Origin of the sequence: Bacteroides caecigallinarum (assembly GCF_016901995.1) — a bacterium.
In the GTDB taxonomy this organism is placed as follows: Bacteria; Bacteroidota; Bacteroidia; order Bacteroidales; family Bacteroidaceae; genus Phocaeicola; species Phocaeicola cellulolyticus.
Window position 1 is genome coordinate 1 of sequence record NZ_JACJLE010000034.1, and the last position, 45733, is coordinate 45733.

Sequence of the window (45733 nt, forward strand, 5' to 3'; positions counted from 1 at the left end):
TCCTTGTCTGTAGCTACAAAAGCCTTTTTCAAGCCAAGACGTGATATTTCTTTTGGAAGCACTTCTCTGGCTCCGGGACCGAAGTAAGATACTTCGTTCAATACAAATCGGTTTATCATAATAATCTGATTTTATGAAGTTACAAACAGACAGTGTTATTTTCACTGCCTGTTTATAATCCTCAAAATTAACTATAATCTTATAATCACCAACAACAAATCATCAATTACTTGTAAATAGGACCATAATTCTGGCAAGCTCTATAGTCTGCACCTTCCTTATCCATTCCGAATGCATTCCATGCAGCAGGACGGAAAATCTTATCATCGTCAACATTATGCATACATACAGGGATACGGAGAATTGAAGCCAAAGTAATCAAATCCTGACCGATATGACCATAACTGATGGCTCCATGGTTTGCTCCCCAGTTATTCATTACAGAATATACATCCTTGAAAGCAGGTTTGTCGCACAAGCGTGGCACGAACCATGTAGTAGGCCATGTGCGGTCAGTACGTTCGTCAAGAAGTTTATGTATTTCAGGATCAATTTCCACAGTCCAACCTTCGGCAATCTGAAGCACAGGGCCAAGACCTTTCACCAAGTTAAGACGGCTCATAGTGACAGGCATACCGCCTTTTGAAAGGAAGTTTGAAGAGAAACCGCCGCCACGGAAATAATCTCTGTTAGCAGGATACCATGTAGTAGCTTCAAGACATTTTTCCACTTCAGCATCTGTAATTTCCCAAGCCGGTTTCATTGTAGGATTTCCTTCAGCATCTGTCTGCTGGCCAGTTCCGTCAAGAGTAGTTGCACCTGAATTGATAAGGTGTATGATACCGTTCTTTGCCAAACCTGTAAGTTCTTTTCCTGTCACACGCTTAACTGCTTCAGGACTCCAGTATGTACGAACATCAGAGAAGATCTGTGCACGGTTTGTCAACAAGTGACCGAATAGCATAGCTACACCGTTGCATGCATCGTTTTCTGTTGCCACAACAAATGCCTCACGAATACCGTTCCAGTCGAATGATGTATTAAGCAATGCTTCTGAATAGTCACCGTTTGGATAGAAGTCAGTCCACTGACGCTGTCCCTGGAAACCTGCAGCTATTGCATTATGTCCTAGGGCTTCTTCCTTGAATCCCATTTCCTTCAGTTTAGGATTACCTGTCATAAGATCGCGCATGATGATAGTCATCTTGACGATAAATTCCCAATCAGCATCCTTTTCTTCACGAGTCTTTTTCTTTGCATCTACATTGAAATCATTGCCTTCGTTCTTCTTGCAATATTTTTCTGTCCATGCCATAGCCTTGGCAAATTCTTCCTTATCATATATGCCTTCAGTCATACGACGGATAATTTCAGTCAAGTCAACAGACTCATTACGCATTCCAAGGTATTCCTGGAAGAAATCCGGATTTACGATAGAACCTGCAATACCCATTGACACACTACCCATAGAAAGATATGACTTGCCGCGCATTGTAGCCACAGCCTGTGCCGCACGAGCAAAACGAAGTATCTTTTCCGCTACATCAGCAGGGATTGTATTATCTTCAATATCCTGTACATCGTGACCATAGATACCGAATGCAGGCAAACCTTTCTGTGCATGACCAGCAAGTACAGCAGCCAGATAAACGGCTCCCGGTCTTTCAGTTCCGTTAAATCCCCAAACAGCCTTTGGATAATAAGGATTCATATCCATTGTTTCAGCTCCATAACACCAGCAAGAAGTCACGGTGATAGTGGCACCTACACCTTCACGTTCGAATTTTTCTGCGCAAGCTGCACTTTCAGCCACACGTCCTATAGTAGAATCTGCAATTACACATTCAACAGGACTTCCGTCTCCATTTTTCAGATTAGAAGAAATAAGTTCTGCCACTGCTTTGGCAAGATTCATAGTCTTTTCTTCAAGGCTTTCGCGGACACCACCCTGACGTCCGTCGATTGTGGGACGAATCCCGATTTTCGGATAATTTTTCATTGTTTCGATAGTTTATAAAGTTTGTATTTAATATTTTTACTTACATATTCCGGCATGTCACAACTATGCTGAACTATGCTGATTTATCTGTATTAATAAAGGAACTACTGTAAATGAATAAAACTGAAATCATACCGAATTACGTAAATGCACCTCAGTATGGAGATAAGTCCGGACTGCCTCACCCGTAAGTATGAATTTTGCAGCCTGCTTTCCCATCTCATCCCAGTTTACACTCAAAGCAGTGATTCCGTCATCTATAACTTCGTATGCGGGCGTATCATTATATGCAATAATACCAAAGTCGCGTCCGCACTTCATCCCTTTTTCCCTACTTCTCTTTATTATATTCACAACATCTGTCTGACGAATAACTATATAAGCCACGCCATTCTCCACATCTGTGATGTCCTCCTGTTCGGATATTTCAGAAACCATGTCATTATCATGACAGTACTGTCTGAAGCTGTCAGCCGAGACTCTAGGATGTTTTGAATCAGCCGGAAACTGGAATACTATCTTACGGTATTTCTTCAGCCTGTCAGTAAGTTTGGTAAGAGCATTATAGAACTCATCATCAAAATTCTGGCATATATAGGAATAATTCTCCTTCTCGAATTTTCCGAAGTCAAGAAGCAACAGACGTGAAGGGTTTATCTTATTGAACAAAGGCGAGAATTTCTCATTGTCAAAATTCATCACCACATAATAATTGTAACGACCTATAGCTTCATGCAATATAGTATTGAATATGTGTTCATTATATTGATGAAACCACAAATCCACCTTATATGACGTAGAAAGTTTTCTTACGAAACTATTATACAGCGTATTTTTAAAAGGTGAATACTCATCAAGAAGAAGAAATATTTTCTCCTGGCGATTGGTCACATAATATCCCTTACCGGGAGTAGAATCGATAAGTTTCCTCTCGCGCAAATCAGAAAACGCCTTAAAAACAGTATCGCGCGACACATTGTAAGCCTTGCTAAGATAATTTATGGAAGGCAGACTGGTGTCTGTCTTGTATTTCCCCATCATGATATCCTGTTCTATGATATCAGACAGTTGCTTAACCTTTGTGGACTGTTGTCCGAAACTTACTTTATCTTTCATATGCAAAGCATTAACTGTGCTGAACTGTTCTGACGCAAAGGAATGAATTTTATTCTTCACAACCAAAAGAATACTATATGTTTAAAAACACCATAATACATTTTTCACCAAACAAAAAGCTTATTTTTCAAGTGTGCGCACGTTCCACTTAAAGCGTGCGTCCATTCGAATCTAAGCGTGCGCACGTTTTTTTTAACAGATATTTACTTCCAAAATTCATAAATATGTAATGAAATTTTCAACATTGAACAGACAACACATATTTAATGAAAAGTCAAATTTGCACAACTCGGAAAAAATCATTTATATTGCATTAGTTTTTTAATATCAGCCAAAATGAATAACGATATAAACAAAGAAATTGCATTGCTGCTTCAAAATATCGGAGTAGAAAAAAATGACATTAATTGGGGGACACAGCTAACAATATTTGCCGCTATAATCATTATAACTTATGCCTGCACAAAACTGTTCAGACATATTATAATACCATTGATACACAAAATTACAGCACGTACAAAAGCTAAATGGGACGACTATCTGTTCAACACCGAAATGATGAAGGCATTCAGCCGAATGATCCCGCCTATAATTCTTTATGTGCTTCTTCCATTTGCTTTCGGCAAATCGCCTCAATTACTCAATTTCTCGCTTAAGGTATGTCTTATATATCTGGATATAGTAAGTATCCTTCTTATTGGAACATTCCTGAACTCTCTTTACAATATATCCAGCGAGCACGAAAAACTGAGAAACCGTCCTCTGAAAGGTATATACCAGATGATAAAACTTATCACCATCACCATTGGTATAATAATACTGATAAGTATCCTCATGGATCAGGACCCTACGAGCATACTTGCCGGACTTGGTGCATCGGCCGCTGTACTTATGTTGATATTCAAAGACAGTATCCTGGGACTTGTGGCTGGCGTGCAACTCTCGGCAAACGACATGCTGCGTCCGGGTGACTGGATTACAATGACCAAATATGGAGCCGACGGATACGTGATAGAAGTTTCGCTTACTACTGTCAAGGTGCAAAACTTCGACAAGACAATAACCACCATACCACCCTACGCACTGGTGAGCGATTCATTCCAGAACTGGAGGGGAATGCGCGAAACAGGAGGAAGAAGAATAAAACGTTCCGTTAACATAGATATGAACACCGTACATTTCTGTACGCCTGACGAGATTCAAAGTTTCATAGATAAAGGATTGGTGGACAAGAAGACTGACATAAATGAAAAAACCGTAAATCTTGCAATCTTCAGGAATTATATTCTGAACTATCTGAACAATCATCCTAAAGTGAACAAAGACCTGATGATAATGGTACGCCAGATGCAACCGGCATCCGAAGGTATGCCTCTGGAGATATACTGCTTCTCCGATACACCTGACTGGATTCCTTACGAAGCACTGCAATCAGAGATTTTCGAACATGTAATGGCTATGGTTCAGGAATTCAACCTGCGTATATTCCAGCGCCCGGCCGGTACAGACTTCAAGTCATAATAAGGTACAGATACATTAATCCCCGACAGTTTGACGAAAACAGACTGCCGGGGATTAATGTTTTTATTATACCACTACAAGTGCAATAAACTGTATGAATAATATCAGGAACACCATCGCTATAGGGTAAACCGTTGCATATGCTACTCCAGGAATATTACTATCCGTCATAGAATCGGCTGCAGCAAGACCAGGCGTACTGGTCATACCACCGGTGATGGTTCCAAGCAGATCAAGCATACTAATCTTGAAGACCAGACGGCCTACTATCGCCGCTACCAGCATAGGAACAATAGTAATCAAAGCACCTACACCGAAAAGCAGGAATCCACTCTCCTGGAATGTAGAAACAAGATTCTTTCCTGCCGATGTACCAACCTCAGCAAGGAACAACAACAATCCCAACTGGCGCAAAAGCTGGTTTGCCGGACCGGACATAGACCAAAGAATAGGCCCAGTCTTTCCTATTGCACTAAGGAAAAGCGCCATCATCAACACCCCTCCTGTAAGTCCCGGAGAGAACGACATTCCGCTTCCGAACGAGATATTGAGTTTACCGAACAATACACCAAGAACAATACCCATAGCTATAGGGAAGAAATCTGTGTCCGACAAACGTTTCTCATCATTACCCAACAGACGACCTACAGCCTGGACACCATCCTGCTCGCCTACCACCATCAGTTTGTCACCAAACTTCAATGCCAGTTCAGGCGAAGGTGAAAGGTCGATACCGCTTCGGCGGATACGTGTAACGGTACATCCGAAGTTTTTCTGAAGATTAAGGTCGCCCAGCTGCTTGTTTATCATATCCTTCTTTGTCAGCAACAAAGATTCTATCACCTGAGTATTTATCAATGGCAACTCACCTTCCTCACGTTCGCCAAGCATTATTCCAAGATTACTCAAAGATTCCTCGCTACCTACAGCCTGGACTATGTCACCTTTGTTTACAACAACAGAAGCAGTAGGAATCACTATCTCATCACCAATTTTCAGACGCGAAACTACGGCACCTGTAATGGCACGGATATTAAGCTGTGCCAGAGTATGCCCGCATATAGCTTCGTTTGTCACATGAAATATACATGTTTTAAGTTCAGGGAACTGTCCGCGACGTTCTTTTTCAAGGCGCTTTGCTTCCTCATCCAAATCTACACGAAGAAGCTTTGGCAAAAGTTTCACAAAAAGAATCACACCAATAACTCCAAACGGATATGCTATACCGTATGCAATTGAAGCCAATGGTGACTGAGTACTGTCAATAGCCACTGCAAGACCTGGTGTACTGGTAAGAGCTCCTGCCACAAGTCCCACAACACTTGGCGTATCTATTCCGAAAGCATATTTCAGCCCTATGGCCGTAAGACATGCCGACGCAATGATAAGCACTGTAATAAGAATTAGAGTCTTGCCCTTGGTACGGAAAGAATCAAAGAATCCTGGACCGGCCTGAATACCGATTGTAAAGATAAACAACACTAACCCGAAGTTTCCAAGTTCCTTTGGAATTGAAACTCCCCAATGGCCGAAAGCCAGGGCAATAAAGATCACGGCTGATACATCCAGAGATAATCCCTTTATCTTGATGCGTCCAAGCATAAAGCCTAGGGCAACAATCAGGAATACAGAGAAATAAGACGATTGTAATAAGTCGTTAAACATAAAAATTAAATTGTGATTAATAAGTACGCAAATATAAACAAAACCTAATGAATTACAAAGTGAAAACACCGTTTTCGACTTATAACCATTAGGTTCTGCAAATATTATATCAAGTTAATAATTAACGACTTATACTATATGTCAAACTAAACTCTCTATATACTCGTTAAGTTTCTTATAGAAAGGATGTTTCGTCAGTGTTGCAACATCTCCCAAAATGATTAGTTTCATCCTTGCACGTGTTATCGCCACATTCATTCGTCGCAAGTCATTGAGGAAGCCAATCTGTCCTTCCTCATTGGCTCTTACAAGACTTATGAGTATTACATCACGCTCCTGTCCCTGAAAACCATCTACGGTATTGACAGTAATAAACTGACGATACGGCTTGAACCATGCATCCTTGCGTATCAGCTGACGGAGATACTGCACCTGCGCCTTGTATGGAGAAATCACTCCCACATCTATACGCTCGTCAAGAAAACGTTCACGCCCTATCTTCTCTATATATTCCTTCAGTTTTCCCACGGAGAGTTCAGCTTCCTGCTTGTTTATACGGCCATAATTCTCGCCTATAAACTCTTCGTTGCAGTCCATTCCCTCTGTATTTACCCATTCTATCGGGGTATCGAAATCAAGGATACTGCGATATTTCACTTCGGGAGCCGACTGCAACATTCCGCCATAGAACCAGTCGGAAGAGAAACGCATTATCTCATTGTTCATTCTGTACTGCACCTTCAGAAGAGAGACAGCCTGCGGCTTATTTGCCACTATGCTTTGCATCAGTGTATGTCCCAATCCTCCACGTAATGCCACAGGGCTTTTCACTGTAGGAGGAAGCTGGCAATGATCGCCCGCCAATATCACACGGTCAGCCTTGGCAATAGGAATCCAGCATGCAGCCTCCAATGCCTGGGCAGCCTCATCAATAAACAATGTACCGAACTTATGACCAATAAGTACACGGTTCGCACTGCTCACCAATGTACAGGATATGACTCTCGCCTCGGCAAATAATGATTCGTTTATCCTTATCTCCAACTCAGTGGCACGGTCTTTCAGAGAATTAATCTTCAGTCTGATGCTCTCCCTGTTGGCACCTTTACGGTTTGCTGAATACAATTCGCGGATAGCCTTTCTTATGCTCCACAGCTGTGAATAATCCGGATGCGATTCAAATTTCCTTTCGTATGTAAACGAAAGCATCTTGTCATTCACACGCGAAGGATTTCCTATTCTTAATACACTTATACCCCTATCGACAAGCTTTTCGCTTATCCAATCGACAGCCATATTACTCTGCGCACATACCATCACCTGGTTTTCACGGTGAAGCGTTTCGTATATAGCTTCTACAAGAGTAGTAGTTTTTCCTGTTCCCGGAGGCCCGTGTACAATAGCCACATCCTTGGCATGAAGTACCTTGTTGACAGCCTCTTCCTGAGTGCGGTTAAGCCATGGAAATCTAATAGGACTGAAAGAGAACTCCGATACAGGCTGCTGTCCGTAGAAGATATCACGCAACTCAGCAAGACGGTTGTCCTTTGCACCTATTACACGATTCAACGCCTCAAACATCAGCCGATAGGAAGTTTCGTCAAAATACAGCTGCACTCCAAGCACGTCATATCTCTGCAAGGCAATCATGGCATCCGGTCCGGGAAGTATCACCACCATACGGTCTTCGTCCACATAATTCACCGTTGCAACGAAATTCATATATGTCAGTCGCCCACCGGCATCCTGAGTAAAGAAACATACAGGACGGCCATACTCAAAAAGGTGCTCTATCTCCTTGTCCTCAGTACGGAATATCTCCACCACAAACTGATTGAGAGCATTATAGTAACTTCTTCCCACAGATATAGGATACCAGCACATTCCACGCTTCACCTTACGCCCTATACCCATCACTTCCGTCTGCTGACGGAACTGTTCTTTTTCATACTCATATTCCGCCTTAAGCAATTCATAATGATGCTGAAGATAAAGCACCGGAGACACTATATTCGACTTTTCCTTCATTAACCGATTCTTATTATTTAGATGAAGATTCTTCCTTTAGCATTTCAGCGCGCGACTTACTCTGAGTGACAAGATATACACCTGCAAAAATTGATATTGCAGCAATTGCCTTTACCCATCCGAACGATGACATACCCATCAGTATTGCCACGCTAGAGCCTACTACCGGCTGCATATAGTTATACATGCTGACCACAGTAGGACGAAGTGTCTTCTGGCCTACAAGCATAAGAATATATGCAAAATATGTTCCGAAAAGTATCACATATCCTACCTGCATCCATACCTCCATTGGTATCTCGGCAAACTGCATCTCCGAGAAATCCCTGTACGAAAAAGGAATAAAACATATTGCTGCATAGCTGAACATCCATTTCATCAGAGTAAACACACTGTATTTGGATATAAGTTTCTTGAATATTGTAAGATAGCAAGCAAAGCTTATCTGTGCAGTTACACACAATACATCGCCTAACACACTTCCCTCCTTCTCACTGCCACCGGCATTACTGAGGATAAGAGCCAAAGCACCGACAGATCCTAAAAGAATACCACCGACTTTAAGCGGAGTTACAGGCTCTTTAAGGAAGATGGCAGCCAATATCATTGTCACGATAGGCATGGTGGTAGTCATGATGGAAGCATCCACCGGAGAGGTAAGCGACAAACCGAAAGTGTAACACCCCTGATTGCATACAATACCAAGCATTGATGCAAAAAACAATAACATAAGATCGCGGGGCGGAACTTCTTCTTTCCTGACAAACAATGATGTTATCCAGAAACATACTGCACCACCTATCATACGCATATTGGCAAGTGCCAGTCCGGAAATACCGGCCTCCATAGCAGCCTTACCTATAGGTGCCATAAGTCCCCACATACTGGCAGCGAACAAAAGGGCCAGATGGGCTTTAAGATTAGAACTCTTCATATCTTTTATACCTTAAAATTATTTTGTTGTGCAAAGTTACAAGATATTTGAAAAATTGGCAGATGACGGTTGATTAATTCAAAGAGATTGATTAAATTTGTTGGATAAGAACGATAAAAGACAAAGAAATGAAGAAACAAGCCGAGTTCATAAAGCGTATTGTCATAAAAGGCCTCTGGGGCAGAAAAGACATTACATGGGATTTGAGAAAAGATGTCAATATCCTTAGTGGAGTGAACGGTATTGGAAAAAGTTCCATACTAAACAGTTCCGTGAGAAGACTGAACGAGAACAATGAAGTACAGCTCACAAACGGGATAAAGGATATAGTGACATTCACATTCAGTCCGGAGGATGCAGATTTTATACCTTTCGACGTTATCCGCAGTTTCGACCGTCCGCTTATAGACTTCGGACTGCTGAAAAAGATCGGTGATCAGGATGTACGTACGGAACTGGACTGGCAACTTTACCAACTGCAGCGACGCTATCTGGACTATCAGGTAAATATAGGCAACAGGATCATTGAACTGCTGACAAGCGGAGATCCCGAGAAACAGATGATGGCAGCCGAAATATCTAAACCCAAAACAAAATTCCAGAATCTGATAGACGAACTCTTTGCCGAAACAGGAAAGAAGATAAACCGCAAAAGCAATGAAATTCTCATCGAACAGGATGGAGACATTCTCACTCCTTACAAACTTTCGTCGGGAGAAAAACAGATGCTGGTCATTCTGCTGACAGTACTTGTACAGGACAATGCCCACTGTGCGCTGTTTATGGACGAGCCTGAGATTTCACTCCACATAGAATGGCAACAAAGGCTCATAACACTCATCAGAAGTCTTAATCCTAACGTACAGATTATCCTGACAACACATTCTCCGGCACTCATCATGAACGGATGGGTAGATGCAGTGACCGAAGTGAGCGACATTACTACTAATTAAAAAAAACAGGGACTATGGGAAAACGACTTACGGAAAACCTTTCATCATTATATATAGGTGCGGCCAACAATCTGAAGCCGAAACATGCAAAAAGGAAGATTGTGGCGTATGTGGAGAGCTATGACGACATATCGTTCTGGCGTGCCCTGCTCTCTGAGTATGAAAACGACAAGGTTTATTTCGAAGTCATGCTTCCATCACAAAGCTCGCTTGCCAAGGGAAAAAAGACCGTACTCATGAACCAGTTGGGAAAACAACTTGGTGAAAACATGATAGCCTGCGTAGATAGTGACTACGACTACCTCTTGCAAGGACGTACCAACACATCGCGCTACATGATAGAATGTCCGTATGTACTGCAGACATATGCCTATGCCATAGAGAATTTCCACTGCTATGCCGAAGGTCTGCATGATGTATGCGTAACAGCTACACTGAACGACCATAAGCTGATAGATTTTCCTGCATTCATGAAGGCATACTCTGAGATAGCATGGCCTCTTTTTATATGGTCGGTATGGTTTTACAGAAGACATATTCTTGCCGAATTCTCACTACTTGATTTCTGTTCGTACGTAAAACTGGATCAGGTAAGTACACGCTATCCTGAACGCAGCCTTGAGCATATGGCAAAAAAAGTAGAGAAAAAGCTTCATGATCTTGAGCGCAGGCATCCTGAAGCCAGACAGGAAATAGAAGATTTAAAAAGAGAGTTACCCACACTTGGAGTAACTTCCGACAGCACATATATGTTTATACAGGGACATCATATAATGGACAACGTTGTCCTCCGCCTTCTTATTCCTGTATGTACAGTACTAAGGAGAGAGCGTGAACAACAAATCCATGACCTTGCCCTACATAGCCTACAGCTTCATAACGAACTGACGAACTATCAACGTTCACAAATTGGTGTGGAAGTGGTGATACACAAAAATGTCAACTACAAGAATTCACCGCTATATGCCAAAATTCGTGCCGATGTTGAAAAGCTTTTGAAAAGGATTTGAAAAGACTTTATAAAAAAATCGTTTCAATTGGTATAACACATACGTGTTACGCCAATTATCTTTAAGAACTTCTACAATTATCCTTTTATACGAGATAATATCTTTGGGAACTGCCATGCAAACAAGGCAGTACAGCACACAGCAGCCGCAGCATCCGAAATCGCTTCGGCAGCGAATATTCCTTCCACTCCCCAGAAATGAGGCAATATCAAGGCTAAAGGAACGAGAAGGATAACCTTTCTCAACAAGGCTATGAAAATGGAAATCTTAGCCTGCCCCAAAGCTACGAACATGTTCTGACATGCACGCTGCAGACCGAAAATAGACATTCCGGCAAGGAACAGAGGCATGACATGCGACACTGTTTCTATCAGAACCTCATCTTCTGTAAATACCGATGCCACCAGGTGAGGACATAGTATCATAAAGAGTATCAGCAGAAAGTTGAAACCGAACATGAATGTTACAACTATCCTGAAACATTGCTTCACACGGTCCTTGTTGGCATGACCGTAGTTATAGCTCACCACCGGGATAAATCCCTGGGCAAAACCGACGAGCGGCACACTGGCAAACTGCATGGCACTCTGCATTATAGCAAGGGCACTGACATATATGTCGCCAAAATGTTTCAGACTTCCATTAAGTACAAAACCTACAAGGCTTTCAGTACTAGCCATAATAAACGGTGATACACCAAGAGCTACAACAGAAAGAACTATATTCTTCTGAAGTCTCATGTACCTTCGTTCAAGCGGAAGGGATGCCGAACGGGAAGTAAGGAAACGCAATACACAGATGGCACTCACGGCTTGCGAAAGGACTGTCGCTATTGCGGCTCCCTTTACCCCCATATCAAAAGTGAAAATGAATATAGGGTCTAGAATGATATTCAGCAATGCACCTATCACCACCGACCACATGGCTATGGCAGGCCTTCCCTGTGAGTTTATGAATGTGTTAAGCCCTGTGGATATCTCTACGAATAGCGTACCAAGCAGATATACAGAAAGATAATCTTCGGCAAACGGCAGTGTCCTTTCAGATGCTCCGGTGAGCAGAAGAATAGGCTCCATAAAGATGTATGCTATCAGCGAGGTGATGATAGTGAAAAGAATAAGCATCACAAAACCGTTTCCCAATATGCGTCCGGCTCTCTCGCGGTCGCCCTGACCTAAAGCCATGGCTGCAAGCGGAGCTCCACCGGCTCCCACTATCGACGAAAACGATGATATGAGTATTACTATAGAGGTAGTGACGCCTACCCCGGCAAGAGCCTCTGTTCCTATACCGGGGATGTGTCCTATATAAATTCTGTCAACTATATTATAAAGCAGATTGACAAACTGGGCAGCTACGGCAGGCAGTGCCATACGGAACACCAAAGGCAGCATTTTGTCCGTACCCAGTCTTTCTTCATAACGATTGTTCATTACATCAAACTTTCCAGATTTAGTTCAGTCTTTTTCCTGTAGCCGGAGCTTGTGAATACAGCAACCGGACAACCTTCCTCGTCGATAATACGAACTTCGATGAAAGGTACCTTGGCATGATTGAATGTCTCTACAGCCTCGGCATATACATATCCGCTGCTTACTGCACGCAGGAAAGTAATGTTGGCATTAAGCGAAAGAGTAAGCAGATTGCGACTGTTTGCCACTGCCGCAAAAGCAAGGTCGGCAAGTGTGAACAAGGCGCCTCCCTGGCACACTCCTCCGCCATTAAGATGTTTATCCGTCACTAGCATGCGTGCCTTGGCATAACCTTCGCGCACTTCAAGCAGTTCCACTCCCGCCTCAGCAGCGAAGCGGTCGTGCGAAAGCATATCTTTTAGAGTTTTCATAAGTTTGAGTTTACAAGTTCTTAAAATACTAACAACTAAAAAACAAGAACTAACAACTATTATTTAATTATCACCATCGTAGCCCCATAGCCATATTCGCGGAACGAAGCATCCTGACTTAGGCATGTCCTGTACTTACGTTTAAGTTCTTCAAGCAACGCCTTGCGCAGAACGCCGTCGCCCTTTCCGTGGATGAACACTATCTTCTGTCCGGTATTTCTCTTGTATTCCTCCATCGTCTTGCGGAATACATCAAGCTGGTAATTCAGCATTTCCGCATTGCCCATACCTGTTGTATCATCTAGAAGTGCATCTATATGAAGATCTATTTCAATAATTCCATTTTTGATTTTCTTCTCTTCCTTGCGCAATACTTTCTTTGGGACCTTGTTTTCTTCTCCTTTTGACAGGATGGCATTCTTTATATCATCGGCATTAACATATACCTGTTTTGCTTCTTCATCGTCTTTCACAACATCATAAATCAATGCCGGTTCGTTGAAAAACTCATTTTCCTGGAATGTATGCAGCTTATAGAACTTCACAGTATCAATTCTTATTTCTGTAGAAACCGCATTTTTGAGCAGGAAAGTACGGTCGTCTTTATATGCAATAATCTGTACAGCGACGTGCTCCATCTCGTTAAGGTCTTTCTTGTCGAATTCCTCAAGCGCCTGTTTCATATTAGGCTTGACAGTACCGCGACTTCTCAATGTCCAGCTCTTTCCTTCGGCAGAAAGATAAATATAATCGATGAAATAGTTACTGTCGTTCACAAGGTATGCATCGAAACCGGTAGTTGTGATAGCCTTTATATCATGCGGAACAAAAGCCAGATATACATTAAGCACATCGTTTCCTCTGATTTCAGGCGCACGATACGTGATCGGTATGTCATCTTCTTCCTCTTCTTCATCCTCTACAGGCGCCTGCTGAGGTTTTGAAACTGACTTCATTGGAATATTATAATCATCGGTTTGAATAACAACACATTCCTTAATCAACATAGGAATTTCGAAACCGTCTTCTCCTTCTATCAAGGCTATATCCTTGCCTTGAAAACCTCTTACTATACCGCCTCCCACTTCGCTGAGGAAACGCACTTTATCTCCTATCTTCATATTCTTTCAGTATTATAGTTCAAGCAAAAGTAGTTACTTTTAAGCAGATACGAAAGTTTTTTATACTTTTGCAGAAAATATTGAAGAAACTACACAGATGGAAGAAACGAAACACATAAAGATAAGCGATTACAACTATCCACTTCCGGACGAAAGAATAGCAAAATTCCCGCTGAAAGAGCGCGACAGTTCCAAACTACTGGTTTACAATCACGGCGAAATAGAGGAAAGAGTCTTCACTTCACTGCCGGAATATATCGAACCGGGATCTCTGATGATTTTCAACAATACAAAGGTTATTCAGGCAAGACTGCACTTCAGAAAAGAGACAGGCGCACTGATAGAAATATTCTGTCTTGAACCAATAAAGCCAAACGATTACGTGCTGAACTTCCAGCAGACAGAACATTCGGCATGGCTCTGCATGGTGGGTAATCTGAAGAAATGGAAAGAAGGTCCGCTGCACAGAGAAATGACAGTGAAGGGCAAACCTCTGACACTTACTGCCACTCGCGGTGAATGTCACGGGACAAGCCACTGGATAGATTTCAGTTGGGATAACAGCGAGGTGACTTTTGCAGATATCCTTGAAGTGTTCGGAGAACTTCCTATCCCTCCATACCTGAACCGCGAGACACAGGAAAGCGACAAGGAGACTTACCAGACTGTGTATTCAAAGATAAAAGGTTCTGTAGCTGCGCCAACAGCTGGATTGCATTTTACAGAGAGAGTGCTTGACACACTGAGAAATAAGGGGGTTGACCTGGAAGAAGTGACTCTGCACGTGGGAGCCGGTACTTTCCGCCCAGTCAAGAGTGAGGAAATAGCAGGACACGATATGCACACGGAATATATCTCAGTAAACAGACAGACAATTGAGAAACTTCTGAAACATGGCGGTGAGACCACAGCCGTGGGAACTACATCAGTAAGAACAATTGAAAGTCTGTACTATATCGGGGTTATCTTAGAGTCTAGACCTGAAGCATCGCAGGACGAACTGCATGTTAAGCAATGGATGCCATACGAAAACGAGACCAACATTACTCCTATTCAGGCTCTGCAAAATATCCTCGACTATATGGAGAGAAATCATCTGGATGCACTGCATACAAGTACTCAGATTATCATCGCTCCTGGATATGAATACAAGATTGTGAAACGCATAGTTACAAACTTCCACCAGCCACAAAGCACTCTGCTACTCCTGGTTTCGGCATTCGTGAAAGGCGACTGGAGAAAGATTTACGACTATGCATTGTCGCACGATTTCCGTTTCCTGAGTTATGGTGATTCGTCGCTACTGATTCCGTAACAGTGTCATTAGTTCTTAGTTGTTAGTTTTTAGATATTAGGAATATGAAAGATAATAGCGAAGAAATGTTCCCTATAGTAGATGAGGATGGAAACATCCTGTCTGCAGCCACAAGAGGCGAGTGTCACAGCGGTAGCAAGCTGCTGCATCCGGTGGTACATCTGCATGTTTTCAACAGCCGTGGAGAACTGTATCTACAGAAACGTCCGGAATGGAAAGATATACAGCCTGGGAAATGGGATACTGCCGTTGGTGGTCATATCGACTTGGGAGAAAGTGTGGAAATGGCACTGAAACGTGAAGTTAGAGAAGAACTCGGAATAGAGGATTTCACTACTGAACTTCTTACTCACTACGTGTTTGAGTCATCACGCGAGAAGGAACTTGTTTTTGCCCACAAGACTGTTTATGACGGTGAGATACATCCGTCAGAAGAACTGGATGGAGGCAGATTCTGGAGTATAGAGGAAATTAAGGCAAACATGGGAAAAGAGGTTTTCACTCCTAATTTCGAAAGTGAATTCAAGAGACTTGGATTTTAATCCAATATCCATATAATTTAAATGGCGTTTAAACAGTATTTAAAAACTGTTTAAACGCCATTTGACATATTATGACTAATACATTTATCCGAACATCTTGCTTACTCTTTCTATTCCGGCAACAAGAGCATCGACTTCTTCTTTAGTGTTGTATAATCCGAATGAAGCTCGCACTGTTCCCTCTATTCCCAAACGACGCATAAGAGGTTCGGCACAATGATGTCCGGTGCGGACTGCTATTCCGAGACGGTCGAGCAATGTTCCCATATCGAAATGATGGATATCTCCAACAAGGAATGAAATAACTCCTCCCTTATGTTCCGCCTCACCAAAGATACGCATACCAGGGATTTCTTTCATACGCTGCATGGCATACACAGTAAGTTCATGTTCATGAGCTGCAATATTATCAATTCCTATGGCAGAGACATAATCCAATGCTTTTGCCATTGCAGTAGAACCTACATAATCAGGCGTTCCGGCTTCGAACTTGAAAGGCAGTTCATTGAATGTTGTTCCTTCGAAACTTACATTCTTTATCATCTCTCCACCACCCTGATAAGGAGGCATCTTGTCAAGAAGATCTTCCTTGCCGTAAAGTACTCCTATACCAGTAGGACCATAAATCTTATGTGCACTGAACACATAGAAATCGGCATCAATATCCTGTACATCCACCTTCATGTGTGGAATACCCTGTGCTCCGTCTATCAATACCGGAACATTGTGTGCATGAGCTATTGAAGCAATCTGCTTCACCGGATTTATTGTTCCGAGAACATTTGAAACATGGGCTACGGAAACAAGCTTTGTACGTGGAGTAAACAGTTTTTCGTACTCATCAATCAGCAATTCGCCACGGTCGTTCATAGGAATAACTTTCAGAACAATTCCCTTACGGAGTGCCTGAATCTGCCATGAAACAATGTTGCTGTGATGCTCCATAACCGAAACTATAACTTCATCTCCTTCCTTCATGAAGGCATCAGTGAAAGATGAAGCTACGAGATTTATACTCTCGGTTGTTCCTCGAGTAAAGATTATCTCCGATGTGCTGCGTGCATTTATAAACTTACGCACAGTTTCACGCGATGCCTCATGCAAATTTGTTGCCTGCTGTGAAAGGAAATGAACACCGCGGTGTACATTGGCATTTACAGAATAATACTCATCGACAATTGCATCTACCACACACTTAGGTTTCTGTGTAGTAGCACCATTGTCCAAGTATATCAACGGCTTGCCATATACTGTTCTTGACAGTATCGGGAAGTCTTCTCTTATTTTCTGAATATCGTACATTTTTTGCTAATTAAGAATTAACAATGAAAAATTAATAATTAGGAGCCAACTGACAACAAAAGGATGAAATCATCAACTCGATATTAATTCTTAATTATTAATTTTTATTTGAACCACATATCGCACATCCCTGACACTTGTTCAGTTCGCCACGGAATCGTTTCTCAACAAGAAGATGCAAACGGTCTTTTAGTGCCTCCATACGAATCTTGTCGATAACTTCATTGACGAATGCAAACATCAACAACAGACGTGCTTCCTTCAGGCTGATACCACGCTGCTGCATATAGAATAATGCGTTTTCGTCAAGCTGTCCTACGGTAGCCCCGTGAGAACATTTCACGTCGTCAGCATAAATCTCAAGCTGTGGCTGTGTAAACATACGTGCTTCGCGGGTTGCACATATATTACTGTTTGTCTGCTGTGAATTTGTACGCTGGGCACCTTCACGAACAAGCACTTTACCTGCAAATGCACCTACAGCCTGATCATCAAGTACATACTTGAAGAGTTCGGTACTTGTACAGTCAGACGCCTTATGATCGATGAATGTATTGTTATCTACCTGTTCGTTCTTGTCGGCAATTGCCATTCCACAAAGGGTGATTTCCGCACCCTTACCTGCAAGGGTTACTTCTGATGCATTACGTGTCGTTCCGTTATGAAGTGTCATACCGTTAAGCAATACATTGCTGTTCGCTTCCTGATGTACATACAGATTGCTGAAACGTACAGTAGAGTTATGAGTTTCCTCGAGTTCGTACAAATCGAAATAGGCATTCTCGCCTACAAAGATTTCCACAACCTGTGTTGAAAGGAAATTCACATCGTCCATGGCATGGTCACAAACCAACAGTTTGGCCTGTGCACCGTCTTCAAGGACTATAACTACACGGCGGTTTACCATGAAGTTTACATCTGCACGAAGAATATTGACCAACTGTATAGGTCTATCCAATACTACATTCTTAGGAACATACATGAACACACCATCCTGTGCAAACATTGTGTTGAATGCAGTAACACTGTCTTTAGATGTGTCAGCCAACTGTGAATAGTATTTCTTCACCAGTTCAGGATTTTCCTTTGCCACATCTTTCAGGCTTCCGAAAATAACTCCGGCTGGAAGCTGTGCGGCAGGATTATCGTGTGTATCGAATGTATCGTTAACCACGAAATAAAGCGAAGTGCTCATATTAGGAACATCGCACTTGAACACTTCATACGGATTTACCGGTATCTCCAGGCGGTTAAGGTTCAATCCGTAGTCCGGTGCAAAAAACTTTGCGACATCCGTATATTTGTACTTTTCAACCTTCTGTGAAGGAAATCCTGCAGCCTCAAAATCGGCAAATGCCTTGGCACGCGGAGCGTTAAGCACATCTGCGCTGTGGCGGCATATCATGGCTTCACATTGGGTGAAAAGGTCTATATATTGTTGTTCTGCTTTCATGTTTTTTCGTCTCTTTACTCTCCCAATTCTTTCTTAATCCAGTCATAACCCTTCTCTTCGAGTTCGAGTGCAAGTTCAGGACCTGCAGTCTTCACGATGCGTCCTTTGTAAAGAACGTGTACGATGTCTGGTTTGATATAGTCCAACAGACGCTGGTAGTGGGTAATAACGATACAGCTTGTTTCAGGAGTCTTGAGCTTGTTCACACCTTCAGCCACGATACGCAAAGCGTCGATGTCAAGACCTGAGTCTGTTTCATCAAGGATGCTCAACTTTGGTTCGAGCATTGCCATCTGGAAGATCTCGTTACGCTTCTTTTCACCGCCTGAGAATCCTTCGTTTACAGAACGGTTGGCAAGCTTGCTATCAAGCTCTACGATTTCACGTTTCTGTCTCATCAGTTTCAGGAATTCACTTGCAGTAAGTGCAGGCAGACCTTTATATTTACGCTGCTCGTTAACTGCGGCACGCATAAAGTTTACCATGCTTACTCCAGGAATCTCTACAGGATACTGGAATGATAGGAACAATCCTTCGTGGCTGCGGTCTTCAGGCTTAAGACTAAGCAGGTCTTTGCCAAGGAATGTAACAGAACCTTTTGTTACTTCGTATGCAGGATGTCCGACAAGCACATTACTCAATGTACTTTTACCAGAGCCGTTAGGTCCCATTATGGCATGAACTTCACCCGGCTTTACAGTAAGGTTAATACCTTTCAATATCTCTTTGCCGTTAATATTGGCATGTAAGTCTTTTATCTCTAACATATGTATATAAGTTTTGAGTTGTTAGTTTTTAGTCATATTAAAAACTAATAAATTATCCCACACTTCCTTCGAGCGATACTGACAGAAGCTTCTGAGCCTCAACAGCAAACTCCATAGGAAGCTTGTTTATAACTTCTTTTGCATATCCGTTCACAATAAGTCCTATGGCATCCTCGGTAGTTATACCTCGCTGGTTACAATAGAACAACTGGTCTTCAGAAATCTTGGATGTAGTGGCTTCATGCTCTACTATAGCTGTCTCATTATGTACATCCATATATGGGAATGTATGTGCACCGCACTTGCTGCCAAGCAGCAAAGAGTCACACTGGCTATAGTTACGCGCATTATCAGCTCTTTCTGCCACACGTACAAGTCCACGGTATGAGTTCTGGCTCTTACCTGCACTTATACCCTTACTTACGATAGTTGAACGAGTGTTCTTTCCAAGGTGTATCATCTTAGTTCCCGTATCGGCCTGCTGGTAATTGTTTGTTACAGCTACAGAATAGAACTCGGCAGTTGAATTATCACCGGCAAGAATACAGCTTGGATATTTCCATGTGATGGCAGAACCTGTTTCAACCTGTGTCCATGAAAGCTTGCTGTCATTACCTTTACAGATACCACGTTTTGTTACGAAGTTATAGACACCACCCTTTCCTTCGGCATCTCCCGGATACCAGTTCTGTACGGTAGAGTATTTCACTTCAGCACGATCCATTACTACGATTTCAACAATTGCAGCATGCAACTGGTTTTCATCGCGCATAGGAGCAGTACATCCTTCAAGGTATGAAACATAACTGTCATCATCGGCAACAATCAGTGTCCTTTCAAACTGACCTGTATTGGCAGCATTGATACGGAAATATGTTGAAAGTTCCATAGGGCAACGTACTCCCTTAGGAATATATACGAACGACCCGTCGCTGAAAACAGCTGAATTAAGTGCGGCAAAGAAATTATCACGATAGCCAACAACCGAGCCAAGATATTTCTTCACCAAGTCAGGATGCTCTCTTACAGCCTCACTCATGGAACAGAAGATAATACCCTTCTCCATAAGTGTTTCCTTGAAAGTGGTCTTGACAGACACCGAGTCCATTACGGCATCTACAGCCATACCACTCAATGCCATCTGCTCTTCCAATGGAATACCAAGCTTATTGAATGTTTTCAAGAGTTCCGGATCGACTTCTTCCATAGATTTTGGTCCTTCTTTCTTCTTTGTAGGATCGGCATAATATGATATTGCCTGATAATCAATCTCAGGAATGTCAAGATGTGCCCATGTAGGCATCTCAAGTGTCAGCCAGTGACGGTATGCCTTAAGGCGGAATTCAAGAAGCCACTCAGGTTCACCCTTCTTTTCAGAAATCAGACGAACGACATCCTCATTAAGTCCTTTTTCTATTATATCTGTATGAACATCGGTAGTGAAACCATATTTATATTTCTCCTGCGTCAGTTCCTTTACATATTTATTAGGTTCTTCTTGCATATGTAATTATATTATATCTGTTTGAATAATCTCATTTGTCACATTTTTTAATGTCGGTATAAAGAGACCTGAAAGTTCCTTTACCGGATAATATAACAAAGAAGACTGCTTAACTGTTCGATTTATAAGTTCATCTTTACTGTCAATATATTCTAAAAAGCTTATGGCAAGGCTTACGATGAAGGCATATTTCAACGCTCCGAGCAACGCCCCCAACAATCTGTTTACTATCCCGAGATGGACTATCTCCAAAGCCTTGGTAAGCATGTAAGCCAATATGAGAAACACTACGGGAACCAGTATCCAGATCATAAAAAAAGCTATTACTTGTGCCATTGAAACCGTTGTCCCCAGTTCTACAGCCAACTTCTCTCCCAATTGCGAGAACAAAGCACGTGCCAGAAGCAATCCTGCTATGAGTCCAACTATGGTAGCAGCCTGTTTTACCGCTCCCTTCATAAATCCAAACACCACCCCAAGGGCTATAATGGCTATAATTATCCAATCCAAAACACTTAAATTAAAAGGCAAAGCTTCAAGAATCATTACTTTAGATGTTTTTTGAAACAATAAAGATGGAGAGTTTATAAACAAAGAATGAAAAATGAAGAATGAACCTGACAGAAGTGCCTTTTTCATTCCTCACTTTTCACTCTGAAAAACTGTTATTATAGTGTCTGTTTTACTTCTACTTCTTCGTAAGTTTCGATAATGTCACCCACTTTAATATCATTACAGTTAGTGAGGCTGATACCACATTCGAAGTTTGTACCTACTTCCTTGACATCATCCTTGAAGCGTTTCAAGGCATTGATAGAACCTGTAAATACTACAATACCATCGCGGATAAGGCGAGCCTTGTCAGTACGTTTAACCTTACCTGTCTTGACCATAGCTCCGGCAACCTGTCCAACCTTGCTGATATTGAACACTTCGCGAACTTCGATAGTTGCAGTAACCTGTTCTTTCAATGTAGGAGCAAGCATACCTTCCATTGCGGCCTTGACTTCTTCGATAGCGTCATAAATGATAGAATACTTACGTATATCCACACCTTCCTGTTCTGCAAGTTTGGCAGCATTGCTTGAAGGACGTACCTGGAAACCAACGATGATAGCATCGGAAGCAGCAGCCAATGAAACGTCTGATTCTGAGATCTGACCAACTCCCTTATGTATAACATTAACCTGTATCTGTTCTGTTGACAACTTGATAAGTGAGTCGCTCAATGCTTCTACAGAACCGTCAACGTCACCCTTAACGATGATATTAAGTTCATGGAAGTCTCCCAATGCAAGACGACGTCCAACTTCATCAAGAGTAAGCATCTTCTGTGTACGCAATCCCTGTTCACGGGCCAGCTGTTCACGTTTGTTTGCGATTTCACGAGCTTCCTGGTCTGTATCAAATACGTGGAATGTATCACCTGCAGCAGGAGCACCGTTAAGACCAAGTATCAATACTGGTTCTGCAGGACCTGCTTCTTTCATACGCTGGTTACGTTCGTTGAACATAGCCTTAACCTTACCGTATGATGTACCTGCCAATACGATATCACCCACATGCAATGTACCGTTAGACACAAGAACCGTAGCTACGTATCCACGTCCCTTATCCAAAGAAGATTCAATGATAGAACCTGTTGCCTTACGGTTAGGATTTGCTTTAAGGTCAAGCATTTCAGCTTCAAGCAATACTTTTTCCAACAAATCTTTAACACCAAGACCTGTCTTTGCAGAGATATCCTGCGACTGGTATTTTCCTCCCCATTCTTCAACAAGGAAGTTCATATTGGCAAGTTCTTCTTTTATCTTGTCTGGATTAGCATTAGGCTTATCCACCTTATTGATTGCAAATACGATAGGTACTCCGGCAGCCATAGCGTGATTGATTGCTTCCTTAGTCTGAGGCATCACGTTATCATCGGCAGCAACGATAATGATTACAACGTCAGTAACCTTAGCACCACGGGCACGCATCGCAGTAAATGCCTCATGTCCCGGAGTATCAAGGAATGTGATACGACGTCCGTCATCCAACTTCACGTTATAAGCACCAATGTGCTGAGTGATACCACCTGCTTCACCGGCAATTACATTAGCCTTACGTATATAGTCAAGCAAAGATGTCTTACCGTGGTCAACGTGTCCCATCACAGTAACGATTGGAGCACGTGGCTGCAGATCTTCTTCAGCATCGGCTTCTTCTTCAATAGCCTGTGCTACTTCTGCACTTACATATTCTGTTTTGTATCCGAACTCTTCAGCCACCAGATTAATAGTTTCAGCATCAAGACGCTGGTTGATGGAAACCATAATACCAACGCTCATACATGTAGAGATAACCTGAGTAACAGATATATCCATCATGTTGGCAAGCTCATTTGCAGTAACGAACTCTGTAAGTTTAAGCACTTTGCTTTCTTCCATTTCAAGTTCTTCCTGCTCCATCTGACGGTTCTGGATACTTTCACGTTTCTCCTTACGGTATTTAGCAGCTTTATTTTTACCTTTATTTGTAAGACGTGCAAGAGTTTCCTTCACCTGTTTAGCAACATCTTCATCACTAACTTCTTGTTTAACAACAGGTTTCTTGAATTTATCCTTACCAGCATTCTTGCCTCCCCCCTGGTTCTTTCCTGATTTTTCACCTTTAGGATTAGCTCCGTGAGGCTGAGCGGCCTGAGTGCTGTAAATATCTACACGTTCTTTATTTATTCTGTTACGTTTCTTCTTCTTAGACCCGTCATCCTGTCCGCCTTTTTCTGATTTCTCATCACTCTTGCGTATTTCCTTGATAATAGCGTCTTTCATCTGCTTACGCTGTTCCTGACGCATCTTATCCTTTTCTTCCCTTTCCTTACGCTTTTCTTCTTTCGATTTCTTTTTAGGGCGTGTTGACTGGTTAAGTGCAGCCAAGTCTATCTGGCCAACAACATTAATCTTTGATTTAAACTCTGTAGGACGTATTTTAAAGACCTCGTCATCATTTTTCAGGTCATTCACTAATTTTTCAGCTTCTTCTTTTTTTTCTTCCATCGGCTTATTAGTCACTTCGTCTGCATTAGCATCCTTCTGTTTGGTTTCTTTTTCTTCAATTACTACAGGTTTCTGTTCTTGCGGTTCTTCTTTCTTTACAGTTTCAACTACAGGTTCCGCCTTCACTTCCTCCTTAACTATATTTTCAGTCTCTACACTATTGCCAGCTTCGTTCTTGGTAGGTTCCGGCATAGATGGCTTACTTTTCCTTTTATTGAGGCTGTCCAAATCAATCTTACCTATCGGTTTGAATTTTTGACGCACCTCTTCGGCTGCTACAGTCTCCGCTTTGACTACATCATCTGCGATGTCGTCGATAGAAACCGAAGCCTTATTTTTCTCTTTATTCTGGCGTTCTTGAATAATCTTCTCAGATTTAATCTTCAAATCCTTGTCTTTATTGAACTCTTTTACCAGTTCTGCATACTGTTCTTCTGTAATTTTTGTATTAGGATTAGCTTCTACACTGTATCCTTTTTTCTGCAAGAAGTCAACAGCTGTTGCTATCCCTACATTCAAATCTCTTGCTACTTTATTAAGTCTTATCGTCATATCAGTTAAATTAAGGATTAAAAAAAAATAATTAAGGCAGAACAGGCATTCAATAAAATAAAGAATGAACAAGCAAAACCTGCACATTCTTTATTATAAGTTCATTATTATTCAAACTCCGCCTTCAAAATACGCAACACATCATCTACAGTATTCTCCTCAAGGTCAGCTTTTTCAATAAGCATTTCCCTCGGAGCGTTCAATACACCTTTGGCTGTATCGATACCTATGCTCTTAATAGCATTGATAACCCATTCGTCAATTTCATCTTTAAATTCATCAAGATAAATATCATCCTCCATTGCATTTTCATCAAGTTCACGATAGACATCAATGGTATATTCAGTAAGCATACTGGCAAGTTTAATATTCATACCGCCCTTACCTATGGCCAAAGATACTTCTTCAGGCTTCAAATAAACCTCTGCTCGTTTTTCGTCTTCATGCATTACGATTGAAGATATCTTAGCAGGGCTTAAAGCACGCTGAATAAACAACTGTATATTTGATGTATAGTTAATAACGTCTATATTCTCATTACGCAATTCACGTACTATACCGTGTATTCTGGAACCTTTTACTCCTACACATGCGCCAACCGGGTCTATTCTTTCGTCATATGATTCCACTGCAATTTTTGCTCTTTCACCAGGTATTCGGGCAATCTTCTTGATAGTAATGATACCATCATTGATTTCAGGAACTTCCTGTTCGAACAATCTCTGCAAGAAGACTGGAGAAGTACGGCTCAAAATAATCTTTGGATTATTATTTCTATTATCAACTCTTGCTACAACGGCACGGGCTGTTTCACCTTTTCTATAGAAATCTCCAGGTATTTGTTCAGTCTTTGGCAAAAGCAGCTCGTTGCCTTCGTCATCAAGCATAAGGATTTCTTTCTTCCAGATCTGATATACTTCTGCGCTGACTACTTTTCCTACCTGTTCTATATATTTATTATACAGACTATCCTTTTCCAATTCAAGTATTTTTGAAGCTAAGGTCTGTCTAAGATTCAAAATAGCTCTACGTCCGAACTTTTCAAAAATGACTTCATCCGTAACTTCTTCTCCTACTTCATAAGAAGCATCTATTTTTCTTGCTTCTGTAAGCGAAATTTGTCTGTTTGGGTTATTGAAATCTTCGTCAGCCACTACCTCACGGTTACGCCAAATTTCAAAATCTCCCTTGTCAGGATTAACTATAACATCATAATTCTCATCCGAACCGAACATTTTGGCAATAACACTACGGAACGATTCTTCCAAAACTCCCACCATCGTGGTGCGGTCAATGTTCTTCAGCTCCTTGAACTCCGAAAACGTGTCAATCAAGCTTACAGTTTCCTCTTTCTTGGCCATAATATTATTTGAAGCTAATTAAATATTTTGTGTACTTTATTTCGTCATAAGTGAATGTAATCAACTGATCCACCAATTTGGGGCGCTTACTTCCTTCCGGTTTAATTTTAGTCTGTACTGTAAGAGTGAATTTTGAGTCATCGACATCTGTAAGTACTCCCTTGTACTTTTTACCATCATTTGCCAACACCTCAACTTCTTTTCCTTTATGAATGACATATTGCTGGAGAACTTTAAAAGGCTGCCCAATACCAGCCGATCCTACCTCCAACTCATAGTCTTCCTCATCCCTGTTGAGATTTGATTCTATGTATCTGCTCAATTCAACACAATCGTCAATCCAAACTCCTTCAGCATGGTCTATTTCAACTACTATCTTGTCATCAGGACTGACAGTTACGTCCACCAGAAAATAATCCTTACCTTCCAGCCACTGTAATACAATACCGGTTACTACGTTTTTATCTATCATTGGTAATATTTTAAGAACAAAAAAGAGGAGCTTAATTGCCCCTCCACCTTTCATCCATATCGCACGCAAAGATATAAATATTATATTGCACTACAAAATATTAATACTTTTTTTATTCATTTACTAGTTCATAATCTTTTATATTCACAAATATTTCACTTATAAATATGGTACTTACCATAGAATTTATAAACTTGATAAAGCCCGTATCCCACCTATTATTTTATATAAATGAAATTATAAAGTATTTTTTACGCAAAATGTTTGCATATTAAAATAAAATGCGTACCTTTGCAACCGCAAACGAGAAATAACGGTGCCATAGCTCAGTTGGTAGAGCAAAGGACTGAAAATCCTTGTGTCCCCGGTTCGATTCCTGGTGGCACCACTTTTACAAAACGAAAAATCATGAAAACCGCTGAAATACAGTTATTTCAGCGGTTTTTTCTTTATGTGCTGTCCGCAAAAATGTGCAATCCGGTGCAATAAAAAATTGCTGATTCGGTGGCTTTTTTTGAGTCCCATGAAAAAACCACCGATATGTACCATACTTCACTTATTCTCAACGATTTGCGTGAATCATTTTCAGGGATGAAATTCTACATTTGCATACCCTACTGAATGACGGATGAAATACAATGTCTGCTAAAGGCTTTCTTATCCGATGATAATGATTGTACCTACAGGCGGATAATAGTAAGAGAAACAAAAAACGGTGGTTTTTTAGAGCCGGCAATAATAAAAGCCACCGAATTTAACATTTCTCTCCAGCCATCCGCTCCATTCAGGATTGACGAAATAACCGAATGTGCAACTTCAAAAAGAAAATGATCATGAAACAAGGAACAATGAACATTCTATTTTTCGTTCTGAAAACAAAACTGCTGAAAAATGGCGAGGCTCCAATCCTAATGAGGATTACCATCAACGGGCAATATGAAGAAATAAGAATACAGAGAAGCGTTCCATTAAAGAACTGGAATCCGGCAAAGGGATGCAGTAAAGGAAAAGACAGGGCTTCCATCGAATTGAATAACTATATTTCCGCCCTCACTACACGCGCATACGAAAAGCACAAGGAACTGACCTTTGAATCGGCACTGATAACTCCAAAGACGATATTAAAGCGTGTGTTCGGAAAGGATGAGACTGTCCGGACGTTGCTTGGAACAGTCAAAGAAGAAATTTCCTCTATGGAAAATGTTGTTGACATAGACTATTCTCCCGTTACCATCAACCGTTATAAGAATGTGCTCAGAAAACTTGAAACGTTTGTGCCGCGCTTTTATGAGAAGAATGATATTACATTCCATGAACTTTCCCCTGATTTCATCAAGGCTTTTGATGTTTTCCTGAAGACAGAAGCCGGACTGTGCCGCAACACAATAGTCCGCTACATGAAATGCCTGAAGAAAATCACCAATATGGCAATAGCCAAAGAATGGATGCGGAAATACCCGTTTTACGGATATAAGATGGAACAGGACGAGACAGATCCGGTATTCCTGACAAATAACGAGCTTCAGGCTATAATGAACAGGAATTTCGATATTCCGAGGCTGGAGCTTGTCAAGGACATCTTTTTGTTTGCGTGCTTCACCGGTCTGGCGTTCGCTGATGTATCCACATTGAGACCGGAACATCTGGAGCAGGACAATAACGGTGACTGGTGGATAAGAAAAGGACGTGTAAAACTGGAGAGAAGAAGAAAGTCAAGTTCCATAGCAAATGTTCCGCTTCTTCCTGTTCCATTGGCAATACTGAAGAAATACGAATCACACCCGATATGTCTTAAACAAGGGACTTGCCTTCCTGTTGTCTGCAATCAGAAGGCAAACAGCTACCTGAAGGAGATTGCGGACTTCTGCGGCATCAAAAAGAATCTGACCACACATGCAGCCCGACATACGTTTGCTACTACCGTCACGCTGGCCAACAACGTTCCATTACAGGAGGTGTCTGCCATGCTCGGACATGCATCAACAAGAATGACACAACATTATGCAAGAGTCATGGACAGGAACCTGAAGGACAACATGAATATAGTAAGGAGCAAGATGGGGTTATAGAGATAAACCTATCTTATACCTCGCATAACCGTCTGTAATAATATACAGAGACCAGGCACTTTCAAGATGAAGTCATCCTCATTTCTTGCAGCAAAGATAGTTGTTTTTCCGAATGATCGCGCAAGGCGGCCCCTGAAGGGGCTTGGTTGCCTGTGAAAAAATCTTCCTCTTGCTGACGCAAGAGCGTATTTTTTCACGGCAAGCCTTGCAGCAATCATCGGAAAACAAACTGGGGAACGCACAAGAAATAAGAATGCCTACCCACGGGCAGGCCATGTATAACTCAATAAATGGAAGATTATGGAAGCGAACAATGTGGAAAAAAGGTTCAATGACTGGTTTACGGTGTCTTATGACAGGTTAAGAAATCTCGTTGGCAGATACGGGGCACTGGATGAGGACAATTTTCATGACACTTATCTGTTTGTAAGAAAGCAGGTGCTGAATCCGGAAAGTGAAATAACGGATTATGAAGCATACTTTATCGGATGTTACAGGAAAGCGTTCATGGTCAAGTTCAGGCTGGAAAGCAAATATGCCCATCCGGATGAATATTTCTTTCTTCGATGTGGGGAAGATGCGGATTTCTTTTCTCCGGATGACCTGAACAGCTGTGAAAAACTGGTGAAGGACATTCTTAACTTTATCAGAAGAAAGTTCTCCTATCAGGAATACAGGATGTTTACGTTGCGTTTTTATGAATCAGACTTTTCATTCAAGGCGTTGGGGGAATGTATGGGTATATCGGCAAGTGCCATTTCAGGAAAAGTAAACACGATTATGGATACAGTACGGTCAAACCGGGGATTCTCATGGAGAAGCCAGATGCTGGCAGTAGAAGGATTCATATCCTAATCAGTTAGTTTATTGTATCACCCTTAAAACAGAAACTTATGGCACTGATAGTATATAATAAGGAGAACTCACGTCCGCAGCAGGTGGTTTATCAGTGGAAGCGGACAATCAACATGGACAGCAAGGGAACGGTTTACCTGTCAAAGACAATGTCTATTGAACTGGGGATTCTCGATGGAGGACGGGTTAATTTCGCACACGATGAGGATACGGGAGAATGGTATATCTGCCATACGACAGACAAGGACGGGTTCACTGTATGGAAAGATAAAAGGTGTGCCAGATTCTCTGCCGGATTCATTGTGCGGAGAATCATGCTTCAGGCTAAAGTGGAAAGGAAGACCGTACAGTTTATGATTGCCAAGGCTCCCATAGAGGTGGGAGGTACAGTATATTACAAGATTCTGCTTTCCAATCCGATTTTCAAATAGGCAGAAGAAGGTGGCTCAGAAAGATCCATTATCAGATAATGGTGATGGATCTTTCCGGGCTATGTTATTCAGATTTTTACATCATACAATTTGGAGCATTAAGATATTGTTTTGTCAGGGCATTATATTGGCATAATACTATGTCCTGACAATATTATAATATGGAGGTACTATGTTATTGCAATATTATGTTGTTAGGATATTATGTTGTTGTGTTATCATGTTATTGCAATATTATGTTGTTAGGGTAGTATGTTGTTGTATTATTATGTTATTGCAATGTTATGTTATTAGGGCATTATGTTGTTGTGTTATTATGTTATCAGGGTATTACACTATTGCAATATCACAACAGAGTTCATTCCATATACACGCTGATTATCAATATATTACAACTTTTATTAAGCAACGCATACAACTTTACTATAACAATCTACATACTATTATATGATACAGAATCTGTAAATCAGGATACTATAGTACAATACAGCATAAAACTTTCAATATTGAATATTTAAATTTCGGCAAATAACTAAATATCAGGCACTCCATTCACACGATATTCAACTCTGCATACAGGTTTGTCACAAACAAACTGATATTTACATTTTTCATCAGGTAAATATGACTCTATTTTATAGCTATAAATGGGCATGGAGCCACAATCCACTTTAAGTGGATTCTCTGTTCAAACGAACAGAGCAAGTTGTGTTTTCGTCCGACAGAAAGTATTCTGTCAGACAAAAACTAACTAACCCTACCTAACGGTCTGGAATTCTCCTCCAAAGTCAGAGCACACTAAAACAAAAATGGAATTAGTATGATGTAAATTCCATTATTATTTTATAAGCGAATATCTAGATAATATAAGCTTAATATTTTTATAAAAGTAGATATCTAATACGATACTCACTATTAAATCTATAACAAATAAATGTGATAAATTATTAAAGGGAAGATAGCATTTTATTTATCTCATTTTTCATTGCTTCTGTTTCACGTTCGTTCCCCGTATGTAATTTATCAAGTAATTGTAAAAGTTCTGTACTACATTGGTGTGTTGCACGAATCTCTTCTCTAATATTATTTAATAAGGCTTTGTGAACTAAATTTATAGCATCTACTTGTATGGCATAATTAACAGATTCAGAATAGAGTTTTCTACCTACTTCAATATTTCCTTTACGATACTCATTCAACCCATTTGTGGCTTTTGCACAAATATATAGTTCCCTTTCATTGGAAACAAGTGGCAATAATTTTATCAAAATCTCATCAGCCTCCTTTGTTTGTCCATTTAGTGCATAAGCATAAGCAAGATTATTCATAAATGAAAGTTCTTTAGGATTTGCTTTTAATCCTATCTGAAGTATCTTAATAGCATCAGCATAGTTATTTTGATATGTATATGCTATATCTGCAGCAAAATTTATTGGAGTCCGTGCAAATGGCATTATCCCAATCCATGCAATAGAACTTTCTAATGCAGACTGATATTCTTTTTTAAAAAAAGAATATCTCGCATCTGATTCAAAATTAAATATAGGCTTTTGTATATTTGAAAAATTCAACGATAAGGATTTATCATTATTCATTAACCAATCTGCTTGTGATAAACTATTATCATTTGGTGATATTAAAGATTTTTCTAAAAACAACTTTCCTTTTTTTCTTGAAGATTCTAATTCCTTTGTACCAATAGCACTTGCCAATTCACTAAAACTAAACGGAGAATAATTACCAGAGAACACCATAGACATTCCCATTTTAATGAATCGAGAACTTCTTCCTCTTGAAGCATTAACTGCAATTTCTGATGCTAATAACCATGGATCATATTGAAGAGTTGGATTATGTACTAGAACATGATGGGCTCTATCAATATCACCTATATGAAGAAATAACCTAGCTGCAGAACGAGAAATAAATCTAGAAGTGGGAGACAAATGAATTGCTATTTGCATTGCATTAGTAGCCTTTTCGAGAAGCCCCAGATTAATATAACATCTAGATAACTCTGCATACCATATTGGATTAAAAGAATACTTTTTAATTAAATTCCTAAAATACTTAACTCTTTCTTTGTAAATATTTTCACCATTCAGAATATTATTTAATTGATTTGAAACTTTATCTTGAGACAATATCCTATCCTTATGTTCTTTTGATTGAAGAAGTGTTTGTGCAACAGAGAGTAATGAGGAAGTAGATTTTTCCGGTCTTTCAACAATGTACTTTGCAGCAGTTAATACTTCAGGCATATGCGTATGTCCATTCATAATAGCTGCACTTATAAGGTCACCAGCAATGGCTATATTTTTCTCTTCTCTCCAAGCTTCTAGATACTCCATTATCGGATATTGGGGCAATTGTATTTGATATGAAGAGTTTCCTGATAATTCACCTGATTTAAAACAAGTTTTAAAATCTTTCCAATCCGGAATAACATTTCTGCTACTTGTATCTGATTTAGATGCCATATTATTTTTTATACAAATTTAGTTCTGCTTTTCTTTGAAATAAATCTAACTCTGAAATTGTCCTTTCTAAATCATAATTAGGGGTTCTATTTGTTTTTGATATGTTTTTAGGATGTCCTCTTTTCTCAGGTTCCGGATGACATAAATATTCAACTACTTTTGTTAGTCCTTCTTTTAAATCTTCAAGTGGAATACTTTCTTCGAAATCTAATAAAGATTGATGATATGCATCTAATAAATATGTTCTTGCTTCATCAAAACTTATTCCTGTTTTAGCTAAAGCACGAATTCCTCCGGAGAGCTTACTATCAAGTAAAGTGTTAAAGGAAACTCCATTTATATAATATACAATCAAAGATCCTATCATATAATTATCCATTTGATAAAGCCTTTCTTTATCATCTGATAATCTATAGTTAAAAAAAACTTCTGGAGGTGCGTAAGTCCAATCTCCATTAAACATTGATAACGAATATGGACATTCGACTTCTGTACTAAGACATAATGAGCGTCCTAAATCACCTAATTTCGAATTATTACCAATAGAAAGGATATTAGATGGTTTCAGATCTTGATGGGAGATCTCTATTTTATGAAGTTGCTTAACTCCTAATGCTATATCATGAAGAGATTTTAATTTAAACGAAATAGTTTTTAGTTTTTCGGTAAAAACCAATTTTGTAGAAAAGTTGATAATCTTTCTAATATTACAATCTGCTTTTTCATAGATTATATAAGTTACAGTAGGGAACATAAAATCTGTTAATTCACACTCTCCACCATCTACATACGTAATTATATTTTTTACTCTATGTTTATTGCAATGCTCGGATAATGCCATTTCGTATTTAAATTCTCTCGTTGCTTTTTCAATTACTGATATTCTTGTTTCATGCGGACGTAAAGGTCTTGTCATACAATTTCTATAATCAAGTACCTTCATAAAACATTCAATACCATTTTTCTTTACAATATAGCATATAGAGAAATTCCCTCCTGTTTCTCCTTTCGACCTATCCGGTTCTGGAAGTTGATTTATAACCTCCCATCCGTTTATACTTTTACCTGTTAAATTACATACTGCAAAAAGACTATCCATATAATCCATTCATTTCGATTTTTAGTATAATGTTTAAGCAAACATACAAAAGAAAATCTAAATTATCGAATATAATTCACTATATTTGCGTAATATAATTACATCTAAAAATGAAATTAAATAGAATAAAGGTTGTTTTATCGGAGAAAGGGATTTCACAAACGTGGTTAGCGAAAAGACTGGATAAAAGTTTTAGCATGGTCAATGCGTATGCTTGTAACAGAATCCAGCCTAATTTGGAAACCTTACAGCAAATTGCTGAAATTCTTCAAGTTGACCTGAAAGATTTGATAACGGACAAGGATGAACGCCAATAGTTTGTTCTTTGTAGATGTTATTTTTCTAGCATACAACTTCCGATAATATAAAAATATAGGAATATATGACACCAGAAGAAAAAGCGAGACAAAAAATAGATCAATGGTTTACTGATGCTGGATGGAAAGTGGTTGATAGAAACAACTACGAACCAAACTGTACTGCTGTAGCCATAAGGGAAGGACTTTTAAAAGGCAACCTAGAAGCTGACTATTTTCTTTTTATTAATGGAAAAGCTGTAGGTGTGCTTGAAGCCAAAAGAGAAGAGATAGATCCTTTTTCCAATACTGTGTGCGAACAGGCTGTTTTATATGCCCGGAATGTTCCTAATATCTATCAAGTATACCAAAAGCCTTTGCCTTTCATATTTACTTCAAATGGAAAAGACCTGTATTTCTGCGACTTTCGTAAAAAGGATTCTTGTTTCAAGCAAATCTTAACGATCCCATCTCCTCATGAATTGGTTAAGCTGTTGGGAATAAATGATTATTTTGCCGGACTCCCAACTTTGCGAAAAAAAGGATTACGTGATTGTCAATATGAGGCAGTTACTGAACTGGAAAAAAGTTTCAGAAGTGGGCAGAATCGCGCCTTGATGGTATTGGCAACTGGTGCAGGTAAGACATATACCGCATGTCTTGCTGCATATCGTCTTCTTTCATATACTCCAATGAGAAGAGTACTATTTCTTGTGGACAGAAATAACCTCGGGAAACAGGCAGAGGGAGAATTTGGAACTTTCCGGTTGACAGAAAATGGAGATGCATTCAATACAATATTTACAGTGAATCGTCTTCGTTCCTCTTCTATACCATCTGATAGCAATGTCGTTATTTCAACAATACAGCGTCTTTTTTCTTTTCTGAAAGGCGATGTTATTGAGGATAATGACAACGATGATGATAATGATCCTACAGAAGAAGTTGTATTGCCTCCTAATCCCAATTTACCACATGATTATTTTGATCTGATTATCATAGATGAGTGTCACCGCTCCATTTATGGGAATTGGCGTAAGGTATTGGAATATTTTGATACAGCCAGACTTGTTGGATTGACAGCCACACCAATTCCTGAAACAATGGCATTCTTTAACAATAATCGTATAGTCAACTACACATTGGAAAAAAGTATCGTTGATGGTGTAAATGTAGATTGCCGTGTATATCGAATCAAAACTCAGGTTACAGAAAATGGCGGTGCTATATTAGAAGGAGAAAAAATCAAAGAAGAAACACGATATACCGGAGATGTAAAAACCATTTCCAATAAAGAAACGAAAACATATACCAATAAAGAGCTAAACAGAAGTGTCATTAATCCTGCGCAAATAAAACTTATTCTGTCTACTTATCGTGATGTAGTCTATACGGAGTTATTTAATGATCCACAGCGGGATGCCAATTTTGACTATCTGCCAAAGACTTTGATATTTGCTCTAAATGAGACTCATGCCAGCAATATCGTACAGATAGCTAAAGAGGTATTTGGACGTACAGATGACCGTTTTGTACAAAAAATAACTTATTCTGCGGGCGATAGTAATGAATTGATACGTCAGTTCCGGAATGACAAGGATTTCAGAATTGCCGTAACTTGTACATTAGTAGCAACTGGTACAGATGTTAAGCCTCTTGAAGTATTGGTTTTCATGCGTGATGTAGAATCTTTACCGCTCTATATACAGATGAAAGGACGTGGTGTACGCACAATTGGAGATGAGCAGTTACGAAATGTCACCCCAAATGCGTTCAGCAAAGACTGTTTCTATTTGATTGATGCCGTAGGTGTTACTGAACACGAAAAAACAATACCTACGATAACCGATGAGCCTACTACAAAGATTATCACTCTTAAAGAGCTGTTGGAACAGATTACCCATGGTTACCTTCCTGATGAGCATCTGAAACGTCTTGCTGCAACACTTTCCAGAATATACAACAAAGCAGATAATTCACAGCGGAATGAGTTCGTACGTTTGGCTAATGACGACATGAAAGAACTTGCTTCAAGGATTTACGAAGCATTTGAAAACAATACCCTGCCGCCATTCATAAGTACCAAAGAGCCTAATAACGAACGGAAAGGTTTAGTAGCTCCGCTTGCAAATCACGCAAATGCGCGCAGGTATCTGCTCATTCTTGCTGCCGGGTTTGTCAACACGCTGATGCCTGGTGAGGACACGCTTATATCTAAAGGTTTTTCAATAGAAGAAGCTAAAAGTACAACAGAAGCCTTTGAAGATTTCTGCAAAGAACATTGTGATGAAATAGAGGCTCTACGTATAATTTATAATAATGAAGGCGAGCCAATTACCTATTCAATGCTAAAAGATTTGGAAAACAAACTCAAGATGGCTAACAATCATTTTACTTCCAAACAATTGTGGAATTCATATGCCATTCTGAATCCAAACAGTGTTCGACGTTCTTCTACAAAAGAAGAAAGCGATGCTTTGACTAATATCATACAGCTTGTACGTTTTGCTTTACACCAAATAGAACGATTAGATAGTGTAGTTTCTACCTCTAAACAGTATTTTAATCTATGGTTAGGACAAAATCAGCGCGAAATAACAGATAAACAACGTGAAGTTATCAGTCGTATTGTAGATTATATTGCTTCCAACGGAGCTTGTACGATCAAAGAGATTCGTGAAGATGATGCAACTCAGGCAGCACAAATGATTCGTGCTTTTGGCAATATGCAGAAAGCAAACGAAGCTTTACAGTCTCTATACACATTTGTGGTTTTAAGAAAAGCAGCATAATAATGGCAACCATACAAATAATAGATAGTATACGATTGAATAGAATAGGTTTGCAAACAAAAGATGCAAATGGAAAATGGGTCAATATACATAAACAACAAGGTGATTTAGATGGAGCATGTTCTATTTATTCACTCATAATGGCTATGCTATGCCAAGGGATGATTGAAGAGCAAGATATTCAACTATATAAATTTCCCGATAGGCGTACTCCCAAAGGCAAATTCTTATATCATTTTTTCTATGAGCAAGGATTTGTCCAAAATGGTTATAACTATACAGCATTAGCACGTGAAATCAACGAACAGCCATTTGAGATTAGAGCAATACACAAAAGACCAAGAACTAATGATGATAGGATTGAATTAATAGAACAATTCGTAGATCAAAATATCCCTGTAATAATCTCAACAGAATTCAATGGTGGTGCGCATGCTTTATTAGCCATAGGAATAGAACGCGATGAGGAGGATGTCATAACTAAAATTTTCTGTCTTGATCCGGGAGCTCCTTCTCCAAAGGTTTCCTCGTGGAATTGTTTTATTGATGTCTCAAAAGAAGGCAAATCGCAATATCCATTCTATTACGTAACTGAAATAAATATTTATAAGGTCACATTAGATGACATGCTTATAATAGAGCATAAAAGTTTTGATTAAAAATATGGCAACAAATAATACAACAGAGCAATCGCTCACCAAAAAAGTTTGGAATCTGGCAACGACTCTTGCCGGGCAAGGTATCGGTTTTACAGATTATATTACACAGCTCACCTATCTTCTATTTTTAAAGATGGACGCAGAGAATGTAGAAATGTTTGGAGAAGAATCAGCAATACCATCTGGTTATCAATGGAGTGATTTAATATCTCTTGACGGTCTAGATTTAGTAAAGCAATACGAAGATACTCTGAAACAACTGAGTGAACAGGAAAACCTTATCGGCACAATTTATACAAAAGCACAAAACAAGATTGACAAGCCAGTCTATTTGAAAAAAGTCATTACCATGATTGATGAGGAACAATGGCTGATCATGGATGGAGACGTGAAAGGTGCTATCTACGAAAGCATCCTTGAGAAGAATGGACAGGACAAGAAAAGTGGTGCCGGTCAGTACTTTACTCCACGCCCGCTCATCAAAGCAATGGTAGATTGCATAGCCCCACAAATTGGAGAAACGGTTTGTGACCCGGCCTGTGGCACCGGAGGTTTTCTCTTGACTGCATATGATTACATGAAAGAACAGTCTGCCAGTAAAGAAAAACGTGATTTCTTGCGTAACAAGGCACTGCATGGCGTAGATAACACACCATTGGTCGTAACGCTAGCTTCCATGAACCTATATTTGCATGGTGTGGGAACAGACCGGAGTCCGATTGTTTGTGAGGATTCTTTGGAGAAAGAGCCATCCTCCCTTGTAGATGTAATACTTGCCAATCCTCCTTTCGGTACTCGTCCAGCAGGTTCTGTGGATATTAACCGCCCGGATTTCTATGTAGAAACGAAGAACAATCAGTTGAACTTTCTTCAACACATGATGCTGATGCTCAAAACCGGAGGTCGTGCAGCCGTAGTATTACCAGACAATGTCCTTTTTGAAGGTGGTGCTGGAGAAACAATCCGCAAGAAATTACTTTCGGACTTCAACTTACACACGATACTTCGTTTGCCTACAGGTATTTTCTATGCACAAGGCGTAAAAGCAAATGTATTGTTCTTTTCCAAAGGTCAACCGACAAAAGAGATTTGGTTCTATGATTATCGTACTGATATCAAACATACGCTTGCTACTAATAAATTAGAGAGACATCATTTGGATGATTTTGTTACATGCTATAATGCAGGAAATTTAGAAGGACGCAAAGAGTCATATGATGCAGAAAACAATCCTCAAGGGCGTTGGCGTAAATATCCGGTAGATGATATTCTCACTCGTGACAAGACAAGCCTTGATATAACCTGGATAAAACAAGGAGGAGAGTCTGATGACCGCTCCTTGGCTGAATTGATGGCTGACATAAAAGAGAAAAGTAAAACTATTAGCTCAGCAGTTGCAGAACTTGAGAAGCTGCTTGCAAACATAAATGAAGATTAAGCGTATGAAGAATAATGATATCGCAAAATCAATAGAACAACAATTCGGAGAAATCATAGATATTATTCTCCAACATAAAAGTAATGCTTCAAAAGCCGTCAATGAAGAGCTGCTACTCACAGCATGGCATGTAGGCGGATATGTATCTGCTAAACTGAAGAGCGAAGAATGGGGAAGCAAGGTCGTTTCGCAACTGTCTGAATATATACGTTCCCAACGCCCTGACATCAAAGGTTTTGGAAGAAGCAATATTTATAATATGGTGTTGTTTTATGAAGAATACTCTTCTGAAACATTTTATACAACAATAGTAAAATATCTGAACTCTGAATTTGTCCAGCCAATAACTGGACAAATTGAAGCAAGAAATCATACACAGGAAACTACTGTAATTGTGCAACCGTTGGCTACACAATTTGTCCAGCCAGCAATTGGACAAATGCCTAAGATATTGGAGTTAACGAGTTTGACTAATCATATAGAAATATTATGCCGATGCAAAAGTAATGAAGAACGTTTGTTTTATATACTCTATGCCAATAAAGAGCATTTAGTAAAACGAGAACTTCAGCGTTGTATTTCTAATCAGACTTATGCCGGGTTATTAGGTAATAAGGATAATATGTCAAAAGGATTGCTTGAAACATATCCTAATGCACCAATAATGTTCAAAGATACTCTATTTGTTGATTTTCTTAATTTGCCTAAAAAGCATAGTGAATCAAAGCTAAGAAGTAGTTTAGTAGAACACATGAAACAGTTTATTCTTGAACTGGGAAAGGACTTTATATTCATGGATCAGGAATATCGTCTTAATATAGGGACATCTACATTCAAGGCAGATCTATTATTCTTTCATCGTGGCTTACAGGCATTAGTTGCTGTGGAATTGAAAAAGACAAAGTTTCATCCTCGCGACCTTGGACAGTTGGAATTTTATTTGGAAGCACTTGACCGAGATGTAAAACGTTCTAACGAGAATCCGTCTATCGGTATTATTCTCTGCCCAGAAGCAGACCAGGTAGTAGTAGAATATGCCATGAGCAGAAGCATGAGTCCTACCATGATTGCTGAATACAAGCGTATTCTCATTCCACAGGAACGCATGCAGCAGCAACTGAATGAGTTTTGCAATCTATTCTTAAACAAAGACTAATCCAAATGGATACAAAGAAATTACGTCAAAAAATACTAGACCTTGCCATTCGTGGTAAACTTGTTCCTCAAGATCCGAATGATGAACCTGCATCCGTATTACTTGAACGCATTAAAGCAGAGAAAGAACGTTTAATAAAAGAGGGAAAAATAAAGCGTAGTAAAAAAACAGCTAAAACTTCTGATACGCCCCATTATGAGAATGTTCCATTTGAAGTGCCAAAGGGATGGGTGTGGACGACGATTGAAGAAATATGCTCAAAGATAGGTTCCGGTAGTACACCAAAAGGAAGTAACTATTCTGTGAAAGGGATTCCTTTTTTCCGATCGCAAAATGTATATAATGACAGACTTGTTTATGATGACATCAAATATATTTCCGAAGAAGTTCATCAGAAGATGAAAGGTACGGAAGTTCTTGCTAACGATTTGTTGTTGAATATTACTGGAGGTTCATTGGGAAGATGTGCCGTGGTTCCTGCTGATTTTAATTGTGGCAATGTCAGTCAACACGTTTGTATTATGCGTTCTGTTTTAGTTGAACCTGAATATTTCCATGCGTTAGTTTTATCTTCATACTTTGCTAAATCTATGAAGATTACGGGTAGTGGTCGTGAAGGTTTACCAAAATACAATTTAGAACAGATGGGTTTTCCTTTGCCACCTTTAACTGAACAGCAACGCATAGTTACCGAGATTGAACATTGGTTTGCTTTACTAGGCCAAATAGAAAAGGGAAAATTAGACTTACAAAACATAATCAAGCAAACCAAAAGCAAAGTTCTTGACATCGCCATTCACGGTAAACTCGTACCACAAGATCCGAACGAAGAACCAGCTATCGAACTATTGAAACGCATAAATCCTGACTTCACACCTTGTGATAACGGACATTATACGCAGTTACCTTTTGAAGTACCTCAAAATTGGAGTTGGACAACACTTGGAAAAATTGGCAAATGGCAGTCGGGTAGTACACCAAATAGGCTGAATAAGGATTATTATAATGGGAATATTCCTTGGCTAAAAACAGGAGATTTAAATGATGGATATATTACACATATTCCCGAATATATAACAGAAAAAGCCTTGAATGAAACTTCTGTGAAACTAAATCCTACTGGTAGTGTGTTAATTGCTATGTATGGAGCGACAATAGGAAAGATTGGAATATTAACATTTCCTGCTACAACAAATCAAGCCTGTTGTGCTTGTGAAGTCTTTAATGGGATAGACAGAGAGTTTATATTTCTCTTTTTATTATCCCATAGGGAAGAGTTTATAAAAATGGGAGGTGGTGGAGCACAGCCAAATATATCCAAAGAAAAAATAATAAACACCTATATTCCTTTGCCGCCATTTACGGAACAAAAAAGAATTATAAATGTGGTTAATAAGATATTTGCTCAATTAGATGCAATAATGGAGAGTTTATAGACTCTCCATTATTGCATCAAGATGTTTAAACATAATATTTATAGCTTCTACAATCTTCTTCTGTTGATTATAAGGAGGTATAGGTACTTCTATTGCCTTGAATAGTTTTTTGTTAAGATGCGGAATTGCAGAACCTACCTTATTCTCTCGTAGGGTCTTGCGATGCAAGCTTATTACTTGTAAGACATAATCAGCATTCATTTCATCTGTTATAGATAGCTGCTTAAATGTGCTACCTTGATAGCCATCTATTGGAGTTCTGAATACTTCTCCCGAATTTTCGCCATCAACCAATATCAAAAGAGAATTTGCCGGAATGTATTTGCCTGCCATTAACTTCTTAGCATCACGCTCACCGCGCAAATATTTAACATCAAGATTAATTCTTTCAATGCCACTTTGCTTTTCTCCATCAATTAAATTGCATAAGGTTTGCATAGATACAATTTGCCATCCTTCGGGTAACTGCGTATAATGTCCGATACGTTCTGCTATATTGTTACTGTATTCATTATAAATCAATATAATATGGTAACAAAATTCAAAAATTATTTGGCAAAAACTAATCTTGCCAAGAACACCGTCACCTCTTATGTGTGGACGGTGCAGTATTTCTTCAACCATTATGGAGAAGTGAATAAAAAGAACCTTTTGGCATACAAGGGGTATTTGGTAGAGAACTTCAAACCGCAGACAGTGAACCTGAGATTGCAAGGTATCAATAAGTTCTTGGAGTTTACGAAACAAGAAAAACTAAAAGTAAAGTTCGTAAAGGTGCAACAAAAGAACTTCTTGGAAAATGTAATCAGCGATGCCGATTATAAATTTCTCAAAGCACGGCTTAAAGCAGATGGATACGAAGAGTGGTATTTCATCGTGTGGTTCATGGCTGCGACTGGATCACGTGTTAGTGAGTTGCTCCACATTAAAGCGGAACACATCAAAGTGGGCTATCTTGATTTGTATAGTAAAGGCGGAAAGATTCGACGACTATACATCCCCAAGAATTTACGGACAGAAGCAGAAAAATGGTTGAAAAGTCAAGGCTTGACATCAGGCTATATCTTCCTGAACCGTTTCGGACAGCGTATTACTACTCGTGGAATCGCTTCCCAACTCAAGCATTTTGCCGAAAAATACGGAATGAATAAGGAGGTGGTTTATCCTCATTCATTCCGTCATCGTTTTGCCAAGAACTTCCTTGACCGCTTTAACGACCTTGCTTTACTTGCCGACCTCATGGGGCATGAAAGCATAGAAACCACTCGTATCTATCTTCGTAGAACTGCCAGCGAACAGCAGAAGATTGTGGACAAGGTTGTAAATTGGTAAGTCCATCTCCTTAGAGGCTAGCCCTACGCCTCTAAGGAATTTTCTATATAGTCAAGTTGCTCAAATAATTTTTCAATTTTTGCGACTATGCGTTGCTGTTCTGCAAGGGGAGGAACCGGAAATATCGTATCTGCAACTTTATCAGAATTTAGATTTGTAACGACTCCACCACTTGCAACATTAGTAAATTGTTCGAAAGCAAAAGAAGATGAAAGTAGATGGTACAAGAAGTCTGATGTATACACTTCTCCAATTGGAGAGATAACCAACCAACCGTCATGTATACAACCATCCACATTTAATATATATGGTCGACCAAAGCTCATTGAATTTGTCAAAAGAAAATCTCCTTTATGGACAAATCTTGATTTTTTCATACCTTCAGGACGGATTTTTTCTTTTACTGAGTCAATATACTTTCCTTCCCTTGTTGTGTCGCCAATCTTAATCCAGTTGATTCCATTTTTATCATCGGTTAGGTAATCTTTTATTGGTCGAGGAGAACCACCTCTGGCTATATTGTTTATATCTCCCAACCTACTCCAACACCATGAGTTTGGTATCTCAAACGGTCTCTTCCCATACTGTCCGTTATCACAAGTGATTTCTGCCTTCGGATTGATACGCTTTAGCAACTCAGAAGCGGGTTCTTCATTTAGGTCTTGCTGTACAAGTTTACCTTGAATAGCGAGATCAAGAATTTTATTCTTTGCCTGTTTTATGATAGCCTGTAGGTCATATTTGTTTTCTTCTACTTTGTCTATCAAAGTAAACAAATGTTCCATTTCTATAATGATACGCTGTTGCTCTGAGAATGGAGGAAGTGGTATTTGTAAAGATAACAATAACTCTCGTTTCAATCCAGGTATTAATCCATTGGCTTTTGATATTATATCTTCTATGTTATGCTTTACAACGGCTTTTATGTATTTAATATTGATATAATTTGTATATGCCCTTACCGCTTGTATCTGACGAGCTATATGAGCTGTGCCAATATTGTTAATAGCCATCTTTCCAACACCAGCACCTTTACATACTACGAGTAAATCGTTTATATATGAAAAAACTGAGGGGAATTCTGTCCATCTATTTATAACTAGTTGTTCATTTTCAATATTGCTGGCTCCAATAATATAAGGAACACCTGAAACATTATTATTATATTTTTCTGGTGGAAAATCTTGCCCAGAAACAAGTTCTAAAATTTCCTCTACAGTCGTCCAAATCCAATTATCCGGCACATTAAATGGCACATTCTCATAATGGGGCATATGTATACTAATTTTATAATAACAAACCTCTAAAAGTAAGAACAATAAAAATTTCCTGAAGTCATACAACCTAGAAGAATAGTTTTACATATAATAAAATCAAAATTTTTAATAGTTATCCCTTCCACCAAAGATAAATCCCAATCCTGATTTGCCAGCCGCATTTATTTCTTTTTTCAGGAGAATTTTCTTTATGGCTATCGCCATGAAAATTCACCTGAAAAAGAATGCGGCGGCAAACGGATTAGAATTAAAGGAAAGATTACAGGGATTAACTGCGACCGACGTGACGCATAGCCGTAAACCAAAGGAGGCTATCCTTATATTCCATATATGGCCTCACAAATGCTGTGAAAATACACTTTCCCAAATAACAAAACATAGTCTGCTTATAAAATCCCGAAATAAGACAGGGATTTCAACTCCCTCTGATCTGCATAGTCCTGTGGCTTCGCTATGACATCTGATGTCATATTATGAACTTTGATGATAATCTCTTGTATTCCACAGCCTTCTATTCTATTTTTACCCAACAACTTAAACTAATGATTATGGAGATAGTGAACATAGAAGCCGGCGCATTTATGGAAATGAACAACATATTGTTCAAAATAGAAAAACAATTGAAAGGATTGAACTTTTCCAAATCTGAACTGAATGAATGGTTGGATAATCAGGATGTATGTATTCTTATGAATATATCAGACAGAAAACTATTGTCTCTAAGGCAGAAAGGGCTAATCCCTTTCAGTCGTATAGACAGAAAAGTATATTACAATAAAGAAGATATTCTAAACTATATGAAGAAGAACCTCAAAACACATACTAATAATGGAAATGGGACAGATGGTATTGAATAAGGATAGTAATGAGGTTAAAAGATTTATTGAAGTCATGGAAAGTATATCCAAAATGTTGGATACAAACTCTTTAATCTACAGACCTATATTGGACGGGAACCGCTATATTACAGAACAGGAGTTATCTAAAGTTCTCAAAATTACAAAAAGAACACTCATTGAATATAGAATGAATGGTAAATTGCCTTATTACAGAATAGGTGGAAAGATTCTATATAAGGAACAGGACATTATAGAAATATTGGAAAGAAACAAAGTATTAGCATTTGAATGACATTTCTTAAATCGCTAATAATCAAAAACTAAACTTCATGCAAATAACTTGTAACTACTCTAAATAATTATATAAACATTTGGAGGAATAGAACCGAACACTTACCTTTGTAAAGTCAAAGGATGAGTAACGAGAATCTATCGAAAATTAGTGAATTTGGCATATGGCTGATTCAGTGGTTCGGGGATTTTTCCAAAGATATTAAAGTGTTGCAAATTAGGACTTTGAATAGTATTATTCGATTCCTGGTGGCACCACTTCGAAGAAAGCTAAAAACATTAAAATCCTGATTTCCAAGCGAAATCGGGATTTTTTGTTTTCCCCAGACAAGCAAAAAAAATATTGTTTCGATTCAAAATAAGGGATCTACGTAAAAACGGAAGACCATACATCATTACATAAGCATCACTGTTTTTTGCCAATATACGGTTTTGCGGCTTATTATCCGCATGAAACTGCGAAATCAGTATTTCTCAGTATTCTATATATGATTTATTATTACCACATCATACAGACGCATATTAAATTTTTAGATTGGAACAGTCTGCTTATTATGTATTCTCGTAATTTTTTTACCGTAATGACATCTATCGTTTTTTTCCGTTGTTCATCCGCAACCTTCGTGTAGAGAAAATCCAAAGCTTATAAACGCAAAAAATCCCCGAAGTATCTCTACTTCGAGGATCTCTCATATAAGACGGCGACTACCTACTCTCCCACAATATGCAGTACCATCGGCGTGACGAAGCTTAACTTCTCTGTTCGGAATGGGAAGAGGTGGAACCT

Annotated in this window: 37 protein-coding genes, 1 tRNA gene, 1 rRNA gene and 1 pseudogene; 18 read left to right on the plus strand and 22 right to left on the minus strand. The window is 39.5% G+C overall.

What is annotated here, in order from left to right; all coding sequences use genetic code 11:
- From H6A61_RS15970 to H6A61_RS09640, 3 genes and pseudogenes are all read right to left on the minus strand, one after another.
- A pseudogene (locus tag H6A61_RS15970) lies at positions 1 to 119 on the minus strand (lactaldehyde reductase); the annotation flags it as partial.
- Between the two features lie 107 nt (positions 120 to 226).
- Positions 227 to 1999 carry an L-fucose isomerase gene (gene fucI / locus H6A61_RS09635; RefSeq protein WP_204393208.1) on the minus strand — a complete coding sequence of 591 codons (1773 nt, stop codon included), beginning with the start codon at positions 1997 to 1999 and terminating at the stop codon, positions 227 to 229.
- Positions 2000 to 2128: 129 nt separating this feature from the next.
- Entirely contained in the window at positions 2129 to 3115 is a 987-nt protein-coding gene (locus tag H6A61_RS09640) for a GntR family transcriptional regulator (protein ID WP_154044152.1), read from the minus strand.
- Positions 3116 to 3451: 336 nt separating this feature from the next.
- On the opposite strand from H6A61_RS09640, the gene H6A61_RS09645 reads away from it, so the two are divergent.
- Entirely contained in the window at positions 3452 to 4636 is a 1185-nt protein-coding gene (locus H6A61_RS09645; protein WP_204393210.1) for a mechanosensitive ion channel family protein, read from the plus strand.
- Between the two features lie 66 nt (positions 4637 to 4702).
- Here H6A61_RS09645 and H6A61_RS09650 read toward each other — a convergent pair whose 3' ends face one another.
- From H6A61_RS09650 to H6A61_RS09660, 3 genes are all read right to left on the minus strand, one after another.
- Positions 4703 to 6301, minus strand: coding sequence for an aspartate:alanine exchanger family transporter (locus tag H6A61_RS09650; RefSeq protein WP_154044150.1), 1599 nt, complete (start codon positions 6299 to 6301; stop codon positions 4703 to 4705).
- Positions 6302 to 6442: 141 nt separating this feature from the next.
- Positions 6443 to 8329 carry an AAA domain-containing protein gene (locus H6A61_RS09655; protein ID WP_204393213.1) on the minus strand — a complete coding sequence of 629 codons (1887 nt, stop codon included), beginning with the start codon at positions 8327 to 8329 and terminating at the stop codon, positions 6443 to 6445.
- Positions 8330 to 8342: 13 nt separating this feature from the next.
- Complete coding sequence (locus H6A61_RS09660; protein WP_204393215.1) at positions 8343 to 9263, minus strand: DMT family transporter; 921 nt, start codon at positions 9261 to 9263, stop codon at positions 8343 to 8345.
- A gap of 128 nt (positions 9264 to 9391) precedes the next feature.
- On the opposite strand from H6A61_RS09660, the gene H6A61_RS09665 reads away from it, so the two are divergent.
- Positions 9392 to 10216, plus strand: coding sequence for an AAA family ATPase (locus H6A61_RS09665; RefSeq protein WP_204393217.1), 825 nt, complete (start codon positions 9392 to 9394; stop codon positions 10214 to 10216).
- 14 nt (positions 10217 to 10230) lie between these two features.
- Positions 10231 to 11226, plus strand: a complete 996-nt coding sequence (locus H6A61_RS09670; RefSeq protein WP_154045114.1) for a DUF4435 domain-containing protein — start codon at positions 10231 to 10233, stop codon at positions 11224 to 11226.
- 77 nt (positions 11227 to 11303) lie between these two features.
- On the opposite strand, the gene H6A61_RS09675 is transcribed toward H6A61_RS09670, so the two are convergent.
- Genes H6A61_RS09675 through H6A61_RS09685 form a run of 3 tightly spaced genes read right to left on the minus strand, consistent with a single transcriptional unit; the run spans position 11304 to position 14190 of the window.
- Positions 11304 to 12659 (minus strand): MATE family efflux transporter, encoded by a 1356-nt coding sequence (locus H6A61_RS09675; RefSeq protein WP_204393219.1) that lies wholly within the window; start codon positions 12657 to 12659, stop codon positions 11304 to 11306.
- Positions 12659 to 13069: a PaaI family thioesterase gene (locus H6A61_RS09680; RefSeq protein WP_204393221.1), complete on the minus strand. Its 411-nt coding sequence runs from the start codon at positions 13067 to 13069 to the stop codon at positions 12659 to 12661. The genes H6A61_RS09675 and H6A61_RS09680 overlap by 1 nt, the downstream gene beginning before the upstream one ends.
- A 59-nt stretch (positions 13070 to 13128) precedes the next feature.
- Positions 13129 to 14190 (minus strand): DUF2027 domain-containing protein, encoded by a 1062-nt coding sequence (locus H6A61_RS09685; protein ID WP_204393223.1) that lies wholly within the window; start codon positions 14188 to 14190, stop codon positions 13129 to 13131.
- 97 nt (positions 14191 to 14287) lie between these two features.
- On the opposite strand from H6A61_RS09685, the gene H6A61_RS09690 reads away from it, so the two are divergent.
- Together H6A61_RS09690 and H6A61_RS09695 are read left to right on the plus strand one after the other, a co-directional pair.
- A complete protein-coding gene (locus tag H6A61_RS09690; RefSeq protein ID WP_204393225.1) occupies positions 14288 to 15505 on the plus strand; it encodes an S-adenosylmethionine:tRNA ribosyltransferase-isomerase in 1218 nt (405 codons plus the stop codon).
- A 44-nt stretch (positions 15506 to 15549) separates the two neighbouring features.
- Positions 15550 to 16047: an NUDIX hydrolase gene (locus H6A61_RS09695; protein WP_204393227.1), complete on the plus strand. Its 498-nt coding sequence runs from the start codon at positions 15550 to 15552 to the stop codon at positions 16045 to 16047.
- 84 nt (positions 16048 to 16131) lie between these two features.
- Here the strand turns inward: H6A61_RS09695 and H6A61_RS09700 are convergent, their stop codons facing one another.
- The 8 genes from H6A61_RS09700 to rimP form a co-directional block, all read right to left on the minus strand.
- Entirely contained in the window at positions 16132 to 17349 is a 1218-nt protein-coding gene (locus H6A61_RS09700) for an aminotransferase class V-fold PLP-dependent enzyme (RefSeq protein WP_154045120.1), read from the minus strand.
- Positions 17350 to 17446: 97 nt separating this feature from the next.
- The gene (gene sufD, locus H6A61_RS09705) at positions 17447 to 18802 is read right to left on the minus strand and encodes a Fe-S cluster assembly protein SufD (protein WP_204393229.1); all 1356 of its coding nucleotides are present in this window, start codon (positions 18800 to 18802) and stop codon (positions 17447 to 17449) included.
- Positions 18803 to 18816: 14 nt separating this feature from the next.
- The gene (sufC, locus tag H6A61_RS09710) at positions 18817 to 19569 is read right to left on the minus strand and encodes a Fe-S cluster assembly ATPase SufC (RefSeq protein WP_154045122.1); all 753 of its coding nucleotides are present in this window, start codon (positions 19567 to 19569) and stop codon (positions 18817 to 18819) included.
- A 52-nt stretch (positions 19570 to 19621) separates the two neighbouring features.
- Positions 19622 to 21073 carry a Fe-S cluster assembly protein SufB gene (gene sufB / locus H6A61_RS09715; RefSeq protein WP_204393231.1) on the minus strand — a complete coding sequence of 484 codons (1452 nt, stop codon included), beginning with the start codon at positions 21071 to 21073 and terminating at the stop codon, positions 19622 to 19624.
- Positions 21074 to 21079: 6 nt separating this feature from the next.
- Entirely contained in the window at positions 21080 to 21619 is a 540-nt protein-coding gene (locus H6A61_RS09720) for a CvpA family protein (protein ID WP_204393253.1), read from the minus strand.
- A 122-nt stretch (positions 21620 to 21741) separates the two neighbouring features.
- Positions 21742 to 24663, minus strand: a complete 2922-nt coding sequence (gene infB, locus H6A61_RS09725) for a translation initiation factor IF-2 (protein ID WP_204393233.1) — start codon at positions 24661 to 24663, stop codon at positions 21742 to 21744.
- Positions 24664 to 24770: 107 nt separating this feature from the next.
- Positions 24771 to 26024 (minus strand): transcription termination factor NusA, encoded by a 1254-nt coding sequence (gene nusA, locus H6A61_RS09730; RefSeq protein WP_154045126.1) that lies wholly within the window; start codon positions 26022 to 26024, stop codon positions 24771 to 24773.
- Positions 26025 to 26028: 4 nt separating this feature from the next.
- On the minus strand, positions 26029 to 26496 hold the full coding sequence (rimP, locus tag H6A61_RS09735; protein ID WP_204393235.1) for a ribosome assembly cofactor RimP: 468 nt from the start codon (positions 26494 to 26496) through the stop codon (positions 26029 to 26031).
- A 315-nt stretch (positions 26497 to 26811) separates the two neighbouring features.
- Between rimP and H6A61_RS09740 the strand changes: the two genes are divergently transcribed.
- The 4 genes from H6A61_RS09740 (at position 26812) to H6A61_RS09755 (ending at position 29851) form a co-directional block, all read left to right on the plus strand.
- Positions 26812 to 26884, plus strand: a tRNA-Phe gene (locus H6A61_RS09740).
- A 445-nt stretch (positions 26885 to 27329) separates the two neighbouring features.
- A complete protein-coding gene (locus H6A61_RS09745; protein ID WP_204393237.1) occupies positions 27330 to 28565 on the plus strand; it encodes a site-specific integrase in 1236 nt (411 codons plus the stop codon).
- A 300-nt stretch (positions 28566 to 28865) separates the two neighbouring features.
- On the plus strand, positions 28866 to 29420 hold the full coding sequence (locus tag H6A61_RS09750; RefSeq protein ID WP_204393239.1) for a sigma-70 family RNA polymerase sigma factor: 555 nt from the start codon (positions 28866 to 28868) through the stop codon (positions 29418 to 29420).
- A gap of 38 nt (positions 29421 to 29458) precedes the next feature.
- The gene (locus H6A61_RS09755; protein ID WP_204393241.1) at positions 29459 to 29851 is read left to right on the plus strand and encodes a hypothetical protein; all 393 of its coding nucleotides are present in this window, start codon (positions 29459 to 29461) and stop codon (positions 29849 to 29851) included.
- Between the two features lie 947 nt (positions 29852 to 30798).
- Here the strand turns inward: H6A61_RS09755 and H6A61_RS09760 are convergent.
- Entirely contained in the window at positions 30799 to 32331 is a 1533-nt protein-coding gene (locus H6A61_RS09760) for a tetratricopeptide repeat protein (RefSeq protein WP_204393243.1), read from the minus strand.
- A 1-nt stretch (position 32332) separates the two neighbouring features.
- Positions 32333 to 33439: a protein kinase domain-containing protein gene (locus tag H6A61_RS09765; protein ID WP_204393245.1), complete on the minus strand. Its 1107-nt coding sequence runs from the start codon at positions 33437 to 33439 to the stop codon at positions 32333 to 32335.
- A gap of 101 nt (positions 33440 to 33540) precedes the next feature.
- Here H6A61_RS09765 and H6A61_RS09770 point away from each other — a divergent pair, with 101 nt between their 5' ends.
- The 6 genes from H6A61_RS09770 to H6A61_RS09795 all read left to right on the plus strand — a co-directional run bounded on the left by H6A61_RS09770 (position 33541) and on the right by H6A61_RS09795 (position 41207).
- Positions 33541 to 33747, plus strand: coding sequence for a helix-turn-helix domain-containing protein (locus tag H6A61_RS09770; protein WP_025018354.1), 207 nt, complete (start codon positions 33541 to 33543; stop codon positions 33745 to 33747).
- A 65-nt stretch (positions 33748 to 33812) separates the two neighbouring features.
- Positions 33813 to 36518, plus strand: coding sequence for a DEAD/DEAH box helicase family protein (locus tag H6A61_RS09775; protein WP_204393247.1), 2706 nt, complete (start codon positions 33813 to 33815; stop codon positions 36516 to 36518).
- 2 nt (positions 36519 to 36520) lie between these two features.
- Complete coding sequence (locus tag H6A61_RS09780; protein WP_204393249.1) at positions 36521 to 37177, plus strand: papain-like cysteine protease family protein; 657 nt, start codon at positions 36521 to 36523, stop codon at positions 37175 to 37177.
- Between the two features lie 4 nt (positions 37178 to 37181).
- Positions 37182 to 38615 carry a type I restriction-modification system subunit M gene (locus H6A61_RS09785; RefSeq protein WP_021929905.1) on the plus strand — a complete coding sequence of 478 codons (1434 nt, stop codon included), beginning with the start codon at positions 37182 to 37184 and terminating at the stop codon, positions 38613 to 38615.
- 4 nt (positions 38616 to 38619) lie between these two features.
- The gene (locus H6A61_RS09790) at positions 38620 to 39771 is read left to right on the plus strand and encodes a PDDEXK nuclease domain-containing protein (RefSeq protein ID WP_025018357.1); all 1152 of its coding nucleotides are present in this window, start codon (positions 38620 to 38622) and stop codon (positions 39769 to 39771) included.
- A gap of 5 nt (positions 39772 to 39776) precedes the next feature.
- Positions 39777 to 41207: a restriction endonuclease subunit S gene (locus tag H6A61_RS09795; protein ID WP_204393251.1), complete on the plus strand. Its 1431-nt coding sequence runs from the start codon at positions 39777 to 39779 to the stop codon at positions 41205 to 41207.
- Here the strand turns inward: H6A61_RS09795 and H6A61_RS09800 are convergent.
- Entirely contained in the window at positions 41202 to 41729 is a 528-nt protein-coding gene (locus tag H6A61_RS09800; protein ID WP_033892446.1) for a restriction endonuclease subunit S, read from the minus strand. The two genes, H6A61_RS09795 and H6A61_RS09800, sit on opposite strands and share 6 nt — an antisense overlap.
- 6 nt (positions 41730 to 41735) lie before the next feature.
- Between H6A61_RS09800 and H6A61_RS09805 the strand changes: the two genes are divergently transcribed.
- Positions 41736 to 42539, plus strand: a complete 804-nt coding sequence (locus tag H6A61_RS09805; RefSeq protein WP_025018360.1) for a tyrosine-type recombinase/integrase — start codon at positions 41736 to 41738, stop codon at positions 42537 to 42539.
- A 23-nt stretch (positions 42540 to 42562) separates the two neighbouring features.
- Here H6A61_RS09805 and H6A61_RS09810 read toward each other — a convergent pair whose 3' ends face one another.
- On the minus strand, positions 42563 to 43813 hold the full coding sequence (locus tag H6A61_RS09810) for a restriction endonuclease subunit S (protein WP_025018361.1): 1251 nt from the start codon (positions 43811 to 43813) through the stop codon (positions 42563 to 42565).
- Between the two features lie 551 nt (positions 43814 to 44364).
- Here H6A61_RS09810 and H6A61_RS09815 point away from each other — a divergent pair.
- On the plus strand, positions 44365 to 44673 hold the full coding sequence (locus tag H6A61_RS09815; RefSeq protein WP_025018362.1) for a helix-turn-helix domain-containing protein: 309 nt from the start codon (positions 44365 to 44367) through the stop codon (positions 44671 to 44673).
- Positions 44651 to 44947, plus strand: a complete 297-nt coding sequence (locus H6A61_RS09820; RefSeq protein WP_025018363.1) for a helix-turn-helix domain-containing protein — start codon at positions 44651 to 44653, stop codon at positions 44945 to 44947. Before H6A61_RS09815 ends, H6A61_RS09820 begins: the two co-directional genes overlap by 23 nt.
- Positions 44948 to 45642: 695 nt before the next feature.
- On the opposite strand, the gene rrf is transcribed toward H6A61_RS09820, so the two are convergent.
- A 5S ribosomal RNA gene (gene rrf / locus H6A61_RS09825) occupies positions 45643 to 45733 on the minus strand; the annotation flags it as partial.

Excerpts from the sequence above, each read along its gene's own strand:
- fucI (WP_204393208.1), bottom strand. The coding sequence starts at position 1,999 with ATGAAAAATTATCCGAAAATCGGGATTCGTCCCACAATCGACGGACGT.
- H6A61_RS09640 (WP_154044152.1), bottom strand. The coding sequence starts at position 3,115 with ATGAAAGATAAAGTAAGTTTCGGACAACAGTCCACAAAGGTTAAGCAA.
- H6A61_RS09645 (WP_204393210.1), top strand. The coding sequence starts at position 3,452 with ATGAATAACGATATAAACAAAGAAATTGCATTGCTGCTTCAAAATATC.
- H6A61_RS09650 (WP_154044150.1), bottom strand. The coding sequence starts at position 6,301 with ATGTTTAACGACTTATTACAATCGTCTTATTTCTCTGTATTCCTGATT.
- H6A61_RS09655 (WP_204393213.1), bottom strand. The coding sequence starts at position 8,329 with ATGAAGGAAAAGTCGAATATAGTGTCTCCGGTGCTTTATCTTCAGCAT.
- H6A61_RS09660 (WP_204393215.1), bottom strand. The coding sequence starts at position 9,263 with ATGAAGAGTTCTAATCTTAAAGCCCATCTGGCCCTTTTGTTCGCTGCC.
- H6A61_RS09665 (WP_204393217.1), top strand. The coding sequence starts at position 9,392 with ATGAAGAAACAAGCCGAGTTCATAAAGCGTATTGTCATAAAAGGCCTC.
- H6A61_RS09670 (WP_154045114.1), top strand. The coding sequence starts at position 10,231 with ATGGGAAAACGACTTACGGAAAACCTTTCATCATTATATATAGGTGCG.
- H6A61_RS09675 (WP_204393219.1), bottom strand. The coding sequence starts at position 12,659 with ATGAACAATCGTTATGAAGAAAGACTGGGTACGGACAAAATGCTGCCT.
- H6A61_RS09680 (WP_204393221.1), bottom strand. The coding sequence starts at position 13,069 with ATGAAAACTCTAAAAGATATGCTTTCGCACGACCGCTTCGCTGCTGAG.
- H6A61_RS09685 (WP_204393223.1), bottom strand. The coding sequence starts at position 14,190 with ATGAAGATAGGAGATAAAGTGCGTTTCCTCAGCGAAGTGGGAGGCGGT.
- H6A61_RS09690 (WP_204393225.1), top strand. The coding sequence starts at position 14,288 with ATGGAAGAAACGAAACACATAAAGATAAGCGATTACAACTATCCACTT.
- H6A61_RS09695 (WP_204393227.1), top strand. The coding sequence starts at position 15,550 with ATGAAAGATAATAGCGAAGAAATGTTCCCTATAGTAGATGAGGATGGA.
- H6A61_RS09700 (WP_154045120.1), bottom strand. The coding sequence starts at position 17,349 with ATGTACGATATTCAGAAAATAAGAGAAGACTTCCCGATACTGTCAAGA.
- sufD (WP_204393229.1), bottom strand. The coding sequence starts at position 18,802 with ATGAAAGCAGAACAACAATATATAGACCTTTTCACCCAATGTGAAGCC.
- sufC (WP_154045122.1), bottom strand. The coding sequence starts at position 19,569 with ATGTTAGAGATAAAAGACTTACATGCCAATATTAACGGCAAAGAGATA.
- sufB (WP_204393231.1), bottom strand. The coding sequence starts at position 21,073 with ATGCAAGAAGAACCTAATAAATATGTAAAGGAACTGACGCAGGAGAAA.
- H6A61_RS09720 (WP_204393253.1), bottom strand. The coding sequence starts at position 21,619 with ATGATTCTTGAAGCTTTGCCTTTTAATTTAAGTGTTTTGGATTGGATA.
- infB (WP_204393233.1), bottom strand. The coding sequence starts at position 24,663 with ATGACGATAAGACTTAATAAAGTAGCAAGAGATTTGAATGTAGGGATA.
- nusA (WP_154045126.1), bottom strand. The coding sequence starts at position 26,024 with ATGGCCAAGAAAGAGGAAACTGTAAGCTTGATTGACACGTTTTCGGAG.
- rimP (WP_204393235.1), bottom strand. The coding sequence starts at position 26,496 with ATGATAGATAAAAACGTAGTAACCGGTATTGTATTACAGTGGCTGGAA.
- H6A61_RS09745 (WP_204393237.1), top strand. The coding sequence starts at position 27,330 with ATGAAACAAGGAACAATGAACATTCTATTTTTCGTTCTGAAAACAAAA.
- H6A61_RS09750 (WP_204393239.1), top strand. The coding sequence starts at position 28,866 with ATGGAAGCGAACAATGTGGAAAAAAGGTTCAATGACTGGTTTACGGTG.
- H6A61_RS09755 (WP_204393241.1), top strand. The coding sequence starts at position 29,459 with ATGGCACTGATAGTATATAATAAGGAGAACTCACGTCCGCAGCAGGTG.
- H6A61_RS09760 (WP_204393243.1), bottom strand. The coding sequence starts at position 32,331 with ATGGCATCTAAATCAGATACAAGTAGCAGAAATGTTATTCCGGATTGG.
- H6A61_RS09765 (WP_204393245.1), bottom strand. The coding sequence starts at position 33,439 with ATGGATTATATGGATAGTCTTTTTGCAGTATGTAATTTAACAGGTAAA.
- H6A61_RS09770 (WP_025018354.1), top strand. The coding sequence starts at position 33,541 with ATGAAATTAAATAGAATAAAGGTTGTTTTATCGGAGAAAGGGATTTCA.
- H6A61_RS09775 (WP_204393247.1), top strand. The coding sequence starts at position 33,813 with ATGACACCAGAAGAAAAAGCGAGACAAAAAATAGATCAATGGTTTACT.
- H6A61_RS09780 (WP_204393249.1), top strand. The coding sequence starts at position 36,521 with ATGGCAACCATACAAATAATAGATAGTATACGATTGAATAGAATAGGT.
- H6A61_RS09785 (WP_021929905.1), top strand. The coding sequence starts at position 37,182 with ATGGCAACAAATAATACAACAGAGCAATCGCTCACCAAAAAAGTTTGG.
- H6A61_RS09790 (WP_025018357.1), top strand. The coding sequence starts at position 38,620 with ATGAAGAATAATGATATCGCAAAATCAATAGAACAACAATTCGGAGAA.
- H6A61_RS09795 (WP_204393251.1), top strand. The coding sequence starts at position 39,777 with ATGGATACAAAGAAATTACGTCAAAAAATACTAGACCTTGCCATTCGT.
- H6A61_RS09805 (WP_025018360.1), top strand. The coding sequence starts at position 41,736 with ATGGTAACAAAATTCAAAAATTATTTGGCAAAAACTAATCTTGCCAAG.
- H6A61_RS09810 (WP_025018361.1), bottom strand. The coding sequence starts at position 43,813 with ATGCCCCATTATGAGAATGTGCCATTTAATGTGCCGGATAATTGGATT.
- H6A61_RS09815 (WP_025018362.1), top strand. The coding sequence starts at position 44,365 with ATGGAGATAGTGAACATAGAAGCCGGCGCATTTATGGAAATGAACAAC.
- H6A61_RS09820 (WP_025018363.1), top strand. The coding sequence starts at position 44,651 with ATGGGACAGATGGTATTGAATAAGGATAGTAATGAGGTTAAAAGATTT.